The sequence below is a fragment of the Gordonia asplenii genome (genome assembly GCF_012933505.1).
In the GTDB taxonomy this organism is placed as follows: domain Bacteria; phylum Actinomycetota; class Actinomycetes; order Mycobacteriales; family Mycobacteriaceae; genus Gordonia; species Gordonia asplenii.
The window spans coordinates 230,686-276,866 of record NZ_JABBNB010000003.1; the positions used below are offsets into that span (position 1 = coordinate 230,686).

General features: G+C 67.8%; 41 protein-coding genes and 1 riboswitch (1 of these 42 running past the window's edge). Of the genes, 31 read left to right on the plus strand and 10 right to left on the minus strand.

Annotated features, from left to right (window positions below; genetic code table 11):
- The 13 genes from gmk to ribD form a co-directional block, all read left to right on the plus strand.
- Positions 1 to 342, plus strand: the 3' portion of a protein-coding gene (gmk, locus tag HH308_RS04320; protein ID WP_170192932.1) for a guanylate kinase. The gene continues 285 nt to the left of window position 1, outside the view; only the last 342 of its 627 coding nucleotides appear in the window; its start codon lies off the left edge, out of view; its stop codon occupies positions 340 to 342.
- Between the two features lie 69 nt (positions 343 to 411).
- Complete coding sequence (rpoZ, locus tag HH308_RS04325; protein ID WP_170192933.1) at positions 412 to 711, plus strand: DNA-directed RNA polymerase subunit omega; 300 nt, start codon at positions 412 to 414, stop codon at positions 709 to 711.
- A 15-nt stretch (positions 712 to 726) separates the two neighbouring features.
- Positions 727 to 2,004 carry a bifunctional phosphopantothenoylcysteine decarboxylase/phosphopantothenate--cysteine ligase CoaBC gene (coaBC, locus tag HH308_RS04330; RefSeq protein ID WP_170192934.1) on the plus strand — a complete coding sequence of 426 codons (1,278 nt, stop codon included), beginning with the start codon at positions 727 to 729 and terminating at the stop codon, positions 2,002 to 2,004.
- A 102-nt stretch (positions 2,005 to 2,106) separates the two neighbouring features.
- Positions 2,107 to 3,318, plus strand: coding sequence for a methionine adenosyltransferase (gene metK / locus HH308_RS04335; protein ID WP_170192935.1), 1,212 nt, complete (start codon positions 2,107 to 2,109; stop codon positions 3,316 to 3,318).
- A gap of 13 nt (positions 3,319 to 3,331) precedes the next feature.
- On the plus strand, positions 3,332 to 3,739 hold the full coding sequence (locus HH308_RS04340) for a hypothetical protein (RefSeq protein WP_170192936.1): 408 nt from the start codon (positions 3,332 to 3,334) through the stop codon (positions 3,737 to 3,739).
- A 2-nt stretch (positions 3,740 to 3,741) separates the two neighbouring features.
- Positions 3,742 to 4,272: a hypothetical protein gene (locus HH308_RS04345; RefSeq protein ID WP_170192937.1), complete on the plus strand. Its 531-nt coding sequence runs from the start codon at positions 3,742 to 3,744 to the stop codon at positions 4,270 to 4,272.
- Between the two features lie 19 nt (positions 4,273 to 4,291).
- A complete protein-coding gene (locus HH308_RS04350) occupies positions 4,292 to 6,298 on the plus strand; it encodes a primosomal protein N' (protein ID WP_170192938.1) in 2,007 nt (668 codons plus the stop codon).
- 2 nt (positions 6,299 to 6,300) lie between these two features.
- On the plus strand, positions 6,301 to 7,230 hold the full coding sequence (gene fmt, locus HH308_RS04355; protein WP_170192939.1) for a methionyl-tRNA formyltransferase: 930 nt from the start codon (positions 6,301 to 6,303) through the stop codon (positions 7,228 to 7,230).
- Positions 7,227 to 8,690 carry an RsmB/NOP family class I SAM-dependent RNA methyltransferase gene (locus HH308_RS04360; protein WP_170192940.1) on the plus strand — a complete coding sequence of 488 codons (1,464 nt, stop codon included), beginning with the start codon at positions 7,227 to 7,229 and terminating at the stop codon, positions 8,688 to 8,690. Before fmt ends, HH308_RS04360 begins: the two co-directional genes overlap by 4 nt.
- Before the next feature lie 99 nt (positions 8,691 to 8,789).
- The gene (locus HH308_RS04365) at positions 8,790 to 9,203 is read left to right on the plus strand and encodes a hypothetical protein (protein WP_170192941.1); all 414 of its coding nucleotides are present in this window, start codon (positions 8,790 to 8,792) and stop codon (positions 9,201 to 9,203) included.
- A gap of 3 nt (positions 9,204 to 9,206) precedes the next feature.
- On the plus strand, positions 9,207 to 9,368 hold the full coding sequence (locus HH308_RS04370) for a DUF5302 domain-containing protein (protein WP_170192942.1): 162 nt from the start codon (positions 9,207 to 9,209) through the stop codon (positions 9,366 to 9,368).
- Positions 9,369 to 9,981: 613 nt separating this feature from the next.
- Positions 9,982 to 10,683, plus strand: a complete 702-nt coding sequence (rpe, locus tag HH308_RS04375) for a ribulose-phosphate 3-epimerase (protein ID WP_170192943.1) — start codon at positions 9,982 to 9,984, stop codon at positions 10,681 to 10,683.
- Entirely contained in the window at positions 10,673 to 11,707 is a 1,035-nt protein-coding gene (gene ribD / locus HH308_RS04380; RefSeq protein ID WP_170192944.1) for a bifunctional diaminohydroxyphosphoribosylaminopyrimidine deaminase/5-amino-6-(5-phosphoribosylamino)uracil reductase RibD, read from the plus strand. Before rpe ends, ribD begins: the two co-directional genes overlap by 11 nt.
- Here the strand turns inward: ribD and HH308_RS04385 are convergent.
- Positions 11,691 to 12,134: a winged helix-turn-helix transcriptional regulator gene (locus tag HH308_RS04385; RefSeq protein WP_170192945.1), complete on the minus strand. Its 444-nt coding sequence runs from the start codon at positions 12,132 to 12,134 to the stop codon at positions 11,691 to 11,693. The genes ribD and HH308_RS04385 overlap by 17 nt on opposite strands.
- A 110-nt stretch (positions 12,135 to 12,244) precedes the next feature.
- On the opposite strand from HH308_RS04385, the gene HH308_RS04390 reads away from it, so the two are divergent.
- Positions 12,245 to 13,414, plus strand: a complete 1,170-nt coding sequence (locus HH308_RS04390; protein ID WP_170192946.1) for a thiolase family protein — start codon at positions 12,245 to 12,247, stop codon at positions 13,412 to 13,414.
- Between the two features lie 305 nt (positions 13,415 to 13,719).
- On the opposite strand, the gene HH308_RS04395 is transcribed toward HH308_RS04390, so the two are convergent.
- Together HH308_RS04395 and HH308_RS04400 are read right to left on the minus strand one after the other, a co-directional pair.
- Positions 13,720 to 15,363: a family 2A encapsulin nanocompartment cargo protein cysteine desulfurase gene (locus HH308_RS04395; RefSeq protein ID WP_170192947.1), complete on the minus strand. Its 1,644-nt coding sequence runs from the start codon at positions 15,361 to 15,363 to the stop codon at positions 13,720 to 13,722.
- Positions 15,350 to 16,279, minus strand: coding sequence for a family 2A encapsulin nanocompartment shell protein (locus tag HH308_RS04400; RefSeq protein WP_170192948.1), 930 nt, complete (start codon positions 16,277 to 16,279; stop codon positions 15,350 to 15,352). The genes HH308_RS04395 and HH308_RS04400 overlap by 14 nt, the downstream gene beginning before the upstream one ends.
- A gap of 173 nt (positions 16,280 to 16,452) precedes the next feature.
- On the opposite strand from HH308_RS04400, the gene HH308_RS04405 reads away from it, so the two are divergent.
- From HH308_RS04405 to HH308_RS04475, 15 genes are all read left to right on the plus strand, one after another.
- On the plus strand, positions 16,453 to 17,583 hold the full coding sequence (locus HH308_RS04405) for a thioester domain-containing protein (RefSeq protein ID WP_170192949.1): 1,131 nt from the start codon (positions 16,453 to 16,455) through the stop codon (positions 17,581 to 17,583).
- A gap of 22 nt (positions 17,584 to 17,605) precedes the next feature.
- Positions 17,606 to 17,767, plus strand: a riboswitch (FMN riboswitch).
- Positions 17,768 to 17,832: 65 nt separating this feature from the next.
- A complete protein-coding gene (locus tag HH308_RS04410) occupies positions 17,833 to 18,459 on the plus strand; it encodes a riboflavin synthase (protein ID WP_170192950.1) in 627 nt (208 codons plus the stop codon).
- 5 nt (positions 18,460 to 18,464) lie between these two features.
- Entirely contained in the window at positions 18,465 to 19,787 is a 1,323-nt protein-coding gene (locus tag HH308_RS04415; RefSeq protein ID WP_170192951.1) for a bifunctional 3,4-dihydroxy-2-butanone-4-phosphate synthase/GTP cyclohydrolase II, read from the plus strand.
- Positions 19,784 to 20,260: a 6,7-dimethyl-8-ribityllumazine synthase gene (gene ribH / locus HH308_RS04420; RefSeq protein ID WP_170192952.1), complete on the plus strand. Its 477-nt coding sequence runs from the start codon at positions 19,784 to 19,786 to the stop codon at positions 20,258 to 20,260. The genes HH308_RS04415 and ribH overlap by 4 nt, the downstream gene beginning before the upstream one ends.
- Positions 20,261 to 20,328: 68 nt before the next feature.
- Positions 20,329 to 20,739, plus strand: a complete 411-nt coding sequence (locus HH308_RS04425) for a PH domain-containing protein (RefSeq protein WP_170192992.1) — start codon at positions 20,329 to 20,331, stop codon at positions 20,737 to 20,739.
- 20 nt (positions 20,740 to 20,759) lie between these two features.
- Positions 20,760 to 22,769 (plus strand): excinuclease ABC subunit UvrC, encoded by a 2,010-nt coding sequence (gene uvrC / locus HH308_RS04430; RefSeq protein ID WP_170192953.1) that lies wholly within the window; start codon positions 20,760 to 20,762, stop codon positions 22,767 to 22,769.
- Positions 22,766 to 23,641, plus strand: a complete 876-nt coding sequence (gene rapZ / locus HH308_RS04435) for an RNase adapter RapZ (protein ID WP_170192954.1) — start codon at positions 22,766 to 22,768, stop codon at positions 23,639 to 23,641. The genes uvrC and rapZ overlap by 4 nt, the downstream gene beginning before the upstream one ends.
- Positions 23,638 to 24,627, plus strand: coding sequence for a gluconeogenesis factor YvcK family protein (locus HH308_RS04440; RefSeq protein ID WP_170192955.1), 990 nt, complete (start codon positions 23,638 to 23,640; stop codon positions 24,625 to 24,627). The genes rapZ and HH308_RS04440 overlap by 4 nt, the downstream gene beginning before the upstream one ends.
- 100 nt (positions 24,628 to 24,727) lie before the next feature.
- Positions 24,728 to 25,717, plus strand: a complete 990-nt coding sequence (gene whiA / locus HH308_RS04445; protein ID WP_170192956.1) for a DNA-binding protein WhiA — start codon at positions 24,728 to 24,730, stop codon at positions 25,715 to 25,717.
- Positions 25,718 to 26,502: 785 nt separating this feature from the next.
- Positions 26,503 to 27,522: a type I glyceraldehyde-3-phosphate dehydrogenase gene (gene gap / locus HH308_RS04450; RefSeq protein ID WP_170192957.1), complete on the plus strand. Its 1,020-nt coding sequence runs from the start codon at positions 26,503 to 26,505 to the stop codon at positions 27,520 to 27,522.
- Between the two features lie 310 nt (positions 27,523 to 27,832).
- A complete protein-coding gene (locus tag HH308_RS04455) occupies positions 27,833 to 29,047 on the plus strand; it encodes a phosphoglycerate kinase (RefSeq protein ID WP_170192958.1) in 1,215 nt (404 codons plus the stop codon).
- Complete coding sequence (gene tpiA, locus HH308_RS04460; protein WP_170192993.1) at positions 29,047 to 29,835, plus strand: triose-phosphate isomerase; 789 nt, start codon at positions 29,047 to 29,049, stop codon at positions 29,833 to 29,835. Before HH308_RS04455 ends, tpiA begins: the two co-directional genes overlap by 1 nt.
- A 98-nt stretch (positions 29,836 to 29,933) precedes the next feature.
- A complete protein-coding gene (gene secG, locus HH308_RS04465) occupies positions 29,934 to 30,167 on the plus strand; it encodes a preprotein translocase subunit SecG (RefSeq protein WP_170192959.1) in 234 nt (77 codons plus the stop codon).
- Between the two features lie 81 nt (positions 30,168 to 30,248).
- A complete protein-coding gene (gene ppc, locus HH308_RS04470; RefSeq protein WP_170192960.1) occupies positions 30,249 to 33,068 on the plus strand; it encodes a phosphoenolpyruvate carboxylase in 2,820 nt (939 codons plus the stop codon).
- 132 nt (positions 33,069 to 33,200) lie between these two features.
- Positions 33,201 to 35,369, plus strand: coding sequence for a putative bifunctional diguanylate cyclase/phosphodiesterase (locus HH308_RS04475; protein ID WP_170192961.1), 2,169 nt, complete (start codon positions 33,201 to 33,203; stop codon positions 35,367 to 35,369).
- Between the two features lie 1,136 nt (positions 35,370 to 36,505).
- On the opposite strand, the gene HH308_RS04480 is transcribed toward HH308_RS04475, so the two are convergent.
- From HH308_RS04480 to tkt, 7 genes are all read right to left on the minus strand, one after another.
- Positions 36,506 to 37,102, minus strand: coding sequence for a TetR/AcrR family transcriptional regulator (locus HH308_RS04480; RefSeq protein ID WP_170192962.1), 597 nt, complete (start codon positions 37,100 to 37,102; stop codon positions 36,506 to 36,508).
- 79 nt (positions 37,103 to 37,181) lie between these two features.
- Positions 37,182 to 38,069: an undecaprenyl-diphosphate phosphatase gene (locus HH308_RS04485; RefSeq protein ID WP_170192963.1), complete on the minus strand. Its 888-nt coding sequence runs from the start codon at positions 38,067 to 38,069 to the stop codon at positions 37,182 to 37,184.
- 40 nt (positions 38,070 to 38,109) lie between these two features.
- Positions 38,110 to 38,844, minus strand: coding sequence for a 6-phosphogluconolactonase (pgl, locus tag HH308_RS04490; RefSeq protein ID WP_170192964.1), 735 nt, complete (start codon positions 38,842 to 38,844; stop codon positions 38,110 to 38,112).
- Between the two features lie 4 nt (positions 38,845 to 38,848).
- The gene (locus HH308_RS04495; RefSeq protein ID WP_170192965.1) at positions 38,849 to 39,754 is read right to left on the minus strand and encodes a glucose-6-phosphate dehydrogenase assembly protein OpcA; all 906 of its coding nucleotides are present in this window, start codon (positions 39,752 to 39,754) and stop codon (positions 38,849 to 38,851) included.
- Positions 39,751 to 41,292, minus strand: a complete 1,542-nt coding sequence (gene zwf, locus HH308_RS04500; RefSeq protein WP_170192966.1) for a glucose-6-phosphate dehydrogenase — start codon at positions 41,290 to 41,292, stop codon at positions 39,751 to 39,753. The genes HH308_RS04495 and zwf overlap by 4 nt, the downstream gene beginning before the upstream one ends.
- 6 nt (positions 41,293 to 41,298) lie before the next feature.
- Entirely contained in the window at positions 41,299 to 42,417 is a 1,119-nt protein-coding gene (gene tal, locus HH308_RS04505; RefSeq protein WP_170192967.1) for a transaldolase, read from the minus strand.
- 83 nt (positions 42,418 to 42,500) lie between these two features.
- Complete coding sequence (tkt, locus tag HH308_RS04510; RefSeq protein ID WP_170192968.1) at positions 42,501 to 44,576, minus strand: transketolase; 2,076 nt, start codon at positions 44,574 to 44,576, stop codon at positions 42,501 to 42,503.
- Positions 44,577 to 44,745: 169 nt separating this feature from the next.
- Here tkt and HH308_RS04515 point away from each other — a divergent pair, with 169 nt between their 5' ends.
- Both HH308_RS04515 and HH308_RS04520 read left to right on the plus strand, forming a co-directional pair.
- Entirely contained in the window at positions 44,746 to 45,723 is a 978-nt protein-coding gene (locus HH308_RS04515; protein ID WP_376767161.1) for a heme o synthase, read from the plus strand.
- A gap of 304 nt (positions 45,724 to 46,027) precedes the next feature.
- The coding region (locus HH308_RS04520) for a transposase (RefSeq protein ID WP_211188183.1) at positions 46,028 to 46,181 on the plus strand (154 nt) is incomplete at its 3' end.

The following is a 46,181-nucleotide window of genomic DNA, read 5'->3' on the forward strand; positions in this document are numbered from 1 at the left end:
TCGGGAACCCCCCGACAGCCGGTGCTCGACGCGCTGGCGGCCGGCAAACCGGTGCTGGTGGAGGTCGACCTGGAGGGTGCGGCCAACGTGGTCGCCCAGCTGCCCGAAGCCCACACGGTGTTCCTGTCGCCGCCGACGTGGGACGATCTGGTGGCCCGGCTGACCGGACGCGGCACCGAGACGCCCGAGAAGATCGCCCGCCGACTGGAGACCGCACGGATCGAAATGGCGTCGAAAGACGACTTCGACCGGGTGCTGGTGAACCGCGAAGTCGACCAGGTGGCCATCGAGTTGGTATCCTTGCTGGTTGGACCTGCCGACGTGGCGGGCGGAGAGCACTAGATACCGTCCGCGCCACGCCCCACCAGTACCGATTCGCCATAAGCACTGCAGCAGAACTTGAGGAGCTCCGTGAGCAACCCGACCGACTTCGACGTGACTGAGATCGCCGACGCGCCGGCCTACGACACCCCGCTGGGTATCACCAACCCGCCGATCGACGATCTGCTCGACCGCGCATCGTCGAAGTACGCCCTGGTCATCTACGCGGCCAAGCGGGCGCGCCAGATCAACGACTACTACAACCAGCTCGGCGACGGCATCCTCGAATTCGTCGGCCCGCTCGTCGAGCCGGGTCTGCAGGAGAAGCCGCTGTCGATCGCGATGCGCGAGATCCACGCCGACCTCCTCGAGCACACCGAAGGCGAGTAGCGGGAGACGCCGCGCATGAGCAGCTCGCAGTCCGGCGCAGGCGATGCCCGTAAGCGCATCCTGATCGGCGTGGGCGGCGGAATCGCCGCGTACAAGGTGTGCTCGGTCATCCGCCACTTCACCGAGTCCGGCGCCGACGTCCGGGTCATCCCGACCGATTCGGCGCTGAACTTCGTCGGAGCCGCGACCTTCGAGGCACTGTCCGGGCACCCGGTGAGCACGACGGTGTTCGACGACGTCGACGAGGTCGCGCACGTGCGGCTCGGCCAGCAGGCGGATCTGGTGATCGTGGCCCCGGCGACCGCCGACCTGATGGCCCGCGCGGCGTCGGGTCGCGCCGACGATCTGCTCACCGCGTCGCTGCTGACCGTTCGGGCGCCGGTGCTGTTCGTGCCCGCGATGCATACCGAGATGTGGGAGCACCCCGCGACCCAGGCCAACGTCGCAACGCTGCGCAGCCACGGCGCCACCGTGATGACCCCGGCGTCGGGGCGGTTGACCGGTACCGACAGCGGCGCCGGTCGGCTGCCGGATCCGCAGGAGATCGCGCTGATCGGCGAACTGCTGCTCGACAGCGCGCACGCACTGCCCTACGACCTGTCCGGGATTCGGGTGCTGGTCAGCGCGGGCGGTACCCGTGAGCCCCTCGATCCGGTCCGTTACCTGGGCAACCGCTCATCGGGCAAGCAGGGCTACGCCCTCGCCCGCGCCGCGGCGCAGCGTGGCGCGCAGGTGACCCTGGTGGCCGGTGCGACCGACGAGCCCGGCGACCCCGCGGGCGTCGACATCGTCCGGATCGAGACCGCGACACAGCTCGCCGTCGAGATGAACAAACGCGCCGCCGACGCCGACGTCGTGATCATGGCCGCTGCCGTCGCCGACTTCCGGCCGCTCTCGGTCGCCGACGCCAAGATCAAGAAGGGCGCCGACGGACCGGCCCCGATCGAACTCGACACCAATCCCGACATCCTGCGCGGCCTGGTCCGCAGTCGCGAGGCCGGTGACATCCCGGCGTCGACGGTGATCGTCGGATTCGCCGCGGAGACCGGCGACGAGCGCGGTGGAGTTCTCGATCACGGCCGAGAGAAGTTGCGGCGCAAGGGAACCGATCTGTTGGTCGTCAACGCGGTCGGCGAGGGAAAGGCATTCGGCACCGCCGACAACACCGGCTGGCTGCTCAGTTCCACGGGAACCGAGACCGCGTTGCCGCTGGCGTCGAAAACACTCATGGCGAGCCAAATCCTTGACGAAATCGCCACTTTGGTCCCAGATAGGGACGGACGTACCGACTGACACAGCCAGCCGAGCCACGTCGGATCGACGTGTGTAGGTTGGATGCCATAGGGGGTAGCCGCGCGCACCCCGCTCACTGACTGTTACTCCCGAGAGGACCCGATGACCATCTCGTCACGCCTGTTCACCAGCGAATCGGTGACCGAAGGCCACCCGGACAAGATCTGCGATGCCATCAGCGACTCGATCCTCGATGCTCTGCTCCAGAAGGATCCCGGCGCGCGCGTCGCGGTCGAGACCCTCGTGACCACCGGTCAGGTGCACGTCGCAGGCGAGGTCAACACCACCGCCTACGCCGACATCCCCACCATCGTGCGCGAGAAGATCCTCGAAATCGGCTACGACTCGTCGACCAAGGGCTTCGACGGCGCGTCGTGCGGCGTCAACGTGGCGATCGGGGCGCAGTCCCCGGAGATCGCCGGCGGCGTCGACAATTCGCACGAGGCGCGCAGCGGCAGCGTCGAAGACGAACTCGATGCGCAGGGTGCCGGTGATCAGGGCCTGATGTTCGGGTACGCCACCGACGAGACCCCGGAGTTGATGCCGGTCCCGATCGCGCTGGCGCACCGGCTGTCGCGGCGCCTGACCGAGGTGCGCAAGAACGGCACACTGCCGTACCTGCGGCCCGACGGCAAGACCCAGGTCACCATCGAATACGTCGGTGACCAGCCGGTCCGCCTGGACACCGTCGTCGTCTCCACCCAGCACGGCGAGGGCATCGACCTGGCGTCCCAGCTGACTCCCGACGTGCGCAAACATGTCGTCGACACCGTGCTCGCCGAACTCGATCTGCCCAGTCCGCTCGACGTGTCGACCTACAAGCTGCTGGTCAACCCGAGCGGCAGCTTCATCCTCGGCGGGCCGATGGGCGACGCCGGGCTGACCGGCCGCAAGATCATCGTCGACACCTACGGCGGCATGGCCCGCCACGGCGGCGGCGCATTCTCCGGCAAGGACCCGTCGAAGGTCGACCGCTCGGCCGCCTACGCCATGCGCTGGGTCGCGAAGAACGTCGTCGCGGCCGGACTGGCCAAGCGCGTCGAGGTACAGGTCGCCTACGCGATCGGCAAAGCGGCACCCGTCGGACTGTTCGTCGAGACCTTCGGCACCGAGACCGTCGATCCGGCGCTGATCCAGAAGGCCATCGGCGAGGTCTTCGACCTGCGGCCCCTCGCGATCATCCGCGAACTGGACCTGCTGCGTCCGATCTACGCACCGACCGCGGCGTACGGCCACTTCGGCCGCACCGACGTCGAACTGCCCTGGGAGAACACCGACCGTGCGGAGAAGCTGAAGGCGGCCGTCGGCGCCTGACTAGAGTCGGGTCATGTCGCAGCCGGCCCGGTCCTATTCTCGTCGCGGACTGGTCGACTACACGCGATTCGCGGTCGACCTGCCCGCGTTGGACTCCCGCCTGGCGGTACGTGTTCTGCGGGAGACTGTCTTGCAGGCACGTGATCTGACACGTCAGGACGAACTGGACCGATTTCACCGCGAACCGCCGCCGACAGGCTCCCGTGGTTGGGACAGCCTGCTCGCCGGGGTCGCCTGTATGACTGGCGTGCGAGCCGCCGCCGGGGTGCTCGACTGGTGTTTCCGCCCGGAGAGATACTGCGTCGAATTGTTCGATCCGCTCGACACAGGCAAGTATCGGTGGCTCGACGCGCTGCGCACCCCGGTCGAAATACGTACACGGAACGTCATTCTGGCGGCCGGGAACCTCGAAGGGGTGTGACGGTGGCGACGACGTTCACCGCCGATGAGATCCGGGAGCTTCTCGGTGTCCTCGAATTGCGCCTGCGCTCGGTCGGCGTGGAGGCCAAGCTGTTCGTCGTCGGGGGCGCCGCGATGGCCCTGGCCTATGACGTCACGCGCGTGACGGGCGACATCGATGGGCAATTCGTGCCGCGCGATCTGGTCCTGGAACAGGCGAGATCGGTGGCGCGCGAGCGCGGATTGCCCGATGACTGGCTCAATGACGCGGTTACGCAGATGCATATGCCGCCGACTGCCGACTCGCATCCGCACAGTATGCGAATAGGACAGGCGTTGACAGTCGAGATCGCCTCGGCGGATTACCTGCTTGCGATGAAGGCGATGTCGTCGAGGTTCTCCGGCGGTGACCTCGACGATGCCGTCGTGTTGTGTCGACGCCTCACGATTACAACGACGGACGAGATCGAAACGATCGTGCGGCGCTACTTCGGGACCATCGGGTACTTCGGAGCTCAAGAGCTGTGGTTCGAGCGGATCATCGACGCACTGTGACCGCTGAGACGAGATCGCGATGGTAGCGGGTGCGCGGGAACGTGCGGCGGTCGATCCCATCGCGCGGGTACTGCCGCTGTTAGGCCTGACTCATCTGGACCGCCCGTTCGACTACCTCGTCGACGCCGAACAGGACGCCGCCGCTGCCCCCGGCGTGCGGGTCCGCGTGCGGTTCGCCGGCCGGCTCGTGGACGGCTTCGTGCTGGAACGGATTGCGACCAGCGACCACTCCGGTAAATTGTCCTGGCTCGACCGCGTCGTGTCGCCCGAGCAGGTGCTCCCGCCGCAACTGGCGACGTTGTGCCGGGCGGTCGCCGACCGCTACGCGGGCACCATGTCCGACGTCATCCGCCTCGCGGTGCCGCCGCGGCATGCGCGGACCGAGGCCGAAGCGGTCTCGATCGTGCCGCTGCCCGACGTCGCACCTCCGAATCTCGATGCCTGGCAGCAGTATTCGGGCTTCGACGGGTATCTCGGCGCGGTCCGGTCGGGCGGCGCCCCCCGGGCTGTGTGGCAGGCCGCGCCGGGGGAGGACTGGCCGGCCCGGCTCGCCGAACTCGCGGCCGCGACCCTCGCCGCGGGGCGGGGGGTGATCATCGTCGTGCCCGACCAGCGCGATCTCGACAAACTCGAGGCCGCGTGCGAGCCGCTCGTCGGCGACCGTGCCGTGAGTCTCGCCGCCGGGCTGGGGCCGACCGCCCGCTACCGCCGCTGGCTCGCGGTCCTGCGCGGGCGCGCCGACGTCGTCCTGGGCACGCGCAGTGCGGGGTTCGCGCCGGTACGCGACCTGGGACTGGTGGTGGTTTGGGACGACGGAGACGACAGCCTCGACGAACCGCGCTCGCCCTATCCCCACCCGCGGGAGGTGGCGGTGCTGCGCTCCTACGGTGAGAAGGCGGCCCTGGTCATCGGCGGGTTCGCGCGATCGGCGGAGGCGCAGGTCCTCGTCGACGCCGGATGGGCACACGATCTCCTCGCCCCCCGCGCGGAGATCCGCGCTCGCGCACCGCGGGTCGTCGCACTGTCGGGCGAGGACGCGAGCGTCGCGCATGATCCGCTGGCCCGGTCGGCGCGGATCCCCGCGGTCGCGTTCAAGGCGGCGCGCACGGCGCTCGACGCCGACACGTCGGTGCTCTTCAGCGTCCCGCGGCGCGGCTACATTCCGTCGGTCGCGTGTGAACGCTGCCGCACCCACGCCCGCTGCCGCGCCTGCCACGGGCCGCTGCAGCTGGATTCCAACGGCGAGTTGAGTTGCCGCTGGTGCGGACGCGGCGAGCGCAACTTCAACTGCGTCGCCTGCGGCGGCTCGCGGATCCGGGCCCTGTCCACCGGCGCGGGACGAACCGCCGAAGAGCTGGGGCGCGCCTTCGCCGGCGTACCCGTCACGACGTCGGGCGGCGCGAGCATCGTCGACGCCGTGAAACCCGGCGCGCGGGTGGTGGTTGCGACCCCGGGTGCCGAACCGGTGGCACCACAGGGGTACGGCGCCGCGATCATCCTCGACACCTGGGCGTATCTGGATCGGGAGGATCTGCGGGCCGCAGAGACCGCGGTCCGACGCTGGCTCGCGATCGCGGCTCTGGTCCGCCCGGCGTCGTCGGGCGGAAGTGTCATCATCGTGGCCGACGCGGGAGTGCCCGCGGTCCAGGCGATCATCCGGTGGGATCCGGTGGGCTTCGCGTCCGCCGAGCTCGCGGACCGCGCCGAACTGGGCTTTCCGCCCGCGGTGACGATGGCCGCCGTCGACGGCGGCGCCCACACGATCACCGCCTTCGTCGACTCGGTCACCCTGCCGACGTCGGGGACGGTGCTCGGACCGGTGCCGCTGCCGTCGGGGGTTCGGGCCCCGGCCGGGTCGTCGGACGTCGGCCGCGACAGCGGACCCTTGGAACGCATCCTGTTGCGCGTCGACCGCGGCCACGGGCGGGAGTTGACCCGCGCGCTGTCGGCGGCGCAGATTCTGCGCAACGCTCATCACGAGACCGGGCCGATCCGCGTGCAGGTGGACCCGCCTACTATCGGATGATCATGCGTGTCATCTTCGCCGGTACCCCGGCCCCCGCGGTCCCCAGCCTGCAAGCCCTGCTCGATTCGCCGAACCACGAGGTCGTGGGAGTGCTCTCGCGTCCCGACGCCGTGTCGGGCCGCGGCAAGAAGGTCACCCGATCACCGATCGCGCTGCTCGCCGACGATCACGGCGTCGAGGTGTTCACGCCGCGCCGCCTCACCGACGACGGTGTCCGCGACGTCCTCGACCGCTGGGCACCCGACGTCGTCGCGGTGGTCGCCTACGGCGCGTTGGTGCCGCCCGATCTGCTCGATCTGCCCGAACACGGATGGATCAACCTGCACTTCTCGCTGCTGCCCGCGTGGCGGGGGGCGGCACCGGTGCAGGCCGCGATCGCGGCCGGGGACACCTCCACCGGCGCCAGCACCTTCCGCATCGAGGCGGGCCTCGACACCGGACCGGTCTTCGGGCACGTGACCGAGTCCATCCGGCCCACCGACACCAGCGGCGATCTGCTCGGCCGGCTTGCCGAGACCGGCGCTCAGTTGCTCGTCCAGACGCTCGAAGGCCTTGCCGCGCAACGGTTGTCGGCCGTTCCGCAGCCCCCCGACGGGGTATCGCTGGCGCCGAAGATCACCGTCGACGACTCGCGCGTGCGCTGGGATCTGCCCGCCCACATCGTCGATCGGCGTATCCGTGCTCACACGCCCGCGCCCGGCGCCTGGACCGAACTCGACGGTGCACGGATCAAGGTCGGGCCGGTGCGTCAGGTCGACGACGCCGAACCGTTGGCGCCCGGTGCACTGCGCGTGACGAAGAAGGCGGTGCACGTGGGAACCTCGACGCTTCCGGTTCAACTGGGTTGGGTCGGGCCGCCGGGGAAGAAGCAGATGCCTGCCGCCGACTGGGCGCGCGGCGCACGACTGGACGACGGGCAGGTACTGGCATGAGTGAACAGCGTCCCGCGCATCGACGGTCCGGCGGCGAGCGCGTGAACCGGCCGAGCCGCCCGGGTCGGGCCGAGCGTCGGGGCACGACGTCGGGGATGGTGCGCGACAAAGCCATCGACCCGGTGCGGGCGACGGCGCGCGATGTCCTGCGGGCCGTCCGGGAACGCGACGCCTACGCAAACCTGTTGCTGCCCAAGCTGTTACGGGAACGTCGGATCACTGGGCGCGACGCCGCGCTGGCCACCGAACTGACCTACGGCACGGCCCGCGCACAGGGCGTGCTCGACGCTATCATCGCCGCGGCCGCCGGGCGCGCGGTCGCCGACATCGACGGCCCGGTGCTTGACGTACTGCGACTGGGTGCTTATCAGCTGCTGCGTACCAGGATCGGCTCGCACGCGGCGGTGTCGACGTCAGTCGACCTGATCCGCTCGGAAGCCGGCCAGGGGCCCGCCGGGTTTTGCAACGCCGTGCTGCGCAAGATATCTCAGCGCGACGAAGACTTGTGGATCGACGAGTTGGCGCCGTCGATGGCCGACGACCTGATCGGCAACATGGCTTTCCGCTACGCGCATCCACGGTGGATCGCCCAGGTCTTCTTCGACGCGCTGGGCGGGTCGGCGGGACAGTTGCAGGCGGCGCTGGCGGCCGACGACGCACGCCCGCCGGTGCATCTGGTCGCCCGGCCGGGACTGATCTCCGCCGAGGAGCTCGCCGCGATCAGCGGCGGAGACGAAGGTCGCTGGTCACCGTACTGCGTGTACCTGCCCGGCGGCGACCCAGGCGACCTCGAACCGATCCGAGAGGGCCTCGCGGGCGTGCAGGACGAGGGCAGTCAACTCGTCGCGCGCGCCGTCGAGGTCGCACCGATCGACGGCGACGACGGCGGACGCTGGCTGGACCTGTGTGCGGGTCCCGGCGGCAAGGCCGCTCTGCTCGGAGCTCTTGCCGACATCGACGGTGCTCGGCTCGATGCGGTGGAGGTCTCCGAGCATCGCGCCGAGCTGATCCGCAAGGTCACCGGGGACTTCCCGGTGACCGTGTACGTCGCCGACGGCCGTGACAGCGGGCTGGAGCCGGGATACGACCGGATTCTGCTCGACGCTCCGTGCAGCGGACTGGGTTCGCTGCGTCGACGCCCCGAGGCGCGTTGGCGGCGGACTCCGGCCGACGTCACCGAACTCGTCGTGCTGCAACGGGAATTGCTCACCGCGGCGTTGCGGCTGGTGCGTCCCGGCGGCGTGGTGATCTATTCGACGTGTTCGCCGCACCCGGCCGAAACGACCGAGGTCGTGGCCGCGGTGTGCGCGCAGACGGGTGCCGAGCAACTCGACGCTCGCGCTCTGGTGAGCGTCGACGGCCGCGAGGTACCGGGACTGGGGGACGGCCCGCACGTGCAGCTGTGGCCGCATCTGCACGGGACCGACGCGATGTTCTTGGCGGCACTGCGCCGCGGGTGATCGAACGTGCGTCGATCGGCGTGCGTGGGTCCGTTGGTAGGTGACTGTGGTGGCAACGGATGATGTAACGGCGCTCAGACAATGGTAGACAATAATGTTATGAATACTTTTTCGCGTTTTAGCGCTGCTGTGCTCGCGGCCGTCGGAGTCGCTGTCGCCGTGCCCGCGGTCGCACAGGCCGACATGTACACCTTCCCGGGTATCGGCGGCTGGTACTCGTCGCCCGGCGCCGGAACACAGGTCCGCTACGTCTTCTACTCGGACTCCGCTAGCAACGACATCAGCTGGATGGATGCCAATAACGCGCCCAAGGTGCAGCACGTGGTCTTCACCGGACGTACCCCGGACGGCAAGTTCGTCGGCGAGCGCGTCGTCCGTCTGGGCGGCGGCACTCCGGTGATGTCGTCGTCGATCCACAGCGGCGGCAGCTTCGCCCAGTGCAAGGTCCTCGTCGGGGGACAGCAGCAGAAGCTGTACACGATGTCCGGCCCGGGTGCCACGGCATTCTGCTGATCGATGGCTGCCAACGAGGAAGCCAAACGCAAGTTTCGTGAGGCGCTGGACCGCAAGACCCAGCAGGGCAATCACGGCGAGCAACATCTGAGCGGCAAGTCGAAGGCCCGTGGCACCCACGGGTCTGCCAGCCACCAACAGCAGTTCCGCCGCAAGAGCGGCTAGCGGCGCCGCTGGTTGAGCCGTCTCTTCGGCTGGTTGAGCCGGTCCGGAGCCGTCTCTTCGGCTGGTTGAGCCGGTCCGGAGCGTTCCCGTCCGCTGGTTGAGCCGGACCGGTGCGTCCCCGTCCGCTGGTTGAGCCGGACCGGTGCGTCCCCGTCCGCCGGTTGAGCCGGTCCGGAGCGTTCCCGTCCGCTGGTTGAGCCGGTCCGGAGCGTTCCCGTCCGCTGGTTGAGCCGGTCCGGAGCGTTCCCGTCCGCTGGTTGAGCCGGACCGGAGCGTCCCCTTCCGCCGGTTGAGCCGGACCGGAGCGCTAGCGAAGGCCCGTGTCGAAACCACGTAAGCCGACGATGCCAGCGCACCAAACACCTTGCGCCAGAGGGTAACTCATCTAGCTTTGGTTTCGACACGGGCGCGTCTCGCTGCGCTCGTCGGGCCCGGCTCGACCATCGGGGAGGTGTGTCTCGCTGCGCTTGTCGGGCCCGGTTCAACCAGCGGGGGAGGTGCGTCTCGCTGCGCTCGTCGGGCCCGGCTCAACCAGCGAACGGCGGTCGCCGGCGGCATCGATCAGCATGGGTCCTGATGAGTGGGGTGCGCGGTCCCGAATAGACTGATCGCCATGTCTGTCGCTCCCATGATCGCGCCGTCCATCCTGTCCGCCGACTTCGCGAATCTCGCGGCCGAGTCCGCGGCGGTGGGGCCGGGGCGCACGGCAGGCGATCCGGGCGCCGACTGGCTGCACGTCGACGTGATGGACGCGCATTTCGTGCCGAACCTGACGCTCGGTCTGCCCGTCGTCGAATCGTTGCTCAAGGCCACCGACATTCCGCTCGACTGCCACCTGATGATCGAGGATCCGGGTATCTGGGCGCCGCCATACGCCGAGGCCGGCGCCTATAACGTCACCTTCCACGCCGAGGCCACCGACGATCCGACGGCCGTCGCCCGCGACATTCGTGCGGCGGGTGCCAAAGCCGGGTTGAGCATCAAGCCGAATACGCCGCTCGAGCCCTACCTGGAGATTCTGCGCGACTTCGACACGCTGCTCGTGATGAGCGTCGAGCCTGGGTTCGGCGGTCAATCGTTCATCGCCGAGGTACTGGAGAAGGTGCGCACGATCCGCAAGGTCGTCGATTCCGGTGCACTCAACCTGATCGTCGAGATCGACGGCGGAATCAACGCCGACACCATCGAGCAGGCGGCCGAAGCGGGTGTCGACTGCTTCGTCGCCGGTTCGGCGGTCTACGGCGCGACCGATCCGGGCAAAGCGGTCGCCGGTCTGCGCGCCCAAGCGGCCGCGGCGCGCGCGCATGTCCACTGAGCTCTCCCCGCAACGACTCCGCGCGACGCTCACCGCGGCCGTCGACGCCTCCCTCGAAGCGCAGGGACTGAGCTCACCGAATCCGCCGGTCGGCGCGGTGATCCTCGACGCCGACGGAACCGTGGCGGGTGTGGGACACACCCAGCCGGTCGGCGGTCCGCACGCCGAAGTGATGGCGCTGCGCGTCGCGGGTGAGCGGGCACGCGGTGGTACCGCCGTCGTCACCCTCGAGCCGTGTAACCACACCGGCCGCACCGGGCCGTGCAGTCAGGCGTTGCTCGACGCCGGGATCGGGCGCGTGTACTACGGCGTCGCCGACCCCAATCCACAAGCCGCGGGCGGTGCCTCGACGCTCGTCGCAGCCGGCGTTTCGGTACACGGGGGAGCCGACCTAGATCCCACCCTGACCGACATCGTCGAATCCGGTCCGCTGCGCACCTGGCTGCATCGCCAACGCACCGGCCGCCCACTCGTGACGGTCAAGATGGCCGCTACCGTCGACGGCCGCATCGCCGCACCCGACGGAACCAGCCGATGGATCACCGGCCCGCGGGCCCGTGCCCACGCGCATGAGCAGCGCGGCCGGATCGACGCGATCATCGTCGGGACCGGAACCGTCGTCGCCGACGATCCCGCGCTCACCGCACGCACCCCCGACGGTGACCTGCGTCCGCACCAGCCCACCCGCGTCATTCTGGGGACACGTGAAATCGGTTCCGGCGCAAAGATCTTCGACGACGCCGCACCCACGATCCAAGTTCGCAGCCACGATCCGCGGGCCGTTCTCGACGCGCTCGACGACGCTTTGTGGGTCCTCGTCGAAGGTGGACCGTCGATCATCGGTGCCTTCTTCGACACCGACCTGGTCGACGAGGTCGACCTCTATCTGGCGCCGGCGGTCCTGGGCGCCGGGCCGGCCGCGGTCGACATGGCCTCGACGTCGACCATCGCCGACCTCAGACGCTTCGTATTCGGCGAACCGCAACGGCTCGGCGACGATCTGCTGATCACTCTGCGTCGCTGATCCTCAGCGCGTCTCCGCGCAGCGGCGCGCGGCATGCCGCACAACACAATTCGCCGGTGAACCGTTCGCCGCAGGTATGCATGAACGGCACGGGGTCGGCGCCGTCGTCGAGGTAGCGACTGCCCCACTGCTTGAGCGTGAGCAGCACCGGCGACAGCGCGCGCCCCGATGCGGTCAGACCGTATTCGTACCGCGGCGGCCGCTGCGAGTACTGCGTGCGGCTGATCACGCCGTGCTCTTCGAGTTTGCGCAGTCGGGTCGCGAGGATGTCGCGCGGTGCCCCGGTGTTGCGTGCGATCTCGGTGAATCGCCGCTGGCCGTAGAACAGTTCGCGCACGACCAGCAGGCTCCATCGATCGCCGACCACCTCCAGGGCGTCGGCGATGGTGCAGGGACGGGGGGTTTCGACGGGTGGGACCGATATCACAATTCCAGTATGCCGAAGTCTGTTGGCAAATCAAACTGACTGGGCCTATCGTCGGGTTAGTTGGTAAATCCAACTCACTGTTCAGCCTCGCTGTCTCAAAGGAGAGAACCATGAGGGACGCAGTAATCGTCGACGCCGTACGCACCCCGGTGGGCAAGGGCAAGCCGGGCGGCGGACTCGCCGGAATTCACCCCGTCGACCTGCACGCACACGCGATCCGGGAGCTGGTGACCCGCACCGGAATCGACCCTGTGCTCATCGACGACGTCATCGGCGGAGCGGTCGGGCAGATCGGCGAACAGAGCGCCGACACCACGCGTTGGGCCGCACTGGCCGCCGGCCTGCCGGAATCGGTGCCCGCGGTGACCGTCGACCGGCAGTGCGGCAGCAGCCAGCAGGCCATCGCCTTCGCCGCCGCCAATGTGATCAGCGGCGTCAACGACGTCGTCATCGCCTCCGGCGTCGAATCGATGAGCACCGTGCCGATCGGCAGTCAGACCGCCGGACGAGATCCGTTCGGTCTCGGCGTCGCGCAGCGTTACCCGGAAGGCCTGGTGCCGCAGGGAATCAGCGCCGAGCTGATCGCCGCGAAATGGGGACTCTCGCGCGAGCAGCTCGACGCCTTCGCCGCGGAGAGTCACCGGCGGGCCGCGCAGGCATGGGCCGACGGCAAGTTCGATGCCGAGGTGGCGCCGCTCGCCGGACTTCGAACCGACGAGACGATCCGGCCGGGAACGACCGTCGACGTCCTCGCCGGCTTACGTCCCGCGTTCCGTGCTCCGCAGTGGGAGCGTCGCTTCCCCGACCTCGGCTGGCACGTGACCGCGGGCAACTCCTCACCGATCAACGACGGCGCGGCGGCCACGTTGGTGACGTCGTCGGAGATCGCCGCCAAGCTCGGGCTGCGCCCACGAGCGCGTATTCATTCGCTCGCCGTCGCGGGCGACGACCCGATCTTCATGCTGACCGGGGTCATCCCCGCGACCGAGAAGGTGCTGGCCCGCGCCGGACTGACGATCGCCGACATCGACGTCTTCGAAGTCAACGAAGCGTTCTCCAGCGTCGTGTTGGCCTGGCTCGCCGAGACCGGAGCCGACCCGGCGAAGGTCAACGTCAACGGCGGAGCCATCGCCATCGGCCACCCGCTCGGCGGCAGCGGCGCCCGCATCGCGACGACGATGCTCTCGGTGCTGGAACAGACGGGCGGACGCTATGGCCTGCAGACGATGTGTGAGGCGGGTGGTCAGGCGAACGCGATGATCATCGAACGGCTCGGCTGACCATTCTTCCGCCGGCCGGGCATCTCGCGGCCCCGTGGTGCGTGTCGGAGGGCATATTTCCCTTCGACGCCGATGAGGGGGACGCGAGATGCACACGGCCGCATCCGGTTTCGAGTGTCGTGCGGCTGACTTCGAGAATTAGAGTCTGGTGCCCGGATCGGGCGACCACATCGCAGCTTGGTGTGTCGCGGCTATTGGTATTGATATCTTGTGCGCACCCTGCTTCGCCGCGTCCTGCTGGTTGAGCGAGGCGAAGCCGAGTCGAAGCCACTGTGCCGCTGTGGGTTTCGTCTGAATCGACTGGGCTAACTCGCCGACCCCCGCGCGATCTCCCATACCGCCTCGATGAACGTGTCGATCTCTTCGGTCGTGTTGTAGAACGCGAAGGACGGCCGGACCGTCTGCTCCAGCCCCAGCCTGCGCAGGATGGGCTGTGCACAGTGATGGCCCGCGCGTACCGCGATCCCCTTGGTGTTCAACGCCTTTCCCACTTCGAGCGGCTCGTGGCCGGCGAGTACGAAGCTCAGCACGCTGGCTTTGTGCTCGGCGGTCCCGACGATGCGCACCCCCGGGATCTCTGCCAGCCGCGGCGTCGCGTAGCTGAGCAGGTGGTGCTCGTACTCCGCGATCCGCTCGATACCGAGATCGCTCACGTAACGCAGCGCCGCACCCAGTCCCACGGCGTCGGCGATATTGCCGGTGCCCGCCTCGAACTTGTTCGGCGGACCCTGGTAGATCGCCCGTTCGAGGGTGACGTCGGCGATCATGTTTCCGCCGCCCTGCCAGGGCGGGGTCTCGGCAAGCGCCTCCGACGTCCCGTAGAGCACGCCGATGCCGGTGGGGCCGAAGATCTTGTGGCCGGAGAACACGAAGAAGTCGGCGCCGAGTTCCTGCACGTCGATGCCGATGTGCGGGATCGACTGCGCGCCGTCGATCAACACCCGGGCACCGTACCGGTGGCCGATCTCGACGATCTGTTTGACCGGGGTGACCGTGCCCAGTGCGTTGGACACATGCGTCGCCGACACCAGCTTGGTGCGCGGGCCGATGAGGCGTTCGAGCTCCGCGATGAGCACATTGCCGTGGTCGTCGACCGGTGCCACCTTGATGACCGCACCCGTCTGCTGGCTGATGAGCTGCCAGGGAACGATGTTCGCGTGATGTTCGAGGTGGGTGATGACGATCTCGTCGCCTTCGCGCAGGTGCTTGCGTCCCCATGACTGAGCCACCAGGTTGATCGCCTCGGTGGTGCCGCGGACGAAGATGATCTCGTCGGACGACGCGGCGTTGATGAACTTCGCGGTGACGTCGCGCGCGTCCTCGTAGGCGTCGGTGGCGTGGGCGGCCAGTTCGTGCGCTGCCCGGTGAATGTTCGAGTTCTCGTGTTCGTAGAAGTAGGTGAGCCGGTCGATGACCCGCTGCGGCTTCTGCGTCGTGGCGGCGTTGTCGAACCAGATCAGCGGGCGGCCGTTGACTGTCTCGGACAGGATCGGAAAGTCGGCGCGCGCCGCGGCCACGTCGAACGGCTTCGACGAATCCGGTTGCGCGACATGCAGACTCGCCGGAACCGTGTGCGTGGTCGCGGCGCGCTCGGGTTCGCTTCGCCCGAGGCCGGCGCCGTCGAGGAAGTAGAACTCGGGCTCGGCGGGAATGTCGAACGGCAGCGCCGGGGGGACCGTCGACGCCGGACTCGGCGGCGTCACCCGGCCCGCCGCCGGACTCGGAGCAGCCGGACTCGCCGGCGCGGCCGGGCTCGCCGACACGGGCGCGGTGGGGATCTGCGGTGCCCGCGGGTACGACGGTGCTCCCGATCGCGCCGTCGCAGCGGCGTAGAGCTGACCGGCCAGCGCCGCCAGTTCGGCGGTGCTCACCGGCAGCTCGCCGTCGGCGCCGGCCGATCGCAACTCGTGCGTCCCGGCAGGCACCGCTGGGGGCTCAGGAATAGTCATGGAAGTTGTCCACCGCGACGTCGTCGAGGACGGCGAGCGAGTCGTCGGTCAGCGCGGCGAGCGAGGTGTAGAGCGTAACCAGATATGATGCCACGCCCGCCCGATCGATTCCGGAGAAGCGCACCGACAGACCGGGCGTCTGCCCCTCACCCTCGAGCCCGGGCTGAAACAGCCCGACGACGCCCTGCCGCTCGACGCCGGTTCGGATGAGGATGAACTTGGTCGTCGCGTCGGTCACCTGAACCTTGTCGGACGGGATGATCGGAATGCCCCGCCAGGTCAGGAACTGTGAACCGAACAGGCTCACGGTGGCCGGTGGTACACCGCGGCGGGTGGCTTCGCGTCCGAAGGCGGCCACGCCCAGCGGGTGGGTGAGGAAGAAGCCGGGGGACTTCCACACCTTGGTGATCAGGCCGTCGAGATCGTCGGGTGTGGGCGGGCCGGTGAGCGTGGACACTCGCTGTTCGGGAACCGCCTGGGCGAGCAACCCGTACTCCGGATTGTTGATCAGCGCCGACTCCTGATGCTCCTTGATCGTCTCGATGGTGAGCCGTAGCTGCTCGGCGACCTGGTTGTGCGGACTCGAATACAGATCGGCCACTCGGGTACGGACATCGAGAATGGTGGAGATCGGCCGAAGGGTGAACTCGCGGGGACTGGTCTCGTAGTCGACGAAGGTCTGCGGCAGATCGTCGTCGAGGCCGGCCTCGCCCTCGGCGACATGAATAGACACCTGGTCGGGGTTGACCACCCGGTTGACGCGGTAGATGCCGGCTTCCACCGGGACCCACTGCAGCAGGTCGAGCAGCCAGCGCGGCGTGATGCTCGGCAGCTGCGCGTTGGTCTTGGTGGCGTTCGCCAGTTGGCGGGCGGCGAGATCGCCGAGCGCCTGGGATTCGTTCAACGGGTCGGTCATGTCACTCGCCTTCGGTTCGGGGGCCTGAACTCGCCTGACGCGCAACAGTAGCCCCGCGCGAACCCCGCGGCAGGGTTTCGCCGCGGCGTGATCGAAACCCCGCGATCGGGCCTTTTGCGCGGCCGTGGGCGCAAGGGTAGGCACGGGACCACGCGCCCGATAGATTGCCGCCCGTGAGGATCGCCAGCACCGCATCGACGCCGACTTCGACCGCTGTCCCGGGCAGCGAGCCCATGCCGCGGTTGATGCGCTACCGCGGCGGCACCTACTCCTCGACGATCCATCGGATCATCCTCGCCGACGGCGCCGCGGCGCGTACCGATCTGGTCCGACTCAACCCGGGTGTGCGGGCCTACTCGCTGGACTTCGACGGCAAGGTCGCGGCGACGCCGGTGACCTACCGGGCCGCCGGCCCGGCGCATCCGCACGTCGCGAGTCTCGTCGCGGCGTCGTATCCGCGCGTCGACCTTGCGACGCTCACCGCTCGCGTCCGGGCGGCGGGCCACGCGATCGGCGCCGCCAACATCCGCGACGACGAAGCGATCGCCGCGACACAGGCGGCGATCTGGCACCTGACCAACGGTCTGCACCTGCATACGACGCCGCGCAACACGCCGGTGTCGGTGCGGGCGCGGGCGGGCGGCGACGCGGTCGCGGCGTTGCGCAGCTCGCACGGCATCACCCTCGATGCCGGCGTCGTCGAGGGGCGGCCGCTGAACGTCGACGTCGACTTCGCACATCGACCGGTCCTGGCATCGGTGTCGCTCGACCTCGACTCGTCGGGGCCGTCCGACGACCTGCGTCTGGAGCTGTTCAAAGCCACCGCGACCGGATGGGCGCCGGTGCGGGGCGTGCGCTACACGCCGACCGACGGCCCGCAGACGCTGCGTCTCCCGCCGCTGGCGACGGTCAGCGATTCGCGCCACGGGGTGAGTCAGGGCCATCGCCGTTACCGGGTGGCCGTCTCGTCGGCGAGTTCGGAGCCGCTGGCGGTATCGGTCAGCGGGCTGCGCTTCGGGCTGTCGGGGGAGTCGGCGTTCCGCAACGCGTCCAACGTCGTGGCGCTCTACGACTACCTGCTGGCCCGAGTCGGGCAGCGGCGCGCGACACCGGCGCACGACGCCGTCGTTCTCGTCGCCGACGGTGCACCCGGGCTGACCCCGCTGATCGCGGCGATTCCCGCCGCGGCGGGGATCGCCGGGGATTCACTCAGCGTGCGCGCAACCGGGTCGCCGCGGCGACCGCGCACGTCGCTGGGGACGCGCGCGCCCCGGTCGGGAGACGCGCGTCTGCCGTCGGTGTGACCGATCGTGCTAGCGTCGAATACGTAGTTCTCGGGGCGGGGTGAAATTCCCCACCGGCGGTGATTGGCGGCGTCGAAGATTCGGCGCCGGCACAGCCCGCGAGCGCCCGCCGTCAGCGGCGGGGACAGCAGATCCGGTGTGATTCCGGAGCCGACGGTCATAGTCCGGATACGAGAGAACCGGTAGGCCAGAACTCTGGTTGCCGTTGTCCCTCGGTCCGCCACGGGGCAGGCAACGAAGGAGTTGAGGGTGTTTACCGGGATAGTCGAGGAGCGCGGCACCATCGTGGCGCGCGAAGATCTTGCCGAGGCCGCGCGGTTCACCGTGCGCGGCCCATTGGTGACCAGTGATGCGAAGTTCGGCGATTCGATCGCTGTGAATGGCGTGTGCCTGACCGTCGTCGAACTCGACGACGGCGCGTTCACCGTCGACGTCATGGCCGAGACGCTGCGCCGCAGTTCGCTGTCCGACGCGCAGTCGGGCGCGGCGGTCAACCTCGAGCGCGCCATGCCCGCGGGTGGCCGGTTCGGCGGGCACATCGTGCAGGGGCACGTCGACGGCGTCGGCACGGTCGTCTCCATCGCACCGTCGGAGAACTGGACCGTCATCCGCATCGCCCTGCCGCAGACGCTGCGACGCTACGTGGTGGAGAAGGGGTCCATCACCGTCGACGGTGTGTCGCTGACCGTCTCGTCGGTCGGCGTCGACGACGGGCGCGACTGGTTCGAGATCTCGCTGATCCCGACGACGTTGTCGGAGACCACGCTGGGTAGTCTCAGCGACGGTGACATCGTCAACCTGGAAACCGACGTCATTGCCAAATACGTGGAGCGCATCGCCGGTCCGCACGCGGCCAACAGCGCAGAAGGTAAGTGAACACGATGAGTGAGTCGATTAGCGAAACCGCTACGGGCGCAGTCCGATTGGATTCGGTCGAGCGCGCGATCGCCGATATCGCCGCGGGCAAGGCGGTCGTCGTCGTCGACGACGAGGACCGCGAGAACGAGGGCGACCTGATCTTCGCCGCCGAGAAGGCGACACCCGAACTGGTCGCGTTCATGGTCCGCTACACCTCGGGCTACCTGTGCGTGCCGCTCGCCGGTCCCGACTGCGACCGGCTGGGTCTGCCGCCGATGTATTCGACCAACCAGGACAAGCACGGCACTGCCTACACCGTCACCGTCGACGCCCGCGAAGGCATCGGCACCGGCATCTCGGCCGCCGACCGCGCCACCACGATGCGGATGCTCGCCGACCCCGGCACCACCGCCAACGACTTCACCCGCCCCGGGCACGTGGTTCCGCTGCGCGCCAAGGAGGGCGGGGTGCTGCGCCGGCCCGGTCACACCGAAGCCGCCGTCGATCTGGCCCGGCTCGCCGACCTCACCCCGGCGGGCGTGATCTGCGAGATCGTGTCGCAGAAGGATCCCGGTGCGATGGCGCAGAGCGACGAGCTGCGGGTCTTCGCTGACGAACACGAACTCGCGATGATCTCCATCGCCGATCTCATCGCCTGGCGCCGCCGCCACGAGAAGCACGTCGTGCGCGTCGCCGACGCCCGCATCCCCACCAATCACGGCACCTTCCGCGCGGTCGGCTACACCAGCATCTACGACGAGGTCGAGCACGTTGCGCTGGTGATGGGCAACGTCGCCGGCGATGACGGCGCGGGCAACGACGTCCTGGTGCGCGTGCACTCGGAGTGTCTGACCGGGGACGTCTTCGGGTCGCTGCGCTGCGATTGCGGACCACAACTCGACGCCGCGCTGGAGATGGTCGCCGCCGAGGGGCGGGGCATCGTCCTCTACATGCGCGGGCACGAGGGCCGCGGCATCGGACTGCTGCACAAGCTGCAGGCATATCAATTGCAGGACAACGGCTCTGACACCGTCGACGCCAACCTGGAACTCGGTCTGCCCGCCGACTCCCGCGATTACGGACTGGGCGCGCAGATCCTCGTCGACCTCGGCGTCAAGTCGATGCGGCTGCTCACCAACAACCCGGCCAAGCGGGTCGGCCTCGACGGCTACGGACTGCACATCGTCGATCGGGTGGCGATGCCGTTGCGCGCCAACGCCGAGAACCTGCGCTACCTGCAGACCAAGCGCGACCGGATGGGCCACGACCTCGCCGGGCTCGACGATCATCTCGCCGCACAGTCGAATGCGACGTCGGCCACCGATCAGCAGGGAGCGGGCGCATGAGCGGTCACGGCGAACCCACGCTCGATCTCGCCGACGCCGCCGAGATCCGGCTGGCCATCGTCTCGTCGCAGTGGCACGAGACCATCTGCACGGCGCTGCTCGACGGCGCGGTGCGCGCGGCGGCGGCCAACGGCATCGACGAGCCGACCGTCGTCAAGGTAGCGGGCGCCATCGAGTTGCCGGTGATCGTGCAGGCGCTGGCCCGCACGCACGACGCCGTCGTCGCGCTCGGCGTCGTGATCCGCGGTGAGACACCGCATTTCGAGTATGTGTGCGATGCGGTGACCGCCGGGCTGACGCGTGTGTCGCTCGACGAATCCACCCCGGTCGGCAACGGTGTCCTCACCACGCTGACCGAGGAGCAGGCACTCGCCCGGGCCGGACTGCCCGACTCGTCGGAGGACAAGGGCGCCCAGGCCACCACCGCGGCGCTCGCGTCCGCGCTGACCCTGCGCGCACTCGCCGCGTCGTGACCGTGTCCGATTCGACGACACCGGACACGGTCCAGACCGCGTGGACCTATGAGTACAAGCCGCGGCTCATGCCGCGCGCCGCGATCACGGTGGCGGTGCTGCTCGTCATCGTGCATGCGGTGTTCGGTGCGCTCCTCACGATCTCCGACACCGGACCCGACGTCGGGCTGTCGGATCAGATCGGCATCGCGCTGATCGGTGTCGTCGAGGCGGGGGCGGTGCTGTTGTTGACCCGTGCCCGGCTGCGCGTCGGACCGTCGGGCATCGCGGTGCGAAACCTGGTGTCGGAGCGGATCTTCGGCTGGGACGAGATCGGGGGACTGGTGTACCCGGAGGGCAAGTTCTGCGCCCGGCTGCTGCTGCCGTCCGACGAGTACGTACCCGTGCTGGCGGTCCAGGCGCGCGACGGCGATCGCGCGGTCGCGGCGATGGAGAACGTCCGCGACGCCGAGCAGCGCTACGGTCGGAGCACGTCCTAGTGTCGCGTAGGCTGTTCTGAGTGGCCGACCCGACGACATACCGCCCCGCTCCAGGGACGATTCCCACCGATCCGGGTGTGTACAAATTCCGCGATCAGCACGCACGCGTCATCTACGTCGGCAAGGCGAAGAATCTCCGGTCGCGGCTGACGTCGTACTTCGCCGACATCGCCTCGCTGCATCCGCGGACCCGGCAGATGGTCACCACCGCCGCATCGGTCGAGTGGACCGTCGTGGGCACCGAAGTCGAAGCGCTGCAACTGGAATACAACTGGATCAAGGAATTCGATCCGCGATTCAACGTCCGTTACCGCGACGACAAGACCTACCCGATGCTGGCGGTCACGCTCAACGAGAAGTACCCGCGGCTGTTCGTCTACCGTGGTCCGCGACGGCGCGGCGTGCGCTACTTCGGTCCGTATTCGCATGCCTGGGCGATCCGCGAGACGCTGGACCTGCTCACCCGGGTGTTTCCGGCGCGGACGTGCTCGGCGGGAGTCTTCAAGCGGCACAACCAGATCGGGCGTCCGTGCCTGCTCGGCTACATCGACAAATGCGCCGCACCGTGCGTCGGGCGGGTCACCGCCGAACAGCACCGCGACATCGTCGACGATTTCTGCGACTTCCTGGCCGGCCGCACCGATCAGCTGATCCGCAATCTTGAGCGCGAAATGCATTCGGCCGCTGAGGAACTCGACTTCGAGCGGGCCGCCCGGCTGCGTGACGACATCACCGCGCTGCAGCGTGCGCTGGAGAAGCAGGCGGTGGTGCTCGGTGACGGTACCGACGCCGACGTCATCGCCTTCACCGGCGATCAGCTCGAAACGTCGGTGCAGGTGTTCCACGTGCGTGCCGGGCGCGTCGTCGGGCAGCGCGGCTGGGTGGTCGAACGTTCCGACGACGAATCGCGCAGCGAGGAGGTCGGGCAGTTCCTGACCCAGTTCTACGGGGCGCAGGTGGACATGGACGCGACCGTGCGGGTCGAGACCGGACACGTCGGCAATCAGGCGATACCCCGGGAAGTGCTGGTGCCGGAGCTGCCGCCGTGCCCGGCCGACGTCGCGCAGTGGCTGTCGGACCTGCGAGGCAGTCGCGTCGACCTGCGGGTGCCGCAGCGCGGCGACAAGAAGGCGCTCGCCGAGACCGTCGAACGCAATGCCGGTGAGGCGCTCGCCCAGCACAAACTCAAGCGGGCCGGTGACCTCACCACCCGCTCGGCGGCACTCACCGAGATCCAGGAGGCACTGGCACTCGACCAGGCGCCGCTGCGCATCGAATGCGTCGACATCTCCCACGTGCAGGGCACCGACGTCGTCGCGTCGCTCGTGGTGTTCGAGGACGGGCTGCCGCGAAAATCCGACTATCGACACTATTCGATCCGGGAGGCGGCGGGCGACGGGCACTCCGACGACGTCGCGTCGATCGCCGAGGTGACCCGGCGGCGATTCCTGCGCCACCGCGCCGACGTCGACTCCGGTGCCGCCGATGCGTCGAGCGTCGATGCGAACAACGGCGGCGACCTGGCACCCGAGGCGGCGATCGATCCGAAGACCGGCCGGCCACGCCGTTTCGCCTACCCGCCGAACCTGTTCGTCGTCGACGGCGGCGAGCCGCAGGTGCGCGCCGCCGCCGCCGTGCTCGACGAATTGGGTATCACCGACGTCGCCGTGATCGGCATGGCCAAGCGGCTGGAAGAGATCTGGATTCCCGACGACGACGAGCCGGTAATCTTGCCACGGAGCAGTGAGGGACTGTTCCTGCTGCAGCGAGTCCGCGACGAAGCACACCGTTTCGCCATCACTTTTCATCGGAGCAAACGCAGCAAGCGGATGACCGAGTCGGTGCTCGACGGCGTGCGCGGCCTGGGCGCGAGCCGACGGTCCGCGCTGGTGGCGCACTTCGGATCGGTGGCGCGGCTGCGCGAGGCCTCGGTCGAGTCCATTGCGGAGGTACCCGGCATCGGACTGGCGACGGCACAGGCGGTCAAGACCGCATTGGACAGCGAACAGAAGCAGGTGAAGGGCGCATGAGCGAGGACATGTCGGTGGTCTTCATCGCGGGGATGTCGGGTGCCGGCATGACCACCGCGGCGGACATCTTCGAAGACGCCGGTTGGTACGTCGCCGACAACGTGCCGGTCGGGCTCATCGGCACCATGGTCGATCTCGCGCGTGCCGGGCAGCCCAAGACGTCGCGGCTGGCGATGGTCGTACGCGGCACCGACGCCCAGGTCGGCGGTGATCTGGTCGATCTGCGCGAGCGGCTCGACGCCAGCGGTGCGCAGACGTCGATGATCTTCCTCGACGCCAGCGACGACGTTCTGGTGCGCCGGTTCGAGCAGGTCCGCCGCCGCCACCCGCTGCAGGCCGACGACACGCTCGTCGACGGCATCGTCCGCGAACGCGACTACCTGGCCGGGGTGAAACTGCGCGCCGACCTCGTCGTCGACACCTCGACGCTGCCGGTGGCCAAGTTCCGCGAGATCATCGAGACCACCTATCCGTCGATCGGGCGGACCGGGTTGTCGGTGACCATCAAATCGTTCGGCTTCAAGTACGGGCTGCCGATCGACTCCGATCTCGTCGCCGACGTACGATTTCTGCCCAACCCCTATTGGATTCCCGAGCTGCGGGCGGACAATGGACTCGACGCACCGGTCCGCGACTACGTTCTCGGACAAGAAGGGGCGTCGCAGTTCATCGATCTGTACGTCGACCTGATCTCGCTGGTCGTCGACGGTTACCTGCGAGAGGGTAAGCGCTATATGGCGGTCAGCGTCGGATGCACGGGCGGCAAACACCGCAGCGTCGCGATGGCAACGGAACTGGGCAGGCGGCTGTCGGATGCGGGCATCGCCGACGTCGACGTCCGGGTCAGCCACCGTGACCTGGGGCGCGAATGACGGCCCAGCCCAAGATCGTCGCACTCGGTGGGGGACACGGTCTATATGCGACGCTGACCGCGATGCGCTACCTGTCCACCCGGGTGACCGCGGTGGTCACCGTCGCCGACGACGGCGGATCGTCGGGCCGGATCCGGGCCGAACTGGGTGCCATCCCGCCCGGCGATCTGCGCATGGCGCTGGCCGCGCTGGTGTCCGCGCCGGCCGCGTTGGAGGGTCTCGTCGACTCCGCGCAGCGGACCCGGGTCACCATGTGGGCGCAGACCCTGCAGCATCGGTTCAGCGGTCACGGTGCGCTCGCCGGACACCCGGTGGGCAACCTGCTGCTCGCCGGGCTGGCCGAGGTGATGGGTGATCCGGTCGCCGCGCTCGACGAGTTGATGCGGTTGTTCAACGCCCATGGTCGGGTGCTGCCGATGGCGCGGGTACCGCTGATGATCGAGGCCGACGTGTCGGGGCTGGAATCCGATCCACGGATGAGTCGTGTCATCCAGGGCCAGGTGGCCGTCGCGACCACGCCGGGCAAGGTACGTCGGGTGCGCTTGGTCCCCAACGAACCGCCTGCCTGCGCAGATGCCCTGACGGCGATCGCCGAGGCCGATCTCATCACGCTGGGGCCGGGATCGTGGTTTTCCAGCGTGATTCCGCATGTCCTGGTGCCCGAGCAGTTACAAGCTCTGACCCGGTCATTAGCGCGACGAATGTTAATTGTTAATCTTGAGCCGGAGCTTGGTGAAACTACAGGGTTTTCGTTAGAGCGACACCTGCATGTGTTACACGCACATGCGGACACTCTACGGATAGACGACGTCGTCGTCGACGAGCGCTCGGTGCCCATGGGCCGGGAGCGAGAACACGTCGAACGTGCCGCGGCGTTGTTCGGAGCGACACTTCGGATCGGGGACCTCGCGGTACCCGGAGCGAATGTGCACGATCCGCGCAAGGTCGCCGACGTCGTGTCGGCACTCGTGCAGTCTCCCCGCTGAGTACGGCTCCGGGAACGACACGCATGAGGTACGGGCGCCGGCCCGGGCGAGCATCGGAGGGCGAATGACTACAGCAAGAGCAACAGGAGGGATGCCACCAGTGGCGATGACAGCAGCGGCCAAAGACGAGCTCAGTCGTCTGACGGTCACGACGACGAGCGCGCGCAAAGCCGAGGTGTCGGCACTGCTGCGGTTCGCGGGCGGGCTGCACATCGTCGCCGGACGCGTCGTCATCGAGGCCGAAGTGGACATGGGCAGCGTCGCGCGCCGCCTGCGCCGGGAAATCCTCGACCTCTACGGCTACAGCTCCGACGTACACGTGCTGCGCAGCGGCGGACTGCGCAAGACCGCGCGCTACATCGTGCGGGTCACCAAGGACGGGGAAGCGCTCGCCCGCCAGACCGGACTGCTCGACATGCGCGGCCGACCGGTCCGCGGCCTGCCCGCCCACGTCGTCGGCGGTAGCATCGTCGACTCCGAAGCCGCCTGGCGCGGCGCCTTCCTCGCGCACGGATCGCTGACCGAGCCGGGCCGATCGTCGGCACTGGAGGTCAGCTGCCCCGGCCCCGAGGCCGCGCTCGCCCTCGTCGGCGCCGCCCGGCGCCTCGGCGTCGCGGCCAAAGCGCGCGAAGTCCGCGGCGCCGACCGGGTGGTCATCCGCGACGGCGACGCCATCGGCGCACTGCTCACCCGGATGGGTGCCCAAGACACGCGTCTGGTCTGGGAGGAACGACGCATGCGCCGCGAAGTCCGCGCGACGGCGAACCGGCTCGCCAACTTCGACGACGCTAACCTGCGCCGCTCCGCCCGCGCCGCCGTCGCCGCCGCGGCCCGCGTCGAACGCGCCCTGGAGATCCTCGGCGACGAAGTGCCCGACCATCTCGTCGCGGCCGGTCATCTCCGGGTGACGCACCGCCAGGCCTCACTGGAAGAACTCGGCCAGCTTGCCGACCCGCCGATGACCAAAGACGCCGTCGCCGGCCGCATCCGCCGCCTGCTGTCCATGGCCGACAAGAAGGCCCGCACCGAAGGACTCCCCGACACCGAATCGGCTGTGACCGCGGAGTTGATGGAGGAAGAGGAGGAGTAGGGGAGGCCGCTGCGTCCCCTTCGCTCCCGAGCGCGGCCCCGCTCCCGAGCGCACCTTCTTCGCTCTCCGAGCGCACCCCCGCTCTCCGAGCGCCCCTCTCGCTTTCCGAGTGCACCTCTCGCTCCCCGAGTGCGCGGCGCGCATCCCCTCGCTCCCCGAGCGACCCCCGCTTTCCCGCGCGCACCCCCTCGCTCCCCGAGTGCGCCGCGCGCACCCTCCTCGCTCCCCGAGTGCACCTTCTTCGCTCTCCGAGTGCGCCGCGCGCACCCCCTCGCTCCCCGAGTGCCGAAGCGAGGAACGAGCTTCGGTGTATCGAGGGGTCGCAAGCCGAAATGCCAAGCCGCCCAAGGATGTATGGTCACGCAGGCGCGCTGCGGGTGGGGCGTCGGGCCGTCGTCAAAATGGGCAAAACAGGGCCCCCGCGTGTCTTCCGCTCCGCCAGGGCTCCGCTGCAGCCACGCGCCCCGATCCCATTTTGACGACGACCCGCCACCCCACCCGAAGAGCGCCCTGTCAGCCTGCGCTGGTCAGCGTCGCGTTCTCTCGCGTCATTTCGACGCTGCGCGTTGGTCGGTGCGCTATGCGAACACCGCGCGTACCGATCGGTATATGAACTCGAATCAAGGGAGCCCACGGCCCTGTCAGCCCCGTCACGCGATGGCGAGCCTCTACCACTAAGCTGTAGGGCAACCGTAACCGGCGCCTGCGCGCACGAGCGGGGCCAAGGGTTACGTCGGTAAGTTCCGCCACCACCTCACGGCGGGCACCACACAAGGAGAACACCAGTGACAGTTCGCGTTGGCGTAAACGGATTCGGCCGGATCGGCCGCAACTTCTTCCGCGCAGTCGAAGCGCAAAAAGCTTTGGGCACCACCGACATCGAGATCGTCGCAGTCAATGACCTCACCGACAACGCGACGTTGGCACACCTGCTGAAGTTCGACTCCATCCTCGGTCGCCTGCCGCAGGATGTGTCGCTGGAAGGCGAAGACACCATCGTCGTCGGCGACCAGAAGATCAAGGCCCTCGAAGTCAAGGAAGGTCCCGCCGCGATCCCGTGGGGCGATCTGGGCGTCGACGTCGTCGTCGAATCCACCGGCATCTTCACCGCGCGCGCCAAGGCTCAGGGTCACCTCGACGCCGGCGCCAAGAAGGTCATCATCTCCGCGCCTGCGTCGGATGAGGACATCACCATCGTCATGGGCGTCAACGACGACAAGTACGACGGCAGCCAGAACATCATCTCGAATGCTTCCTGCACCACCAACTGCCTCGGCCCGCTGGCCAAGGTCCTCAACGACGAGTTCGGCATCGTCAAGGGCCTGATGACCACCATCCACGCCTACACCCAGGACCAGAACCTGCAGGACGGCCCGCACAAGGATCTGCGTCGTGCGCGCGCCGCCGCGATCAACATCGTGCCGACCTCCACCGGTGCCGCCAAGGCGATCGGCCTGGTGCTCCCGGAGCTCAAGGGCAAGCTCGACGGATACGCGCTGCGCGTGCCGATCCCTACCGGCTCGGTCACCGACCTCACCGCCCAGCTCGCCAAGCCGGGCACCGCTGCGGAGATCAACGCCGCGCTCAAGGCCGCCGCCGACGGACCGCTCAAGGGCATCCTCAAGTACTACGACGCTCCGATCGTCTCCAGCGACATCGTCACCGACCCGCACAGCTCGCTGTTCGACGCCGGCCTGACCAAGGTCATCGACGACCAGGCCAAGGTCGTCTCCTGGTACGACAACGAGTGGGGCTACTCCAACCGCCTCGTCGACCTCATCGGCCTGGTCGGCAAGTCGCTGTAGGGACGGCATTTCGACTCGCTGCGCTCGCTCAATGAACGGAAATCGCAGCGTTCGCAATGAACGGGAATCGCTGCGCTGCTCAATGAACGGAACTTGGTGCGCTCGCTCAATGAACGGAAATCGCAGCGCTGCTCAACGAACGGGAATCGCTGCGTTCGCAATGAACGGGGATCGCTACGCTCGCTCAGTGGGCGGGCGATCGCCGTTCCCCGCTCGGTAGGCAGGTGCTCCGCGGTCGCTCAACTGAGCAGGTTTCGACTCATCACCGGCCGGCTCAACGGTCGACATTCGCTAGGAGACTAACCACATCATGGCTGTACCAACTTTGAAAGACCTTCTCGCCGAAGGTGTTTCGGGTCGGGGTGTACTCGTTCGCTCGGACTTCAACGTTCCGCTCGACGACGAGGGCGCCATCACCGATCCCGGTCGTATCCTGGCCTCGTTGCCGACGCTGCGCGCGTTGATCGAGGCCGACGCCAAGGTGATCATCACCGCACACCTGGGCCGGCCGAAAGGTGAGCCTGATCCCAAGTTCTCGCTGGCGCCGGTCGCCGCGCGACTGAGCGAGGAGCTCGGCCGCAACGTGCAACTGGCCGGTGACGTGGTCGGTTCCGACGCGCTGGCACGCGCCGAAGGTCTCACCGACGGCGACGTACTGCTGCTGGAGAACATCCGCTTCGACCCGCGCGAAACGTCGAAGGACGAGGCCGAGCGCGCCAAACTCGCCGCGGCCCTCGTCGAACTCGTCGGCGACGACGGCGCGTTCGTCTCCGACGGTTTCGGTGTGGTGCACCGCAAGCAGGCGTCGGTCTACGACGTCGCCAAGCTACTGCCGCACTACGCCGGTGACCTCGTCGCCGCCGAGGTCGACGTGCTGTCCAAGCTCACCGAAGAGGTGCGTCGCCCGTACGCCGTGGTGCTCGGCGGCTCCAAGGTCTCCGACAAGCTCGGCGTCATCGAGGCACTCGCACCCAAGGTCGACACCCTGGTCATCGGTGGCGGCATGGCATTCACTTTCCTTGCCGCCCAAGGACATTCGGTAGGCACCTCACTGCTGCAGGAAGATCAGATCGACGTCTGCAAGGATCTGCTCGAGCGGTTCGGCGACGTGATCCACCTGCCGGTCGACGTCGTCGTCGCCGACCGATTCGCCGCCGACGCCGAGGCGAACACCGTTGCGGCGGATGCCATTCCGGACGGCTGGATGGGCCTCGACATCGGCCCCGAGTCGGTCAAGCGGTTCGCCGCCGTCCTCGGCGGCGCGGAGACCATCTTCTGGAACGGCCCGTCGGGTGTGTTCGAGTTCGAGAAGTTCTCGGCCGGTACCAAGGGCGTCGCCGAGGCGATCGCCGCGACCACCGGCCGCGGTGCCTTCACCGTCGTCGGCGGTGGCGACTCGGCCGCCGCGGTGCGCGTCCTCGGCCTGCCCGACAGCGACTTCTCGCACATCTCCACCGGCGGCGGAGCATCGCTGGAATACCTCGAGGGCAAAGAACTGCCCGGACTCACCGTTCTGGAGGCCTGATCATGAGCCGTAAACCTCTCATCGCGGGCAACTGGAAGATGAACCTGAACCACCTCGAGGCCATCGCGCTGGTTCAGAAGCTGGCCGCCTCGCTGCCGGCGAAGTACTTCGACAAGGTCGACGTCACCGTCATCCCGCCGTTCACCGACATCCGCAGCGTGCAGACGGTCATCGACGGCGACAAGCTGCTGATCACCTACGGTGCGCAGGACGTCTCTGCGCACGACTCCGGTGCGTACACCGGCGAGATCAGCGGCGCCTTCCTGAAGAAGCTCGGCGTCACCTTCGCCGTCGTCGGCCACTCGGAGCGACGCACCTACCACAACGAGACCGACGAGGTGGTGCTCGCGAAGACGAAGGCCGCGCTCAAACACGAACTCACTCCGATCGTCTGCATCGGTGAGGGGTTGGAGATCCGCGAAGCAGGCGACCACGTCGAGTACAACGTCGCGCAGCTCAAGGGTTCGCTCGCGGGCCTGTCGGCCGACGACATCGCCAAGACGGTCATCGCCTACGAGCCGGTGTGGGCCATCGGCACCGGCCGGGTGGCCAGCGCGGCCGATGCCCAGGAGGTCTGTGCGGCCATTCGCGGCGCTCTCGAAGAGATCGCCGACGCCGCAACCGCGGCATCGGTGCGGATCCTCTACGGCGGATCGGTGAACGCCAAGAACGTCGGCGAGTTGGTGGGGCAGGCCGACGTCGACGGCGCGCTGGTCGGCGGCGCGTCGCTCAAGCCCGACGAGTTCGCGACGCTGTCGGCGATCGCCGCGGGCGGCCCGCTGCCCTGACCCGCGCGGCCTCGCGTAGACTGTCACAGGTTGTGCGATCTATTCGCGCAGCCTGTGACTTTTTTCCCTGTCGACCCGCCGTAAGGACCTGAGAACAAGTGACGCTCGCACTCAACATCGCCATCATCGTCGCCAGCGTGATCCTGGTGATTCTGGTGCTGCTCCACCGCGGCAAAGGCGGCGGCCTGTCGTCCCTGTTCGGTGGCGGTGTTCAGTCCAGCCTGTCCGGATCCAGCGTCGTCGAGCGCAACCTCGATCGGCTGACCATCTTCGTCGGCTTGGTGTGGTTCATCTTGATCGTCGCCGTGGGCGTCAACATCCGACTCAGCTGAACTGGCCCAGTCAGGTCCTATTGTTCGGACAAATCCGGGGTCAACTCTGCGGGGTCGGACGACACCAGCGATACTTGACCGATGACAACGCCGACTCCCGGATCAGCTGACTGGCGCCCCGCCACCTCCGTCGTCGACCACATCGTCGTCGACGACGCGGGACGAGCGCTCACCGAACCGCTACGCGACGACATCCGGCTGCTGGGCACGATGCTCGGCGACGTGGTACGTGAACATTCGGGCGCCGACACCTTCGACCTGATCGAGGGAGCACGCAAGGCGGCCTTCGCGATCCGGCGATCGGAGATCGACCGCGACGACCTCGCCACCATGTTCGTCGACCGCCCGGCAACCCAATTGCTTCCGGTGGTGCGCGCCTTCAGCTTGTTCGCGTTGCTCGCCAACCTCGGCGAAGACCAGCACCGCGAGCGCAGGCGTGCCATCCACGAGCGCGCGGCCGACGCCCCGCAGGCGAGCAGCCTCGCCGCCACCTATGCGAAGTTGCGGGCGGCCGGCCTCACCGACGCGCAGGTCGGGGCGGAGTTGGCACATGCCACCGTCGTTCCGGTGATCACCGCCCACCCCACCGAAACCCGACGGCGCACGGTTTTCGACGCACAGAATCGGATCACCGAACTCATGCGGCTGCGTCGCCGCACCGAGTTGACCCCGGCCGAGGAGCGCGCCGCCATCGACGCCATCGGCAGGCAGATCCTGACCCTCTGGCAGACTGCCCTCGTCCGCGTCGAGCGCCTGACGATCAGCGACGAGGTGGCGTCGGGGCTACGTTACTACGACGCCTCATTCTTCGACGTCGTGCCGGTGATCAACACGCAGGTGCGGCGCGCGCTGCTCGACCAATACCCGGACTCCGGCATCGAAGACGCGCCGATGGTGCGGATGGGCTCCTGGATCGGCGGCGACCGGGACGGCAACCCGTACGTCACCGCCGACATCGTCGCACTCGCGACGTCGAGCGCCGCGCGCACCGCCGTCCGTCATCATCTCGATGAATTGCGTTCCCTCGCACAAGAATTGAGCATGTCCGCGCGACTCATCACCGTCCCCGACGACCTCGCCGTCCTGACCGCGCGCACCCGCTCCGGCGGCGACGACGAACCGTTCCGTGTAGCGCTCGGCCACATCCGGTCGCGGCTCGCGGCGACGGGCGAGGCGATGTTCGGCGCCGACTTCCGCACCACCGACGACGCGGCGAGTACCGGTTTCGACGCCTACGCCACCGCGGACGAGCTTCGCGCCGACCTCGACGTCATCGACGCCGCGCTGCGCGCCAACAACGACGACACCATCGCCGACGACCGCCTCCTGCGGCTGCGTGAGGGAGTGCGCACCTTCGGATTTAACCTGTCCGGACTCGACATGCGGCAGAACTCCGACGTCCACGAGGAAGTGGTGGGGGAGTTACTCGCGTGGGCCGGCGTCCACGACGATTACGCGTCCCTCGACGAAGCCGACCGGGTAGCCATCCTCTCCGCAGAACTGACCGCGCGCCGGCCTCTACTCAGCCCCGACGCGGAACTGTCGGAGCTGGCGGCGAAGGAACTCGCCATCGTCCGAGCGGGCGCTACGGCCATCAAGACCTTCGGCCCGCAAGCGGTTCCGAATTACATCATCAGCATGTGTACCTCGGTGAGCGACATGCTGGAGGCGGCGATACTGCTGAAGGAAGCCGGCATTTTCGACCCGGACGGCGGGGTGCCCCGCTGCAGCGTCCGGATCATCCCGCTCTTCGAGACCATCGAGGACCTTCAACAAGGTGCCGCAACGCTGCTCGCCGTGCTGGACGTGCCGATCTACCGAGCCCTGGTCGACGCGCAGGGCGGCCTGCAGGAAGTGATGCTCGGGTACTCCGATTCCAACAAAGACGGCGGATACCTGGCGGCGAACTGGGCGCTCTACCGCGCAGAGCTCGATCTCGTCGATGCCGTGCGCACCGCCGGGATCAGGTTGCGGCTGTTCCACGGCCGCGGCGGAACAGTGGGCCGCGGCGGCGGCCCGAGCTACGACGCGATCCTGGCGCAGCCGCCGGGCGCGGTGCAGGGTTCGCTGCGGATCACCGAGCAGGGCGAGATCATCGCCGCCAAATACGCCGAACCGGTCACCGCACGACGCAACCTGGAGACATTGCTCGCCGCGACCATCGAATCGTCGCTGCTCGACGTCGAAGGACTGGGCGACGACTCCGCCGAGGCCTACGCGATCCTCGACGACGTCGCCGCGTCGGCCCGCGACGCCTACAGTGAATTAGTTCACCGCACACCGGGTTTCGTGCAGTACTTCACCGAGTCGACGCCGCTGTCGGAGATCGGCGAGATGAACATCGGCAGTCGCCCGGCGTCGCGCAAACAGACCAAGGCGATCTCCGACCTGCGCGCCATCCCGTGGGTACTGTCCTGGAGTCAGTCGCGCGTCATGCTGCCCGGCTGGTACGGCACCGGCACGGCGTTCGAGTCGTGGATCGGCGACGATCCGCAGCGGCTCGCGACCTTGCAGCGCTACTACCGGTCGTGGCCGTTCTTCACCAGCGTGCTGTCGAATATGGCACAGGTGATGGCGAAGTCGGATCTCGGTGTCGCACAGCGCTATTCGCAACTCGTCGCCGACGATGAACTGCGCGAACGGGTTTTCGGCAAGATCGTCGACGAGCACGAGCGATCGCTGCGGATGCTTGCCGCGATCACCGGCAGCGCCGACCTCCTCGCCGACAACGCAGCGCTGAAGCGGTCGGTGTACAACCGATTCCCCTACCTGGAGCCGCTGAACCTGCTGCAGGTGGAACTGCTCAAGCGCTACCGCAACGGCGACGAGTCGCGAGAGGTGCGCCGCGGAATCCTGTTGACTATGAACGGATTGGCGACCGCACTGCGTAACAGCGGATAGCGCAAATCGTCGATGTAAATTGTGTCAACTTCCTGAATGACAACCATCAGGGCGCTTTAGGGTGACGATGTCTGTAGTTGATCACGGTCGCCCGGCGCGCGGTAGTCTTCGTCAGGCGATACCAAGCAGTCGATGAAAGGCGGACGCAGCGTGCACGACGAGACCCCGAACGACGGGGCCGATGTCCCATCGTCGTCGCGGGACGTCTCCGATGCGGCCATGGTGGCGTCGCTGCGGCTAGTTGCCCATTTCGCCGCTGACGCCATCGTGGTGCACCAGGAAGGACGCATCGTCTACGCGAACGCCCTGGCCGCGGCCCTCGCGAAGGTGTCGTCGGAGGACGCGATGATCGGCGCGTCGATCATGGATTTCGTCCCACCGGACGGCGCGGCGGCGTTGTTCGAACGGCTCACCGGCATCGGACCGGAGTTGGGTGCAACGAGCGAGCCGACATTGACGACGATGCGCGACACCTCGGGCGGCGAGGTTCCGGTGCGATCTGCCACCGTGCGCACCGAGTGGAACGGCGGCCCGGCCTTTCAGACGATGTTCCGGGTCGAGTCGATCGGATTGTTCGGTTCCGCCATCCGCTTGCATCGGCCGTCGTTTCCAGACCCGATGATGGCGCGGCTGGAGTCGGTGCTGCCGTCGCTGCAGCAGGCGGTGATCGTCATCTCGGCAGACGGCATCATCGAGTTGGCCAATCCCGTAGCGGTCGCGCTGCTGTCATTGCCCGCGGAGCTGATCCCGGGCATCCGCGCCGAGTCACTCGCGATCGCCTTCCCCGGAGGAGAGTCGCCGATCGACGAGTGCCTGCGGTCCGGCGCATCCGCGACCGATCGTCGCGCCACGGTCGTCGGGCCGGTGGGCGAGCGCACCCTGTTGTGCAGCTGCCGACGACTCGACGCAGCGCCCCACTCGCCGCTGATCGTGACGCTCGTCGATGTGACCCTGCACGGCGGAGCGATCGGAGCCGAGCGCGACGCGCTGACCGGACTGACCAACCGGACCGGAGTCGTCGCCGCGATCGACGCGCTCGTCGGTGCACTAGACGGCGCGGCGGCGTCGGTGCTGATCTGTGTCATGGACGTGCGCGACCTCGCCACCGTCAACGACGTCGTCGGGCACGACGCCGGCGACCAGGTGCTACGCACCATCGGGGCACGTATCGCCGCGGTGGCTCCAGCCGGTTCGATCGTCGGCCGCACCGACGGCGACCAGTTCGCGGTGGTGACCCGGATGAGTGGCGCGGCCGCCGAGATCAGTGGACTGGTCGACCGACTCCACACCGTGGTGGTGCAGCCGATCACCTATGGCCTGCGGAGTCATCGGGTGACTGTCGGCGTCGGATTCACCACGGCGTCGGTCGACGACGCGCGGACGGCGCCGAATCTGTTGCGCGACGCCGAGGTCGCCCTGCGCTACGCCAAACGCAGTCCACGGCTCCCATTCGTGGAGTTCGAGGCCGACCAGCGCGACCAGCTGCACCGCAGGCAGCACATCGAGCACGATTTGCGCGACACCCTGCTCAAACACCCGGACCGCCTATACGTCGTCTACCAGCCGATCGTCCGATTGGGCGACCGGCGAGTGGTCGCCGTCGAGGCGTTGATCCGCTGGGAGCATCCGATCCTCGGTGTCATCGGTCCCGACGAATTCATCCCGATCGCCGAAGAGTCCGACCTGATCGAACTGATCGGCGCCTTCGTGCAGCGCACCGCGGGGCGGGAGTTCGCGGCTCGGCCGTGGACGGCCCAGATGATCCTCACCGTCAACGCCTCGCGCCGCGAACTCACCGACTGGAATTACCCCAGTCGGCTGCGAACCACCCTGCGCGACGTCGGGTTGCCACCTGCACGCCTCTGCATCGAGGCGAGTGAGAGCATGATCGCCGACGGCGGGGACGTGGTGCCCATCATCGCCGAACTCCGCAGCACCGGGGCGCTGGTCGCACTCGACGACTTCGGGACCGGGGCGTCGTCGTTGAGCCAGCTCAACGACCTTCCGCTGGACTTCATCAAGACCGCGAAGGGATTCACCGATGCGCTCGACGGCAGGGACGGCCCGCAAGCCGTGCTGGCCGCCATCGCCGCGATCGGTGTCGCCAACGGGCTTCGCGTGGTTGTCGAGGGCGTCGAGACGGCCGTGCAGGCCGCGGCCGTGGCGAAGTCGGGTGTAGCGCTCGCCCAGGGCTTTCATTTCGCCCGGCCGATGTCGCTCGACGACCTGGAGCGGCTCATCGACATCGACGCCCCCGTCGACCCCGCCGATCCGCTGGGCGGCCGCCCACTACGGCCATAGAACGACGCCTTCGTTGGTCGAGGGGGGACACGGTCCCGTCCGCTGGTTGAGCCGGGACTCGCCGACGACGGTCCCGTCTGCTGGTTGAGCCGGTCCGAGGCGTTAGCCGAGGTCCGTGTCGAAACCTCGGCGCGACGAATCAGCAACTGTCACACAGTGTTTGGTTGCGTTGACGCTGTTGGCTTGCGAGGTTTCGACGCGGGTCTGCGCTTGCGCTCCGACCCGGCTCAACCGGCGGGGTTGGCTCAACCTGGTTGAGCGACGGTGCGCCCGTCCGCTGGTTGGGCCGGGACTCGCCGACGACGGTCCCGTCTGCTCGTTGAGCCGGTCCGAGGCGTTAGCCGAGGTCCGTGTCGAAACCTCGGTGCGGCGAATCAGCAGCTGTCACAATGTGTTTGGTTGCGTTGACGCCGTTGGTTTGCGGGGTTTCGACGCGGGTCTGCGCTTGCGCTCCGATCCGGCTCAACCGGCGGGTGGTGGCTCAACCTGGTTGGCCGACTACGGTTCTCGTCCGCTGGTTGAGCCGGTCCGAGGCGTTAGCCGAGGTCCGTGTCGAAACCTCGGTGCGATGAATCAGCAGCTGTCACAATGTGTTTGGTTGCGTTGACGCTGTTGGTTTGCGGGGTTTCGACGCGGGTCTGCGCTTGCGCTCCGATCCGGCTCAACCGGCGGGTGGTGGCTCAACCTGGTTGGCCGACTACGGTTCTCGTCCGCTGGTTGAGCCGGTCCGAGGCGTTAGCCGAGGTCCGTGTCGAAACCTCGGTGCGGCGAATCAGTAACTGTCACACTGTGTTTGGTTGCGTTGAACCTGTTGGTTTGCGGGGTTTCGACGCGGGTCTGCGCTGGCGCTCCGACCCGGCTCAACCGCCGGGGTTGGCTCAATCTGGTTGACCGACGGTGGGTCCCGTCCGTTGGTTGGGCCGGGACTCGCCGACTACGGTCCCCGTCCGCTGGTTGAGCCGGTCCGAGGCGTTAGCCGAGGTCCGTGTCGAAACCTCGGTGCGATGAATCAGTAACTGTCACAATGTGTTTGGTTGCGTTGACGCTGTTGGTTTGCGGGGTTTCGACGCGGGTCTGCGCTAGCGCTCCGACCCGGCTCAACCAGCAGGGGGTGGCTCAACCAGACGAGACCCCGACTACGTCCCGACGAACACCTGCCGCGCCGCCGTCGCGATATTCGCTGCGACGCGCGCGGTGTCGCCGGTCATCACCAGGTCGCTGACGCAGGCGATCAGGACGTGACCCATGGTGAGTGCGCGGGCGTCGTCATGCCACTGCGGGTCGTCGAGGCAACCGCCGACCAGTTTGGTGAACATCGGCAGCCAGCCGTTGACGCCGGAGTCGGGGCCCGCGGCCGAGTCGGCTCGCGTGATCGGATTGAGCGCGCGCAGACCGGCCGAGAGGAGATTGCGATCTGCGGCGGCCCACTCGATGATGTTGGCGAAACCGGTGGCCACCGCCGAGGGCGTGTCCGCGGCCGGCGTCGAACGCTGGTAGTCGGCCAACCGGGTGATGGTCGCGTCGGCCCACTCCACCATCAATTCGCTGAGCAGACCCGACTTTGAGCCGAAGTAGCGATAAATGGTCACCGGCGTGGTGTGCGCCTGGGTGGCGACCGATCGGATGGTGACGCCCTCGTAGCCGCCTGCGATGGCCTGGCGTCGGGCGACCGCGACGATGGCGGCACGACGCTGGGCTGCCTCCGGCGAGGTTCTCGTCGCGGTATCGCTCACGAGGCATCAGACTAGCAGGCGTCGTAGAACGTGTTGCACCGACGAAGTTCGCCCGGTCACGACCTTCGACGACGCCGTGTCACGCGAAGTGCACGATGCTGATGACACCGGCGACGAGGCAGTAGGCCGCGAACGGGTAGAGGGTGCGGGTGTGGAAGAAGCGGGCGAGGAACGCGACGGCCGCGATCGCCGCGACGAATGCGCACACCGAACCCACCGCGACCTGACCGCCGATACCGTGACCGTCGGGCCCGAACAGCTCGGGGATCTTCAACACTCCGGCGGCGAGGATCACCGGCGTGGCCAGCATGAACGCGAACTTCGCCGCCCGCTCGTGGTCCAGCCCGGTCAGAATTCCGGCGGAGATCGTCACACCCGAGCGCGAGATCCCGGGAAACAGGGCCGCGATCTGCGAGGCGCCGATCACGGTCCCCTTGGCGTAGGTGAGGTTGGTGATCTCGCTGTCGCCGTCGGGTTCGGCGCGATGGCGTCCACCGGCGTCGCCGCGGCGTCGAATCAGTTCGGCGGCGATCAGGATCAGCCCGTTGAGGGCCAGGAAGATCGCGGCGGCCAGCGGTTTGGCGAACAATTCGCGCAGCGGCTTCTCCGCGACCAGCCCGACGATGCCTACCGGAATCGTTCCGGCGATCAGCAGCCAGGCGAGCTTGGCGTCGGCGGTGTCGACCCTGCGCCGGCGGATCGAGTCGACGAATCCGACGATCACCCTGATCCAGTCGCGCCAGTAGAAACAGATCAGCGCCAGCGCGGTGGCGACGTGCAGCGCGACGATGAACGCGAGGAACGGGGTGTGTCCCTTGCTGGCCGACTGGGTGACCAGGGTCTCCCAACTGCCGCCCAGCCAGGCGGGGAGCAGGATCGAATGCCCCAGACTCGAGATCGGGAACAGTTCGGTCACGCCTTGCAGCAATCCCATGACCACTGCCTGCGGGTATGTCAGATCCGCCAACACCATCTCCTCGTCGGTGCCCCGCGGCGTCGGCGGAGCGTCAGTCGAGCAGGCTCGCGGCTTCCTCGTCGAGGAACCACACCGTCGCTTCGGTCCCGTGTGCACCGGCGCAGGGCCAGTCCTGGGCAGCCGCGCCGGTGACGCCTGCGGCAACGGCCGATGCTCTGTCGGCACCGGCCACCAGGAACCATACCTGCCGCGAACGATTCACGGCGGGCAGCGTCAGGGTGACGCGCCGAGGGGGAGGTTTGGGCGAATTGTCCACTGAGACAACAATTTTGATCGACTCTGCGGTTGCCGGGGTGTGGGGGAACAGCGAGTTGACGTGGCCCTCGCCACCCATACCGAGCAAGTGGACGTCGAACCGCGGCGACGCCTCGCCGGGGGAGATCGCCGCCAGTACGGATGCGTAACCCGCGGCGGCGGCGTCGATGTCGTCGCCGAACTCACCGTCGCTCGCAGCCATCGCGTGGATGCGGGCCGGATCGATGTCGATGTGGTCGAACAGCGCCTCACCGGCCTGCCCGACGTTGCGGTCGGGATCGTCGGTCGGGACGAATCGGTCGTCGCCGAAGAAGAACTCGACCTTCGTCCAGTCGATCTCGGTGCTGCGCTCACGGAGCACCTCCAGCAGCGCGATACCGTTGCTTCCACCGGTGAGCACGATGAGCGCCACACCGCGAGCGGCGATCGCGTCGCTGATCGCGCCGATCAGTTGGTCGGCCGCGGCGTCGACCAGCTCGGGTTTCGTCGGGAAGATCAGCGTCGTTGCCATGAGATCACCTCTGGTTGCGGATGAGTCGGTTGGTGCCGTGCAGCGCGAGTTCATAGATCTCGTCGGAATCGAGTCGGCGCAGTTCCTCCGCGAGGCATTCGCCGGTGGTGCGGATCTGCCACGGCACCCGCCCCGGTGGGCGCCCCGGCGTCGTGACGACGGTGTCTTTGCCGTCCGCGGTCAGTGCGACCTGACCCTGCTCGCACTCGACGCTGATGACCAGCTCTCCGGTGACGCGTTCCACCGGGACGTCGAGGAGCGCCTGCAGCCAGCCGCCGAGCAGATCGAGTCCCACCGAAGGGCCGGGTGCGCTCACCCGGGCGCTGGTCGCCCTCAGCCCGTCCCGGTCGAAGACGGCGGCGAGGATCGCCCGCCACGGCGTGATCTGTGCCCAGGCGATGTCGGTGTCACCGGGGGAGTAGGACTTGATCCGCTTGCTGAGCAGCGCGGGCGAGTCGAATCGGTTGGTGCCGTCGAGGATTCGACGCTGGCTTAGCCGCCCGAGCCGGTCCTTGGCGGGATTGGCCGGCGCGGTACCCGGCCACCAGGTGACGACCGGCGTGTCGGGCAAGAGGAACGGGATCACCACGGCGTGCGCGTGATTGGCGAGTTCGCCGAACAAGTTGAGTACGACCACCTCCGACGCCCCGGCGTCGCCGCCCACGCGGATCTCGCCGTCGAGGCGCGTAGCGCCCTTGCGGTCGTCGGCGGCGACCACGATCACGCGGCACGGGTGCTCGCGACTCGCGTCGTTGGCGGCGACGATGGCGGCTTCGAGGTCGTCGCCCTTCTCCACCTTGACGATCAGGGTGAGCACTCGGCCCAGGGTCACCGCCCCGCCGGTCTCGCGCATCTTGACCAGTGTTTTCGACACTTCGGTGGTCGAGGTGTCGGGAAGTCTCTTGATCATGGTCGCCGCCAAACTCGCCCGGTGCGGGCCATCATCGCGTCGGCGCCGTGGGGTCCCCACGTACCCGACTCGTACTCTTCGGGCTTGCCACCCGCCGCCCAGCCGTCGAGCACGGGATCCAGGATCTCCCACGACAATTCGACTTCGTCGTTGACCGGGAACAGCGACGGCTCGCCGAGCAGGACGTCGAGGATGAGCCGCTCGTAGGCCTCCGGCGACGACTCGGTGAACGCCTGACCGTAGCTGAAGTCCATGTTGACGTCGCGCACTTCCATCGACGATCCGGGGACTTTCGAACCGAACCGCAGTGTGACGCCTTCGTCGGGCTGCACGCGGATGACCAGCGCGTTCTGCCCGAGTTCGTCGGTCATCGTCTTATCGAACGGCAGGTGCGGAGCACGTTTGAACACCAGCGCGATCTCGGTGACCCGACGTCCCAAGCGCTTACCGGTGCGCAGGTAGAACGGCACACCGGCCCAGCGTCGGGTGTCGACCTCCAGTGCGATCGCCGCGTAAGTCTCCGTCGTCGAGGTCGACGAGAATCCCTCCTCGTGGAGCAGGCCGCAGACCTTTTCGCTGCCCTGCCAGCCCGGGCCGTATTGCCCGCGAGCCGAATTGTCTTCCAGTGGAAGGATGTTGCGGGTCGCGGAGAGGACTTTGATCTTCTCCGCCTGCAACTGACTCGGCTCGAAGGAGACCGGCTCCTCCATGGCGACCAGCGCCAGCAGCTGCAGCAGATGGTTCTGGATGACGTCACGGGCGGCGCCGATGCCGTCGTAGTAGCCGGCGCGACCACCCAGGCCGATGTCCTCGGCCATGGTGATCTGCACGTGGTCGATGTAGTGCGCCGACCACAGCGGGTCGAACAACTGATTGGCGAACCGCAACGCCAGGATGTTCTGCACCGTCTCCTTACCGAGATAGTGATCGATGCGGAACACCGACTCCTCCGGGAACACGCTGTTGACCACGGCGTTGAGCTTGCGCGCCGAGTCGAGGTCGTGGCCGAAGGGCTTCTCGATGACGACCCGGCGCCAGTGCCCGTCGTCGGGCGCGGCGAGTCCGGATCGCTTGAGCTGACCGCAGACCACCGGGAACGCGTCCGGCGGCACCGACAGGTAGAAGGCGTGATTGCCGTCGGTGCCCCGTTGCGCGTCGAGGTCGTGCAGCGTGGCGGCGAGCCGAGCGAAGGCCTCGTCGTCGTCGAAGGTGCCCTGCACGAAGCGGAACCCCTCCGACAGCTGCCGCCACGCCTCCTCCCGGAACGGTGTGCGCGCGTGGGCCTTGACCGCGTCGTGCACGATCTGGCTGAAATCCTCTGTCGCCCAATCTCTTCGAGCGAACCCGACGAGCGAGAAACTAGGCGGCAGCAGGCCGCGGTTGGCGAGGTCGTAGATCGCCGGCATCAGTTTGCGACGTGCGAGGTCGCCGGTCACGCCGAAGATCACCATGCTGCACGGCCCGGCGATCCGGGGAAGCCGTTTGTCGCGCGGGTCGCGCAGCGGGTTGGTCCGAGTGTTGTTGCGGTTGGCTGGCATCTTCGCTCAGGAGCGGGCCGCGGTGAGTTGCTCGTCCGTGGCGGCGATGAGCTCGTTCCAGGCTTGTTCGAACTTCTCGACGCCTTCGGTTTCGAGAACCTCGAAGACGTCGGCGAGGTCGACGCCGGCCGCGGCGATGGCGTCGAACTCGGCCCGCGACGCCGCTTCGGTCCCGACGATGGACAGGTTGTTGACCCAGCCGTGGTCGGCGAAGGCCTCCATCGTCTTGCCCGGCATGGTGTTCACCGTGTGCGGGGCGACGAGTTCGCTGACGTAGAGGGTATCGGGGTAGTCGGCGTTCTTGGTGCCGGTGGAGGCCCAGAGTGCGCGTTGGGGGCGGGCGCCGTGTGCGGCCAGGTCGGGGAAGCGGGTCTCGACCTCGAACACGCGCTGGTAGGCGGCGTAGGCCAGGCGCGCGTTGGCCAGTCCGGCCTTGCCTTTGAGCGCCACCGCCTCCGGTGTGCCGATCGCGTCGAGGCGCTTGTCGATCTCGGTGTCGACGCGTGAGACGAAGAACGAGGCGACCGAATGCAGGGTCGAGATGTCCTGGCCGGCCTGGTGCGCGGCGTCGAGCCCGTCGAGGTAGGCCTCGATGACCTCGAGGTAGCGCTCGACGGAGAAGATCAGCGTGACGTTGACGCTGATGCCTTCGGCCAGCACGCGGGTGATGGCGGGCAGCCCGGCCCTGGTCGCCGGGATCTTGATGAACAGGTTGGGCCGGTCGACGATCTTCCACAGTTCGACGGCCTGCTCGACGGTGCCGTCGGTGTCGTGGGCCAGGCGCGGGTCGACCTCGATCGACACGCGGCCGTCGACGCCGTCGGAGGCCTCGTACACGTGGGCGAGGACGTCGCACGCGTCGCGGACGTCGTCGGTGGTGACCGCGCGAATGGCGGCGTCGACGTCGGCGCCGCGCAGGGCGAGTTCACTGATCGGCCCGGCATAGGTCGCGCCGTTGGACAGGGCGGCCTGGAAGATCGACGGATTGGTGGTGACGCCGACGACCGATCGGGTCTTGATGAGTTCTTCCAGGCGGCCGGTGGCGATGAGGTCGCGGGACAGATCGTCGAGCCAGACCGATACGCCTGCTTGTGACAATGCGGCGAGTTTGTCGTTCTGTGTCATGGTGGTTTCCCTTCGGCTGGGGTGGTGCCTTGTTGGGGTGGGTTACCCGGTGTGGTGGGTGGTGAATCGTCGGTCTCGTGCGGCTAGTGTCCCAGGGCGCGATGAGCTGCGGCGACTACGGCATCGGCGGTGATGCCGAACTCGGTGTAGAGGACTTTGTAGTCGGCTGAGGCGCCGAAATGTTCGAGCGACACGATCTGCCCGCCGGCGACGATCCGGTACCACGGCATCGCGATACCCGCTTCGACCGACACCCGGGGGACCGACGGCGGCAGCACCGAGTCGCGGTATTCGGGCGTCTGCTCGTCGAACCATTCGATCGACGGCATCGACACGACGCGTGCGGCGATCCCGCTCTCGGCCAATGTGTTCTGCGCCTCGACCGCGAGCTGCACCTCCGAACCGGTACCGATCAACACCACCTGCGGGTCGCCCGAGGCTTCGGAGAGTACATAGCCGCCGGCGGCGACACCGGCCAGCGAGGTACCCACCAGAACCGGGACGTTCTGTCGGGTCAGGGCCAGCCCGACCGGGCGGTTGCGGCGGCCGAGCAGGGTCTGCCACGCGTATGCGGTCTCGTTGGCGTCGGCCGGGCGCACGACGTCGAGGTGGGGGATGGCCCGCAACGCGGCGAGCTGCTCGACCGGCTGGTGGGTGGGGCCGTCCTCGCCGAGGCCGATCGAGTCGTGGGTCCAGACGTAGATCGGGTCGATCTCCATCAGCGCGGCCAGGCGCACCGCGGGGCGCATGTAGTCGGCGAACTGCAAGAAGGTACCGCCGTACGCCCGGGTCGGGCCGTGCAGGGCGATGCCGGAGAGGATCGAACCCATCGCGTGCTCGCGGATACCGAAGTGCAGGGTGCGACCGTAGGGTTCGGCCGACCACGTCGACGTGCTGATCGACGTCGGGCCGAAGGACTTCGCGCCGGCCATCGTCGTGTTGTTGGAACCGGCCAGGTCGGCGGAGCCGCCCCACAGTTCGGGCAGGATCGGTGCGAGCGCGCTGAGCACCTTGCCCGACGCGGCGCGGGTCGCGACGCCCTTGGCGTCGGGCTCCCACGACGGCAGCACTTCGTCCCAGCCCTCGGGGAGCTGATGGGCCTGCAGGCGGTCGAAGAGCTGCTTGCGTTCGGGGTTTGTCGACGCCCAGGCGTCGAAGTCGGCCTGCCAGGCGGCCTTGGCCTTGGCGCCGCGCTCGCCGAGCCCGCGGGTGTGGGCGATGACCTCGTCGGCGACGGCGAACGACTGCGCGGGGTCGAAGCCGAGGATCTCCTTGGTGGCGGCGACCTCGTCGGCGCCCAGCGCCGATCCGTGCGCCGCGCCCGTGTTCATCTTGTTGGGAGCGGGGTAGCCGATGATGGTGCGCAGCACGATGATCGAGGGACGGTCGGTGACCGCCTTCGCCGCGGTGATCGCCTCTTCGATGCCGGTCACATTCTCGCCGCCGTCGACGTGCTGCACATGCCAGCCGTATGCCTCGTAGCGTTGCGCGACGTTCTCGGTCAACGCGATGTCGGTGTCGTCTTCGATGGAGATCTGGTTGGCGTCGTAGAAGACGATCAGGTTGCCCAGCTGCTGGGTGCCGGCCAGCGACGACGCCTCCGACGTGACGCCCTCTTCGATGTCGCCGTCGGAGGCGATGACGTAGATGAAATGGTCGAACGGGCTCTGGCCGGGCGCGGCGTCGGGGTCGAACAGGCCGCGCTCGTAGCGGGCGGCCATCGCCATGCCCACCGACGACGCCAGACCCTGCCCGAGCGGTCCGGTGGTGATCTCGACGCCCTTGGTGTGGCGGTACTCGGGGTGGCCCGGCGTGAGCGATCCCCAGATGCGCAGCGCCTCGAGGTCGGCCAGCTCCAGCCCGAAGCCGCCCAGGTAGAGCTGTACGTACAGGGTGAGGCTGGAATGTCCGCACGAGAGGACGAAGCGGTCCCGGCCGACCCACTCGGTGTCGGCGGGGTCGTGGCGCAGGGTCCGCTGGAACAGCGTGTAAGCCAGCGGTGCGAGACTCATCGCGGTACCGGGGTGTCCACTGCCGCATTTCTGCACGGCGTCGGCGGCCAGCAAGCGGGCCGTATCGACAGCGCGCGTGTCGGTATCAGTCCAATCGGCCGGATGAGCAGGAACGGTCAAAGTGCGGATCTCGGCGGAATCGACCACGATGGTGCTTCTCTCCTGTGCAGTGGTGGGCCTGGCAGTATCTTCAAGCCTAGTCGGAGGTGTCGGGCCGCACTGCGCGGAGTACCGGTGAGCGTGCCCACGCGATTACGGGTGTCGTACCGCCACCGTCTACCATGCTTTGTAGTAGTTCGTCAGATGAGGAGATGTAGTGAGACTTGGGGAACGCGTGACCAGCGGGGATTCCTCGATTCCCGCAAACGCCGACCCGGCCGCTGCGGGCTCCGTGGCTTCTCGCATACGCGGGAGCGTGCTCGCCTACATCGCTCTGACGAAGCCCCGCGTCATCGAATTGCTGCTGGTCGCAACGATTCCGGTGATGTTGCAGGCACATCGCGGGCACGTCGACATCGGCCTGATCGCGGCGACCCTCGTCGGCGGATGGCTCGGCGCGGGCAGCGCCAACACGCTGAACATGGTCGCCGACGCCGACATCGACCAGAAGATGCGACGCACTCAGCGTCGGCCGTTGGCCCGACATGCGGTGAGCACTCGCAATGCGCTGATCTTCGGCATCGTGCTGGCGGTTGCGTCGTTCGCCGTCCTATGGAGTGCGGCCAACCTGCTCTCGGCCGTGCTCGTCATGGTCACCATCGCCTTCTACGTCGGCGTGTACACCCTGATCCTCAAACGTCGTACTTCGCAGAATGTGGTCTGGGGCGGCGCAGCTGGCTGCATGCCCACGCTCGTCGGCTGGGCCGCTGTCACCGGCAGCATCAGCTGGCAGCCGATCGTGTTGTTCGCGGTGATCTTCTTCTGGACGCCGCCGCACACCTGGGCCCTCGCGATGCGCTACAAGGAGGACTACAAGGCAGCGGGCGTTCCGATGCTGCCGGTGGTCGCCACCGAGATCCAGGTGACGCGTCAGATGGTCTTCTACACGTGGGCCACCGTCGTCGCGTCGCTGGTGCTGGTGTGGGGGGCGAGCTGGATCTACGCCGGCGTCGCGCTGTTCGCCGGACTGTGGTTCCTCAACCGCGTGCACAAGCTGTACCGCGACACCAAGCGCGGCGAAGAGGTGGCACCGCTGAAGGTGTTCCTGCAGTCCAACGAGTACCTGGCCATCCTCTTCTGCGGCCTGGCGATCGACGCCGTGGTGAACCTGCCGACGGTGGGCAGCTACTTCTAGCGGCGTGTCGCGGCTAGTGGTATTGATATTTTGCGCGCACCGTGCTTCGCCGCATCCTGCTGGTTGAGCGAGGCTAAGCCGAGTCGAAACCACTGTGACGCTGCGGGTTTCGTCCATTGCACGGCCGGCGGGGGTTTCGACTCGCTCCGCTCGCTCAACCGGCAGAGGAACGCAACGGTCATACAACTCTTTAAGTGCGACACCCTAGTAGTACTTTGTTAGCTCGGCGTGTCGGCTTGACACTCGAGCGCGGTCTCGAGAACCTTTGAGAGTGAAGGACAGTGAACTCGCCGATGTCCAGTCCATGCTGGAATCTTTTGTGGCTGAAGTATTTTCGTCGTTGCCTCGATCGGATCAACGGGTGAAGGCGCAGTTGTACACGCGTGGGTTGCTGATGGACGGGCAACGCAAGTCGATGCAGCCGATGGCGCACCGACTTGACGTCGATCATCAACAAT

What these genes read in the sequence shown, in the direction of transcription:
- coaBC (WP_170192934.1), top strand. Translation starts at nt 727, where the DNA reads ATGAGCAGCTCGCAGTCCGGCGCAGGCGATGCCCGTAAGCGCATCCTG.
- metK (WP_170192935.1), top strand. Translation starts at nt 2,107, where the DNA reads ATGACCATCTCGTCACGCCTGTTCACCAGCGAATCGGTGACCGAAGGC.
- HH308_RS04340 (WP_170192936.1), top strand. Translation starts at nt 3,332, where the DNA reads ATGTCGCAGCCGGCCCGGTCCTATTCTCGTCGCGGACTGGTCGACTAC.
- HH308_RS04350 (WP_170192938.1), top strand. Translation starts at nt 4,292, where the DNA reads ATGGTAGCGGGTGCGCGGGAACGTGCGGCGGTCGATCCCATCGCGCGG.
- fmt (WP_170192939.1), top strand. Translation starts at nt 6,301, where the DNA reads ATGCGTGTCATCTTCGCCGGTACCCCGGCCCCCGCGGTCCCCAGCCTG.
- HH308_RS04360 (WP_170192940.1), top strand. Translation starts at nt 7,227, where the DNA reads ATGAGTGAACAGCGTCCCGCGCATCGACGGTCCGGCGGCGAGCGCGTG.
- HH308_RS04365 (WP_170192941.1), top strand. Translation starts at nt 8,790, where the DNA reads ATGAATACTTTTTCGCGTTTTAGCGCTGCTGTGCTCGCGGCCGTCGGA.
- HH308_RS04370 (WP_170192942.1), top strand. Translation starts at nt 9,207, where the DNA reads ATGGCTGCCAACGAGGAAGCCAAACGCAAGTTTCGTGAGGCGCTGGAC.
- rpe (WP_170192943.1), top strand. Translation starts at nt 9,982, where the DNA reads ATGTCTGTCGCTCCCATGATCGCGCCGTCCATCCTGTCCGCCGACTTC.
- ribD (WP_170192944.1), top strand. Translation starts at nt 10,673, where the DNA reads ATGTCCACTGAGCTCTCCCCGCAACGACTCCGCGCGACGCTCACCGCG.
- HH308_RS04390 (WP_170192946.1), top strand. Translation starts at nt 12,245, where the DNA reads ATGAGGGACGCAGTAATCGTCGACGCCGTACGCACCCCGGTGGGCAAG.
- HH308_RS04395 (WP_170192947.1), bottom strand. Translation starts at nt 15,363, where the DNA reads ATGACTATTCCTGAGCCCCCAGCGGTGCCTGCCGGGACGCACGAGTTG.
- HH308_RS04400 (WP_170192948.1), bottom strand. Translation starts at nt 16,279, where the DNA reads ATGACCGACCCGTTGAACGAATCCCAGGCGCTCGGCGATCTCGCCGCC.
- HH308_RS04415 (WP_170192951.1), top strand. Translation starts at nt 18,465, where the DNA reads ATGAGTGAGTCGATTAGCGAAACCGCTACGGGCGCAGTCCGATTGGAT.
- ribH (WP_170192952.1), top strand. Translation starts at nt 19,784, where the DNA reads ATGAGCGGTCACGGCGAACCCACGCTCGATCTCGCCGACGCCGCCGAG.
- HH308_RS04425 (WP_170192992.1), top strand. Translation starts at nt 20,329, where the DNA reads ATGCCGCGCGCCGCGATCACGGTGGCGGTGCTGCTCGTCATCGTGCAT.
- rapZ (WP_170192954.1), top strand. Translation starts at nt 22,766, where the DNA reads ATGAGCGAGGACATGTCGGTGGTCTTCATCGCGGGGATGTCGGGTGCC.
- HH308_RS04440 (WP_170192955.1), top strand. Translation starts at nt 23,638, where the DNA reads ATGACGGCCCAGCCCAAGATCGTCGCACTCGGTGGGGGACACGGTCTA.
- HH308_RS04455 (WP_170192958.1), top strand. Translation starts at nt 27,833, where the DNA reads ATGGCTGTACCAACTTTGAAAGACCTTCTCGCCGAAGGTGTTTCGGGT.
- ppc (WP_170192960.1), top strand. Translation starts at nt 30,249, where the DNA reads ATGACAACGCCGACTCCCGGATCAGCTGACTGGCGCCCCGCCACCTCC.
- HH308_RS04475 (WP_170192961.1), top strand. Translation starts at nt 33,201, where the DNA reads ATGAAAGGCGGACGCAGCGTGCACGACGAGACCCCGAACGACGGGGCC.
- pgl (WP_170192964.1), bottom strand. Translation starts at nt 38,844, where the DNA reads ATGGCAACGACGCTGATCTTCCCGACGAAACCCGAGCTGGTCGACGCC.
- HH308_RS04495 (WP_170192965.1), bottom strand. Translation starts at nt 39,754, where the DNA reads ATGATCAAGAGACTTCCCGACACCTCGACCACCGAAGTGTCGAAAACA.
- zwf (WP_170192966.1), bottom strand. Translation starts at nt 41,292, where the DNA reads ATGCCAGCCAACCGCAACAACACTCGGACCAACCCGCTGCGCGACCCG.
- tal (WP_170192967.1), bottom strand. Translation starts at nt 42,417, where the DNA reads ATGACACAGAACGACAAACTCGCCGCATTGTCACAAGCAGGCGTATCG.